We start from the raw sequence: 56,790 nt of genomic DNA, 5'->3' as shown, positions 1-56,790 counted from the left end.
TGGGCCGGCCAGTTCGGCTCGCGCAGCGCGATGTCGGCGATCTTGGTCTCGCCGCTCGTCAGCGCCCTCGTGCGCCTCGTCGCCATGGCGAACAACAGCGCGAAGGTGAGCCCGATCTGGATGAAGACCGGTAGCAGAACCATTTGAACCGACATCAAAATCTCCCTCAGCCGCGGGCGCCCGCCGCCCTCTTAGCCGCCACTCGCGCCCAACACAATGAAGCGTGCGCGGTAACCCGTTGAACCGTGATCCGAGCCCGGGTGACCAACTCCCAGGACCAATGGCGGTTTCAGCCCCTCACGGTTGACGCGATGCGCACCATCTCCCCGATCCTCGACGACGCGGCCCGGGCAGCGGCGTGCTCGGCATGGTGACGGCAAGGCTCGTTGCGTCGGTGCGGCAACTGGCGATCCAGCGACCGTGCCAAGGCGCAAAACCAAACAAAACATCAAACAACGCATCAAACAGAGCATCGAACAAGACGGCGAAATCGTCATCGTTCCGACTTCGCGCCGACCTATGCTCCGGCCGAAAGGAGCGATGCATGCCCCAATTTCGCCTGACACAGATCTCCGACACCCATCTCGCGCGCCGCTTCAAGCCGCTGATCGACAACTTTCATCGCGTCAGCGAGCACATCCACGCGACGCGGCCCGATCTCGTCGTCAACACCGGCGACGTCTCGTTCGACGGGCCGGCCGGCCGCGACGACGCCGAATTCGCGAAGGGCCTGCACGACGCCCTGCCCGTCGCCTGCCGCTACCTGCCCGGCAATCACGACATCGGCGACAATCCGACCGCGATCGGCGCGCCACCGACGCAACCGCCGACCGATGAGACGCGCGGCGCCTTCATCTCGGTGCTCGGCGAGGACCGCTGGCATTTCGACGCTGCCGGCTGGTGCTTCATCGGGCTGAATTCGCTGATCATGAACACCGGCCTCGACAGCGAGGCCGAGCAGTTCGACTGGCTCGCAGGCGTGCTCGACAAGGCCGTCGGCATGCCGGTCGCGCTGTTCCTGCACAAGCCGCTGTTTCTCAACCTGCCCGACGATGCCGAGCGCGCCGAGACCGCGATCCGCTTCGTCCCGCAGCCGGCGCGGCGCCGCCTGATCGAGATGCTCGGCAAGGTCGATTGGCGCCTGGTCGGCAGCGGCCATGTGCACCAGCGCCGCGACTACACGTTCGAGCATGTCAGACACGTCTGGGCACCCTCGGCCGGCTTCGTCATCTCCGACGCGCGGCAGGAGGTGATCGGCATCAAGGAAACCGGTCTCGTCGAATACCAATTCCAGCCCGACAGTTTCGAGGTCCGCCACGTCAGGGCGAAGGGCCAGGTCGATGTCGACCTGGACATGCTGCTCGACAAGGAGCCGGCCTGAGCCGCGTCAGCTCCGCGCCGCGTCGTGCAGGTCCTGCTTGATCACGGTGAGCAGCGCCTGCAGCGAATCCTTGTCGGGCTGTGGTGCCGCCGGCGCGGGCCGTGCGCGAGATACGTGCGGAATGAAGCGGACCGGCGTCGTGTCCGGCCGCTCCTCGACGAATTTTCCGTGCAAGACGTCGTCGCGACGGCCCATGACGAACATGGTCGCCCAATAGCCGGCGGCGAGGAGAATGACCCCGAAAACAATAGCTTCAAAAATCATGGCTACACCTGAAATATAGCTACATTGAATCAATTGCTGCGGGTCTCCGTCAAGCAAATGGGGGCCAAAAGGCCCCCAAATCCCCCGCCATTGTGGCGCTTTTGACACTTTGTTGCGCGGAATGGGAGCTTCCGGGGCTTCTAACTCAGGCCTTGTCCGGCCCGACCCGCACCAGCTGCTTGCCGAAATTGGCGCCCTTCAGGAGCCCCATGAAGGCGCCGGGCGCGCTCTCCAGGCCCTCGGTGACGAATTCCTTGTACTTGACCTTGCCGTCGCGAACCCAGGCGGACATGTCCCGCAGGAAGTCGCCATGGCGTGCGGCGAAGTCGGAAACGATGAAGCCGCGGAAGGTCAGCCGCTTGGTGAGGATCGCGAACATGATCGACGAAGCCCATTTCGGTGCTCGCGCTTCGCGATCGTTATAGTGCGCGATCAGGCCGCAGACCGGCACGCGCGCGAACGGATTGAGCAGCGGGAACACAGCCTCGAACACGGCGCCGCCGACATTCTCGAAATAGACGTCGATCCCCTTCGGGCAGGCCTCCTTGAGCCTGGCGGCGAGATCGGGATCGCGGTGATCGATACAGGCATCGAAGCCGAGCTCCTTGACCACGTAGTCGCACTTGTCCTTGCCGCCGGCGATGCCGACCGCACGTGCGCCCTTGATCCTGGCGATCTGGCCGACGGCCGAGCCGACCGCGCCGGAAGCGCCGGCAACGACGACGGTCTCGCCGGGTTGCGGCTTGCCGATGTCGAGCAGGCCCGTGTACGCCGTCATGCCGGGCATGCCGAGCACGCCGATCGAGGTCGAGATCGGCCCGAGCTTGGGATCGACCTTGGCAAGCCCCTTACCATCGGACAGCGCATGGGTCTGCCAGCCCGCGCGCGACAGCACGATGTCGCCCTTGGCAAAGCCCGGATTGTTGGACGCGATCACCTCGCTCACCGTGCCGCCTTCCATCACCCCGCCGATCGGCACCGGTGCAGCGTAGGACGGCCCCTCGCTCATGCGCCCGCGCATATAGGGATCGAGCGACAACCAGATCGTGCGCAGCAGGACCTCGCCCGCACCCGGTGCCGGCGGCGTGTAGTCCTCGAGCCTGAAATTGGCCGACGTGGGCTCGCCGTGCGGGCGCGAAGCCAGAACGATGCGCTTTCCTTGGGACATGATTTCCTCTTGGGATGATTGGTTCGTGGCGCACACGTAGTCATGCAATCCATCTCCCCGCAAGGGAGATGGATTTGCTGTTTTCGCGTTGCGTTGTTTGAAATGTTGTTTGAAATGACAGCCGTCATGCTAGGCACATTGGCGCCAACGCGATACCGTCATGTCGGGGGTGGTTGGCAGGGCGCAGGGCACCCTGGTGGCGGCAAGTTTATCATGGCGCGCCACCGGCAAACGAAGCGGCCATCGTCAAGTCGCCTGATCCGACCTCCCCATCCGGCACGGCGAAGCCAACGCGGTTAGGCGGCCCTCCATGGGTCGCAACGAGGGCGGCCGCGTAGCTGATCGGCAATCGGTTTCCGGTCGCCCTCGAAACCTGAGCGGTGCAGGACTTCGGTCCGCTTCTCGGGACCACCCGACGGACGTGAGGCTCTCCGAAGCATTGGGGTTACCTCTTGAGAGCCGATCAGCGTCTTCGCGCCGCAATGTCCGTCTGGTGGCGGCCGGATTCACCTTCGGCGAATTGGCAGCCGGTAGACCTATCTCTGGCGCGCGCGCCCGCGGCAAAAACGCGACCTATCAATCTGGCACTTGTCGGACTTTCGATTCGCTGTAATCTCGGATCATGCGGCACTCGCATGTCTGCTACCCAAAAATGGGGCAGGCATCACCATAACAGGAGCGAACCAACGCTTCGGTTTTTGGATCGAGACCGACATGGCCGGCGACGGATCGTATGATACGTTTCCCAAATTGCTGCTGCGAAACACGGCACAATTTGGCGCGCGGCCAGCGTTCCAGCATAAGGACCTTGGCATCTGGCAGAGCTGGACCTGGGCTGAGGTTGCCGAGATCATTCGTAGCTATGCTGCCGGCTTGCATCGCCTTGGCTTGCGGCCGGGCGAGACAATCGCGGTCGTCGGCTCCAATCGGCCGAAGCTTTACTGGACCATGATGGCAGCGCAGACGCTGCGCGCAATCCCCGTTCCGGTCTATTCCGATGCAGTGGCTGATGAGCTCGCTTTTGTTCTCGCTCACGCCGAGGCGACGCTGGTCGCCGCGCAGGATCAGGAGCAGGTCGACAAGGTTTTGTCGGTGTCCGACCGACTGCCGCAACTCAACAGGATTATCTACGACGAACCGCGCGGAATTCGACGGCTACGACCACGGCCGGCTGATCGCAATCGGCGATATCATCAATGACGGCCGCGCCGCGCTTGCAGCCGACCCGGCGCTTGGCGAACGGATCGATGAATCCATTCGGGCCGGCAACGGTTCGGACATCGCGATCATCCTCTACACCTCGGGAACGACCGGCGCGCCCAAGGGCGTCATGCTGTCGGCGCGAGGCTGCATCGATGCTGCAACCGACACCACGCGGTTCGACAAGTTGACCGACAAGGACGTGGTGCTGGCCTATCTGCCGCTGGCTTGGGCGGGCGATCATTACGTCAGTTATGCGCAAGGCCTGGTTGCCGGATTCTGCATGGCGTGCCCCGAGAGCAGCAACACAATCGAACAGGATCGGCATGAGATAGGGCCAACCTTCTACCTGGCCCCGCCACGCGGTTACGAGGCCATGCTGACGCGGCTGATGGTCCGGATGGAGGACGCAGCGCCGATCAAGCGGCGATTGTTCAGCTACTTTCTGGACGTCGCGCGGCGGTATGGCGAGCAAGTCTTGACGGGACGTCCGGTGCCGCTGTCAGGCCGATTGCTCTATGCGCTCGGGCGCTGGCTGGTCTACGAGCCTCTCAAGAACGTTCTTGGCCTGTCTCAGGTGCGCGTCGCATACACCGGAGGCGAAGCGATCGGTCCGGATCTGTTTGCGTTCTACCGCGCCATCGGACTGAACCTGAAACAGCTCTACGGCCAGACCGAAGCGTTCCTCTATGTAACGTGTCAGCCCGATGGCGAGATCTACCCGGATACGGTTGGTCCGCCGGCGCCCAACGTCGCCATCCGCATCGCGGAATCGGGCGAAGTGCAGTTTCGCTCGCCCGGCATGTTCCTCGGATATTTCAAGGATCAGGCAAAGACCGCGGAAGCGATGACGTCCGATGGATACGTCAGGACCGGCGACGCGGGCTTTTTCGACGAGAAGACCGGGCATCTGAAGATCATCGATCGTGCGAAGGACGTCGGTCGATTGGCTGACGGCACGATGTTTGCTCCCAAGTACCTTGAGAACAAGCTGAAGTTCTATCCCAATATCAAGGAAGCGATCACGTTCGGTGACTCCAGAGAGTTCGTATGCGCCATGCTCAACATCGACCCGGTCGCGGTCGCGAATTGGGCGGAACGCAACAACGTCGCCTACGGGTCCTATCAGGAGCTTGCCGGCCATCCGCTGGTCTACGAGATGGTCGCCAAAGACGTCGCCGCGGTGAACCGCTCCCTGGCCGGGGAAACGGTGCTTGCCGGCGCCCAGATTCGCCGCTTCCTCATTCTGCACAAGGAGCTCGACGCGGATGACGGCGAGCTGACCCGCACGCAGAAAGTGCGCCGCCGCTTCATTGCCGAACGCTATGCGTCGTTGGTCACGGCACTCTACAACGGAGCGCATGACGCCGACATTTCCACGGAAGTCACGTTTGAGGATGGCCGGAAGGGCACGATCGCGGCACGAGTTGAGATTCGCGACATGCAAATCATCGGTCCGGCAGAATCGCTGGGAAGAGCAGCATGAGAGCGCCAAACGCCAACGAAATCCTGCTGCAGGTCGAGGGCGTGGCACTGGCCTTCGGCGGCGTCAAGGCGTTGCGGGACGTCTCGTTCAACGTCAAAAAAGGCGAAATTCGCGCCATCATCGGCCCCAACGGCGCCGGCAAAACCTCAATGCTGAACGTCGTCAACGGGTTCTATCATCCCAACCATGGCGCCATCACCTTCAAGGGAAGCACCCGGTCCAAAATGCAGCCGTTCGAGGCGGCGCGCGGCGGCATCGCGCGCACCTTTCAAAATGTCGCCCTGTTCAAGGGCATGAGCGCGCTCGACAACATCATGGCAGGCCGCACCTTGAAGGTACGCCGGGGGCTGTTGTGGCAGCTGCTGCGTTATGGCCCTGCCCTCGCAGAGGAGATCGAGCATCGGCGCAAGGTCGAGGAGATCATCGACTTCCTGGAGATCGAGACAATCCGCAAGGTACCGGTCGGGCGTCTGCCATACGGCTTGCAGAAGCGTGTCGAACTCGGTCGCGCTCTGGCGATGGAGCCCGACCTTCTGCTCCTGGACGAGCCGATGGCAGGCATGAACCTGGAGGAGAAGGAGGACATGTCGCGGTTCATCATTGATGTGAACAACCATTACGGCACGACCATTGCCCTGATCGAGCACGACATGGCCGTGGTCATGGATCTGTCGGACCGCGTGGCGGTGCTTGATCACGGCGTGAAGATCGCCGACGGCACGCCTGATGAAGTGAAGAGAAGTCAAGCCGTCATCGACGCATATCTTGGCGTCGCGCATTGAGGTGCGTCCATGATCGCACTGGGTCAGTTTCTCGAGGTCCTGATCGGCGGATTGATGTCCGGCGTGCTCTATTCGCTGGTCGCGCTCGGCTTCGTGCTGATCTTCAAGGCATCCGGCGTATTCAACTATGCGCAGGGAGCCATGGTGTTGCTCGCGGGATTGGCGCTGGTTCGCGCCCTCGACCTCCTGGTCGCCAACGGCCTTCCGCTTTGGGTCGCGGTCATCCTCGCTATCGGCTTTGCCGCCGTGATCATGGCGGCAACCGCTTGGCTGATCGAGCGATTCGTGATCGGACCTCTCGTCAATCAGGACGGCTTGACGCTGTTCATGTCGACGATCGGCGTGACATTCGTCATCGAGGGCGCCGCGGAGATGATCTTCGGATCGGATGTCTACCCGTTGCGGCTGTTCCCGACCGACGCCTGGTTCTTGTTTGAAGGCCTGTTCCCGGGCGGGATTCTGGTCAACAAGCTGGATGTCTGGGGCGCATTGATCGCGGGCGTCCTGGTCGCCGGCCTCGCGGTCTTCTTTCAGCGCACCAAGACCGGTCGCGCGCTCAGAGCCGTGGCCGACGACCATTTGGCCGCGCACTCGATCGGGATTCCAATCAGTTGGATTTGGTTCGTGGTCTGGCTCGTTGCTGGCCTCGTTGCACTCGTCGCGGCGACCGTGTGGGGGACCAAGCTTGGCGTGCAGTTCTCCATCACGTTTCTCGCGCTGAAGGCTTTGCCAGTCCTGATCATCGGCGGCCTCACCTCCATTCCCGGAGCCATCGTCGGCGGGCTCATTGTCGGGGCCGGTGAGAAGCTCGCAGAGGTATATCTCGGGCCATCCATCGGCGGCGGCATCGAATATTGGTTTGCCTACGTGCTGGCGCTGGCGGTGCTGCTCCTGCGGCCGCAGGGCCTGTTCGGCGAGCGGATCATCGAACGCGTCTGAGGCAAGGAGGTTGTTGTGCTCTATCGCGAAGCCGGCCAGTTCAAGGCGACCTATGCGGAGGATATGGCGATCTTCCCGATCCGGCAGGATCGTATTGCCCTCGCTGTCTTGCTCGGAATTGCTTTCATTGGCGTGCCGCTGCTGGCCACCTTCCGGATCTGGCCGTTCGGCACCGACTATCTGTTGTGGGCCATCCTGCTGCCCTTCCTCATCCTGGCGCTCGCCGCCATCGGGACAAACATTCTCGTCGGCTATTGCGGCCAGATCTCGCTCGGCAGCGGCGCGTTCATGGCCATCGGCGCCTATTCCGCCTACAAGCTGGCGACCGGCGTTCATATCCCGCTTGCCTGGCTTGGCTTTGCGATCGCGATCCCACCGTTGCCCGTGCTGGCATCCATTCTGCTCGGCGGGTTCATGGCGGCGGGTGCCGGAATCCTGTTCGGCATTCCCAGTCTGCGGATCAAGGGTCTCTACCTGGCGGTCGCAACGCTCGCCGCGCAGTTCTTCTTCGATTGGGCGTTCCTGCGGCTCCCCTGGTTCACCAACTACGCCCCGTCGGGATCAGTGAATGCGCCGGAACTGGATTTCTTCGGTATGGTCGTTCGCTCGCCGGTCGAGCGTTACCTGCTGTGCCTGGCCGTCGTGACCGTGATGGCGGTGTTGGCGAAAAATCTCGTGCGCGGCAATCTCGGCAGGCAGTGGATGGCAATCCGCGACATGGATATCGCCGCCGAGCTGATCGGCATCAGGCCGCTCTATGCAAAACTAACGGCTTTCGCGGTCTCTTCGTTCATCATCGGGGTGGCGGGTGCGCTCTGGGCGTTCGTCTACCTCGGTTCATGGGAGCCGCTTGCGTTCTCGATCGACCGCTCGCTTGAGCTTCTGTTCATGGTCATCATCGGCGGGCTCGGCTCGATCATGGGTTCGTTCATCGGAGCAGCGTTCATCCTCATCGTGCCGATCATGCTGAATGTGATTCCGACCAAGCTCGGCCTGCCGCTGTCGACGCAAACGATCACTCACCTCCAGTTCATCATCTTCGGATCCTTGATCTGCTATCTGCTCATCAAGGAACCCCATGGCTTCGCCCGGCTGATATCGATCGGCAAGGAGAAGCTCAGACTTTGGCCGTTTCCCTATTGAGGCAGCGATCGTGCCTTGATCGCAATCGAGTGACGGCCGCCGACAACGGAGAGGAAGGAAGTACCGCAAGGAGGATATCAATATGGCAAGTATTGCACGCAGGTTACTGATACTCGCGACAGCCTTGGGCGGCGCGGCACTTAGCGCACCGGCCGCAGCGCAAAACGAACAGTTCATCCCAATTCTGTCCTACCGGACCGGACCGTACGCTGTGAACGGCGCGCCCTACGCAAACGGCGTCGTAGACTATTACAACCTGATCAATGAACGTGACGGCGGCATCAACGGCGTCAAGATTCTGATCGAAGAATGCGAGACGGGCTACGCGACCGACAAGGGAGTGGAGTGTTACGAGCGTCTCAAGAGCAAAGGACCAACCGGCGCGGCCTTCATCAATCCGCTGTCGACCGGGATCACCTTCGCACTCACCGAAAAGACCGCGGCTGACAAGATCCCGATCATCACGATGGGGTATGGCCGTGCCGATTCCAAGAACGGCGCGGTGTTCGCATACAATTTTCCGTTGCTCGGCACGTATTGGTCCGCGGCCGACATCGCGATCCAGCACGTCGCTAAGGAACTCGGCGGCTTCGACAAGCTGAAAGGCAAAAAGATTTCGCTGCTGTACCATGACAGCCCCTATGGCAAAGAGCCGATTCCAATGCTGCAGGTGCTGGCGCAGAAGTACGGCTTTGAGTTCACGCCGATTCCCGTCACGCATCCCGGCGTCGAGCAGAAGTCGCAATGGCTGGCGATCCGCCAGCATCGGCCCGACTATGTCCTGGTCTGGGGCTGGGGCGTCATGAACAGCACGGCAATCAAGGAAGCCGCCGCCGTCGCCTATCCGCGCGACAAGATGATCGGTGTTTGGTGGTCGGGCGCGGAGCCGGATGTGACGCCGGCGGGCGATCAGGCCAGCGGTTACAAATCGTTGATGCTTCAGCATGGCGCAGGAAAATTCCCCGCGCACGCCGACATAGAGAAGTACGTCTACGCCAAGGGAAAGGGTTCGACAGAACCTGGCAAGATCGGCGAAGTCCTCTACAACCGCGGCATCACGAATGCCATGCTCGGCGTAGAGGCGATCCGCAAGGCGCAAGAAAAATTCGGCAAGCAACCGCTGACGGGCGAGCAGGTCCGTTGGGGGCTTGAGAACCTCATACTCACCGATGCACGAATCAAGGAGCTCGGTTTTGAGGGAATGTTGAAGCCGGTCAGCATTTCCTGCTCCGACCACGAAGGCGCGCGCTACGGGCGCGTCCAGCAATGGGATGGCAAGGGTTGGAAAGTGATCTCCGACTGGTACACGGCTGACGAATCGCTGATCGAACCGCTCGTCGCCGATGTGTCCGCGAAGTATGCCGCGGAGAAGAAGATCAAGCCGCGCGACTGCGCGAAGGAAACCTGACCCCGTGCGAGTGATCCGGGAGGCAGGGTTGCCTGCTCCCGGATCCCAGCCCCTGCTCCGTTTGGAGGTCTGCGCATGTCAATCGCCAAGGTCGTCACCGCTGCGACGGAAGCGGCAGCGCTGATCCTATCGGTCAACAATATCGAGGTTGTCTACGATCACGTCATTCTCGTGTTGAAGGGCGTCTCGCTGGAGGTCCCGCGAGGCGGCATTGTTGCACTCCTCGGCGCCAACGGCGCCGGCAAGACGACGACGCTGAAGGCGGTCTCCAATCTGCTGCACGCAGAGCGCGGCGAGGTCACCAAGGGCTCGATCCTGTTCAACGGCGTCGAGGTGAAGTCCCTGTCGCCAAACGACGTGGTGCGACGCGGCTGCATCCAGGTGATGGAGGGTCGCCGTGCCTTCCCTCATCTCACGGTCGAGGAGAACATCCTGACCGGCGCCTTTACGCGGACAGACGGAAAGCTCGCGATCGCGCAGGACCTTGAACGTGTCTACGCTTATTTCCCCCGCCTCAAAGAGCGACGCAATTCCACCGCCGGCTATACGTCGGGCGGCGAACAGCAGATGTGCGTGATTGGCCGCGCGCTGATGTCGCGCCCGAAGATGATCCTGCTCGACGAACCATCGATGGGCCTCGCGCCGCAGATCGTCGAAGAGATCTTCGAGATCGTGAAGGATCTCAACACCAAGGAAGGTGTGTCGTTTCTTCTCGCCGAGCAGAACACCAATATGGCGCTCAGATATGCGAGCCACGGCTACATCCTCGAAAACGGCCGTGTGGTGATGGACGGCGAGGCGCACGCGCTCGCCGCAAATGAGGACGTCAAGGAGTTCTATCTTGGCGTCGCCGGAGAGAAGCGAAAATCATACCGCGATGTGAAGCACTACAAGCGGCGCAAGCGCTGGCTCGCCTAGCAGATGATGGCATCCCGGAATCCCGAGACCCCGGGTTCGGTCGTTCGGACCGCCCCGGAATGACGGTGCTTGGGCTTACACCCCGCCCGGATAGTTCGGGCTCTCGCGCGTGATCGTCACGTCGTGGACGTGGCTTTCGCGCAGGCCGGCGCCGGTGATGCGGACGAACTGGGCCTTCTCGTGCAGCTCCTTCATGTCGCGTGCGCCGACATAGCCCATCGCGGCGCGCAGGCCGCCGGCAAGCTGGTGCATGACGTGGCCGACCGCACCCTTGTAGGGCACCTGGCCCTCGATGCCTTCAGGCACGAGCTTGAGCGTGTCCTTGATGTCCTGCTGGAAATAGCGGTCGGCCGATCCGCGCGCCATCGCGCCGACCGAGCCCATGCCGCGATAGGCCTTGTAGGAGCGGCCCTGCCACAAGAACACTTCGCCGGGCGTCTCGTCGGTGCCGGCGAGCAGCGAGCCCACCATGGCGATGTCGGCACCGGCGGCAAGCGCCTTCGCAAGGTCGCCGGAGTATTTGATGCCGCCGTCGGCGATGACCGGGATGTCGGACTTCTTCGCCGCTTCCACCGCATCCATGATCGCGGTGAGCTGGGGAACGCCGACGCCGGCGACGATGCGGGTGGTGCAGATCGAGCCCGGGCCGATGCCGACCTTGATGCAATCCGCGCCCGCGTCGATCAGCGCCTGCGCGCCTTCGGTGGTGGCGACGTTGCCGGCGACGACCTGCACCGAGTTGGACAGACGCTTGATGCGGTTCACCGCGTGCAGCACGTGACGGGAATGGCCATGCGCGGTGTCGACGACGATGAGGTCGACGCCGGCATCGATCAGGCGCTCGGTGCGCTCGAAGCCGGTATCGCCGACGGTGGTGGCCGCGGCGACGCGCAGGCGCCCTTGCGCGTCCTTGCAGGCGAGCGGATGGGCGACCGCCTTCTCCATGTCCTTCACGGTGATGAGACCGACGCAGCGATATTGCTCGTCGACGACGAGCAGCTTCTCGATGCGGTGCTGGTGCAGCATCCGCCGCGCCTCGTCCTGACTGACATTCTCACGGACCGTGACGAGGTTTTCGTGCGTCATCAGCTCGGAGATTTTTTGCCGGGGATCGCTGGCGAAGCGCACGTCGCGGTTGGTCAGGATGCCGACCAGCTTGCCCGGCACGTTCTTGGCGGCACCGGTGACGACCGGAATGCCCGAGATGCCGTTCTCCTTCATCAGGGTCAGCGCATCGTCGAGCGTGGCCTCGGGGCTGATGGTGAGCGGGTTCACCACCATGCCGGACTCGTAGCGCTTGACCTGCCGCACCTGGGCGGCCTGCCCTTCGGGATCGAAATTGCGGTGGATGACGCCGAGGCCGCCGGCCTGCGCCATGGCGATCGCCATGCGGGCCTCGGTGACCGTGTCCATGGCGGAGGCCATGATCGGGATATTGAGCGGAATGGCGCGGGTGACGCGGGAACGAATATCGACTTCCGAGGGAAGCACGTCGGACAAGCCGGGCTTCAGCAGCACATCGTCGAACGTGAAGGCTTCGCGGATAGCCGGAAATCCCGTGGCCATTGCCAACTCCTTTATCTGCGGCCCAGCCGCGATGGTCTTACGGATGAACGCCGCCTGCGGCGACGCTCGCTGCGTCACCGTCGAATCGGAGCCCATCGGTGGGGTTGACGCGGGTCGATAGCACGGCCGCGTGACGAATCAAAGTGTTTGCCAGCCATGCACAGGCCTTTTTAGGGGGCCGGTTCAGGGCGCCCGGTAACCCGGCGGCGGCCCATGGCGGCGGATCGCCTCGACCATTTCGCGATGGCGCCGGTCCTCGCGCTTCATGTGGACCGCGATCACGGCATGGGCCGACGGCACCAGCAGCAACACGTGGAAAAACAGCCCGAAAACCGCGCAAAACACGATCAGGACCAGATTGAAGATGGCCGAAAACGGCTGTCCGTTCAGGAGCAGCCCGATCGGCGGCAAGAGAGCGGCGAGGACGTAGATCACGGCACACCTTCCAGAGCGTTTTCGAGCGAAGTGGATACCGGTTCGCGTGAAGAAAACGCGTCAAAACATCAATCCAGGGCCTCCGCTCCGATCCTATCGGAACGGAAAGGCTCTGACACGGGCGGATGCATACCAGCGTCACGCTGGATTTAGGGCGTTTGGCCGGTTCCGCAATAGCGTGGCCGAGGGCAGGATGATATGGCCCCCTCGCCCGCCTTTTTCAGCACAGCTGTCCTGTTTTGATGAACAAGCAACGCGTCATTCCGCTGATCGTGGCCACTGCTCTCTTCATGGAGAACATGGACTCGACGGTGATCGCCACCTCGCTGCCCGCGATCGCGGCCGACATCGGCACCAGCCCGCTGACGCTGAAGCTCGCGATCACCTCCTATCTGCTGTCGCTGGCGGTGTTCATTCCGGCGAGCGGCTGGACCGCCGACCGGTTCGGCGCGCGCATGGTGTTCGCCGGCGCCGTCGGGGTGTTCATGGTCGGCTCGGTCGGCTGCGCGCTCTCGACCTCGGTCACCGACTTCGTCTTCGCGCGCATCCTGCAAGGCATGGGCGGCGCGATGATGACGCCGGTCGGACGCCTTGTGCTGCTGCGCTCGGTCGACAAGAGTGCGCTGGTCAACGCCATGGCCTGGGTGACGGTCCCTGCCCTCATAGGCCCCGTGATCGGCCCGCCGCTCGGCGGCTTCATCACCACCTACGCGTCCTGGCACTGGATCTTCCTGATCAACATCCCGATCGGGCTGCTCGGCATCTTCATGGCCTTGCGCTTCATCGATCCGATCAAGAGCGAGGATCCCGAGCGCTTCGATCTCATGGGACTGGTGCTGGCCGGGATCGGCCTCGCCGGCATCGCCTTCGGGCTGTCGGTGGCCGGGCTCAATCTGCTACCGTGGTCGATCGTCGCCGCGCTGGTCTCCGTCGGCACGATCTCGATGACGCTCTACGTCATCCATGCCCGGCGCACGGGATCGCCGGTGCTGGATTTCTCGCTTCTGAAGCTGCCGACGCTGCGCGCGGCCGTGTTCGGCGGCTTCCTGTTCCGCCTCGGCATCGGCGCGCTGCCGTTCCTGCTGCCGCTCTTGATGCAGATCGGCTTCGGGCTGACGCCGTTCCATTCCGGCCTCGTCACCTTCGCCTCCTCGCTCGGCGCGATGGGCATGAAGACGCTGGCCGCCCGCATCATCCGCACCTTCGGCTTCCGCAATCTGATGACGGTGAACGCGATCGTCAGCGCGTTCTTCCTCGGCGTCTGCGCGCTGTTCACGGTGTCGACGCCGCTGCTGATCATCATGGTCATCCTGGTGGTCGGCGGCTTCTTCCGCTCGCTGGAGTTCACCGCGATCAACACGGTCGCCTATGCCGAGGTCGAGACCGCGCAGATGAGCCGTGCCACCACCCTCGTCAGCGTCAACCAGCAGCTCGCGGTTTCGGCCGGCGTCGCCGTCGGCGCGTTCTCGGTCGAAACCACGCTGGCGCTGCATCACCAGACCGAGCTCTCCGCCGACGTGTTCGCGCCGGCCTTCGTCGTGGTGGCGCTGACCTCGGCGGCATCGAGCTGGTTCTTCTGGCAGATGCCCGCCGACGCCGGCAACGAGATCTCCGGTCGCAAGGCGGCGGAGATCGCGAGCCGCAAGGGCGCCGAGAAGCGCGCCGCCACTGACGCCGTTAAGGCAGCGACCGAGGACACCCAGAACGCGCGCGATCAGCGGCTCGGCTAGTCGATCGAACGAGCCGTCTCCGAGGCACGGACACTGCAAACCGCCGTCCGGTCACGGCCGGGCCTTAGGGGTGGCCGGTCATTCCGCCTGGCTGCCCTCGATCCGGACGTTCGATAAGTTCGTATGTGGGAACGTGGGTCGCTTCCAGCCACGATTCCAGCGCAGCTCCGCAGACCGTGCAGATCGCATCACCCGTATGCGGCACCAAGAACTTCTCTTCGGTGCGTCTGTACTCGGCGCCGCAATTGCATTGAACAATGGTCGCCATGTCAGAAGTATGCGCCCGCGGTTTCCAATTTTCCAGTCCGGCGCGAAACGGCCCCGGTGCGCGAAACTGACGCTGCACCAAGGCCGCCAACCCAGTGGGGGGTTTTCTCCCGGTGGGCTTGGGGGGCATTGGCCGGGAGCAAAGGAATCGACTCCGGCCACGCACCGAGGTTCCAAGCAGTCGCGCCGAAATGTCGTGCTGCGCGCCTTCCGATCAGGATGACATCCGACCACGCACCCTCCTGAGGCAAGCGGTCGGGATGTCCAGCCGCACCGGCTGCGCCACCGCCGCGATCGGTGGCTGAACGCCCCACGGTGCCACGATAGGACGGCCGTTTCGTCCCGGAAAAAAATCTCCGCGAGAGTCTAGAAAGCGAACGGAAGCTGCACCGCCGATCCTGCATAGTCCTGCTCAAGCGGGCACGCGGTGACCCGGCATCAGCAAAAAAACAGGTGGAAGGGAGCGCTCCAGCTACGCTTCCTCAGCGTCCGTGCACCGCGACGCGCGGATTTTCCTTGATTTGGTTTCGCTTGAAAGGATCAGAGCCAGTGAGTGACGTCCACACGAATGAAGTGAGCGACAATCCGAAAGCCGGCAGCTTTAGCCTGCCCCTGTTCGCGCTACCCCAGGCCTTTCAGGGTATCGTTGAACAAAATGCGACACGCGTCCGGGAACAGTTCGAGAAGGTCAAGGAAGCCTCGGAGGAAATCTCCGTCTTGCTCAAGGAGGCATATGCGGTCAACGCCAAGGGCGCCGCGGATTACGCAGCCAAGGTGATCGAGATCTCGCATGCCAACGCCAGTTCGGCCCTCGCGTTCATATCCGAACTCGCCGGCACCAGGTCGCTGTCGGAAGTCATCCAGCTTTCGGCCGATCACGGCCGCAAGAATTTCGAAATCACGACCGCGCAGAATAAGGAGCTCTGGGAGATCGCGAAGAAGGTCGCGACCGAGACCTCCGAGCCGATCAAGAAGAGCTTTGCAAAGACCCTGAAAACACCTTCCTGAGGAGCCCGCCCCCCCCCCCCCCCCCCGCTCCCAGGCCGGCTGGACCAAACGTCTCCGATCAGAAGGGGCGCGGTCCAGCCGACGGTGCGCGGGAGCCGCAATTTCTCACATTGGAGGAGGACCAAGGTGGGCGTCATCATGATCAAATGCCCGCGGACGGGACGTGCGATCAATACCGGCATGAAATCCGACCGCGAGACGTTCCGGTGCAGCACCGTGTTCTTTTCGCGCAGCTACTGCACGAGCTGTCGGACCAATCACGAATGGTTCGCCAGGGACGCGTGGGTCGACGAACCCGAGCTGGAATTGCGCAAGGCGTCCTGACCTCTGCGCTTGCCTAACCCTAATTCAATGGCTTCGTGATCGCTCAGCGCCCGCGCCGCGCGTATGTGCATGAACCTTGTCGCCATTGGTCCACGGTCCGGCGTGCGAACGCCGAGGTCCATGTGGTGGCGCGCCGTGACCGGACGACCTGATCCCTTCCGCGGATACGATGCGGTCGATCCTGCCGCGCATGATCTCGTAGCATTCACAGGCCGCGGTTTCGAGCCGCGGCCTGTCGACCTCGATCGAGCTCCGCCGGTTGGAGCGGATTGCGCCCGAGGCGCGAAGCTTGTGCACGACGTGGGTCACGGTCGTTCGTCGCACGCCCAGCAATTCCGACAGCGTCTCCTGCGTCAACGGCAGCGTGTCGTCACCGATCTGATCGTGAACCTGCAACAGCCACCGGGCCAGGCGGGCCTCCACGGAATGGAGCGCATTGCACGCCGCGATATGCTGGAACTGGACCAGCAACGACCGCATATGGAGCTGTACCGCACTGGCAAGCGCGTGACTGTGCGCGAGCGCGGCGTGAAATCGTGCCGGCGAAATCTGCCACGTCGTGCCCGCGACGCGAACCACCGCGGTCATCGGCGAGCGTATCGACCTGAGTGTCGACAGGATGCCGGCGGCGCCCTCGTTGCCGATCATTGTCGTCGCAACGGCCTGTCCGTTCGGCATGTCCATGACGAACGCGATCAATGCCGTGCAGGGAAAATAGATCTGTTCGACGAGGTCGCCCGACCGCACCAGCACGGCGTCGCGTTCGAGCGATACCTTGCGGAGATGAGGCGCAAGCAAATCAAGGTCGGCGGGCGGCAAGGCCGCCAGAAGGCGATTACCTATGCTCGACCTGCGTTCCATCACGGAAGAGCTCCGCAAGACGGAGGCGCGGCTCGCTGCACAAACCTGCCGTGGCGCCAGGCCGGATACGCAACGAACTGACCGCGCCGGGAAGATAGAATACGCCGCAACGGGAAGAGTTCCAATGGTTCAGGTCGCCCGCGACCGCGCTCGCGTAGCGGGGCGGCGCTCCGGCCGCACCCTATGAGAAATCATGGATTGCCTTCGAGGGGGCTTCGGCGGATGCGTCGCCGCTACTCCCCGCGCGATAACGGCTGTTGCTGCCCGCGAAATCCTGTCGCCAGGACATAGCGCTCCGACAAATCCTGCCGGCTGGCGGCCGGCTTGACGTGGCGGACGGTCGCGAAATCGCGCTTCAGCTGCGCCACCAGCTCGGCATCGGCGCCGCTCTGGAACGTCTTTGCGAGGAATGTGCCGCCGGGCTTGAGCACGTCACAGGCAAACGCAGCGGCCGTCTCGACCAGGCCGACGATGCGGAGCTGGTCGGTCTTGCGGTGGCCGGTGGTGTTGGCGGCCATGTCGGACATCACGACGTCCGCGCGGCCGCCCATCATCACGATCAGCTTTTCCGGCGCGTCATTGTCCATGAAGTCGAGCTGCGCGAAATCGACACCAGGAATCTCGGGCATCTCCAGCAGGTCGATCGCGACGACCCTGCCCTTGCCTTCCGCGGAGCCGACGCGCTTGGCGGCGATCTGGCTCCAGCCGCCGGGCGCGGCGCCGAGGTCGACCACGGCCATGCCGGGCTTCAACAGCCGATACTTGTCATCGATCTCCAAGAGCTTGAACGCGGCGCGCGAGCGATAGCCTGCCGCCTTGGCTTTCGCGACATAGGGATCGTTGAGCTGCCGCTCCAGCCAGAGCTTGGACGACAATTTGCGCTTGCCGCCGGTCTTGACCTGGACGTGCAAGCGGCCGGTGGTGTCTTTCGCCATGATGGTTCTTGCGTCTCGGTGTGTGTGCTTCTCCCTCGCCCCGCTTGCGGGGAGAGGGTTGGGGTGAGGGGCTGCTTCCGCATACTGAATGTGTGGAAGCGGCCCCTCACCCGGATCTTACGCTTCGCGTAAGATCCGACCTCTCCCCCGCAAGGGCGGGGCGAGGTAGCTCAGGCTCTAGCACGCCCGCAGCGCGCCGTCCTCGCGCATCATCTCGACCAGCATGCCCTCGCGCAGGCCGCGGTCGGCGACGCGCAGGCGCGGCAGCGGAAAGGCGCGGCGGATGGCATCGAGGATGGCGCAGCCGGCCAGCACGAGATCGGCGCGCTCGACGCTGATGCAGCTGTTGTTCGCGCGCTCCTCGTAGCTCATGCCGAGCAGCCTGTTGATGGTCGCGGTGAGGTCCCCATCGTTCATCCAGATGCTGTCGATACGGCGGCGGTCGTAGCGCGGCAGGTTGAGATGGATGCCGGCGAGCGTCGTCACCGTGCCGGACGTGCCGAGCAGGTGCATGTCGCGCAGATCCTTGCCGTGCTCGGCCGCGAACGGCGCGACGTGCCGCGCGACCTCATCGATCATTCGCGCATACATATCCCTGGTGACGTTCTTGCCGCCGAAATGTTCGGCCAGCGTGACGACGCCGAGCGGGATCGACATCCACGCCTTGATGCGTGGCGCCGCGTCGAGCGCGTTGGGATCGCGCTCGATCCGCACCAGCTCGGTCGAGCCGCCGCCGATGTCGAACAGGATCGCGCCGCGTCCTCTGGGGTCGACCAGCGGCGAGCACCCGAGCACGGCGAGCGAGGCCTCGGTCTCGCGGTCGATCACCTCGAGCTCGATGCCGGTCTCGGCCGCCACCCGCGCGCGGAAACTCTCGGCGTTGCCGGCGGCGCGGCAGGCCTCGGTGGCGATCAGGCGGAGCCGGCGCGCCTTGCGATAGCGGATCTTGTCGCTGCAGATGGCCAGTGCGGCAATGGCGCGCTCGATCGCGGCCTCGCTAATGCACCCGGTCGCGGAGACGCCCTCGCCGAGGCGGATGATGCGTGAGAAAGAATCGACCACGCGAAAGCCGTCGTGGGTCGGACAGGCGATCAGCAGCCTGCAATTGTTGGTGCCGAGGTCCAGCGCGGCGTAGACGCCACTTTCCGCCGCTGCCGCAACCAACCCTGGCGGGGCTTCGCTGGCCGGGGGGCCGTCGCAAAGCCGCACATGGTCGTTCATCAAAACTGTCTTTCCGCGGGACCAAAAGGCCCGCCGAATAATTATCGTTCACGGAAACTTTAGCAGCGTCAAAGCCCTACGCAAACTCCGTTCACATTGGGTCCATGCCCAATCGGGCGTTGTCGTTAAGGGGGGTGTGCGTTATCTCCTCAGCGCCCCCAAACTCCAGCAAATCCGGGCATTTCAGGTCATTTTCGATGCAAGATCACACGCCGCCTGCCTCCCTCGAAAACGCTATCGCACTGCAAAAATACGGTGTCGGACAGCCTGTTCGACGAAAGGAGGACGACACCCTGGTGCGTGGCAAGGGCAAATACACCGACGATTTCTCGCTGCCCGGCCAGGCCACTTGCTGGATGGTTCGCTCCTCGCATGCTCACGGAATCATCAAGGGGATCGATACGGCGGCCGCCAAGGCGATGCCGGGCGTGCTGGGGGTGTGGACCGGCGCCGACCTTGCCGCCGCCGGCTATGGCCCCTTCACCTGCGGCCTGCCGCTGAAGAGCCGTGACGGCTCGCCCCTGCTCCAGACCAACCGCCAGCCGCTCGCGGCCGACAAGGTCCGCTTCGTCGGCGATCCCGTCGCCTTCGTGGTCGCGGAGACGCTGGCGCAGGCCCGCGACGCCGCCGAGGCGGTCGAGCTCGACATCGAGCCGCTGCCCGCGGTGACCGATCCCGAGGAAGCCGCCAAGCCCGGCGCGCCGCAGCTTTACGACCACATCCCTGATAACGTCGCGCTCGACTACCACTATGGCGACATGGACAAGGTCAACGCGGCCTTTGCCAGCGCCGCCCATGTCACCAAGCTCGACATCGAGAACACCCGCGTCGCCGTGGTCTCGATGGAGCCGCGTGTTGGCCTTGCCTCCTACGACAAGAAGACCGAGCGCTACACGCTTCAGGTGCCGACGCAGGGTGTGTCCGGCAACAAGGCGATTTTGGCGCGCCTGCTCAACGTGCCCGCCGACAAGGTGCGCATCCTGACCGCCAATGTCGGCGGTTCCTTCGGCATGAAGAACATCAACTATCCCGAATACATGTGCATCCTGTATGCGGCCAAGGCGCTGGGACGTCCGGTGAAGTGGCTTGACGAGCGCTCCACCAGCTTCCTCTCCGACAGCCACGGCCGCGCGCAGAAGATCCATGCCGAGCTCGCGCTCGATGCCGAAGGGCATTTCCTGGCGGCGAAGCTTTCCGGTTACGGCAATCTCGGCGCCTACATCACCGGCGTCGCGCCGGGGCCGCTCTCGCTCAACACCGGCAAGAATTTCTCCAGCGTCTATCGCACGCCGCTGATGGCGGTCGACATCAAGACGGTGCTGACCAACACCACGTTGATGGGCGCCTATCGCGGCGCCGGCCGGCCCGAGGCGAACTACTACATGGAGCGGCTGATCGACCGCGCCGCCGACGAGATGGGCATCAACCGGCTGACCTTGCGCAGGCGCAACTTCATCAAGCCGAGCCAGATTCCGTTCCCGGCCTCGTCCGGCGTCACCTATGACAGCGGCGACTTCCAGGCCGTGTTCAACAAGGCGCTCGAGATTTCCGACCACGAGAATTTCGCCAAGCGCAAGAAGGAGAGCAAGAAGGCCGGCAAGCTGCGCGGCATCGCGGTCGGCTCCTATCTCGAGGTCACGGCGCCGCCGAGCCCCGAGCTTGGCAAGATCGTGTTCGATCCCGACGGCACCGTGCAGCTCATCACCGGCACGCTCGACTACGGGCAGGGTCATGCGACGCCGTTCGCGCAGGTGCTGTCTGACCAGCTTGGGGTGCCCTTCGAGAAGATCACCCTCGAACAGGGCGACAGCGATCTGGTGCGGTTCGGCAACGGCACCGGCGGCTCGCGCTCGATCACCGCGACTGGACAGGCGATCGTCGAGGCCTCGGCGCTCGTCGTCGAGAAGGGCAAGAAGGCCGCCGCGCATATGCTGGAGGCCTCCGAGGCCGACATCGAATTCGGCGCCGGCCGCTTCACCATCGCCGGCACCGACCGCTCGATCGGCATCATGGAGCTCGCCGAGCGGATGCGCGCCGGCAAGATGCCGGAAGGCACGCCGGAGACCCTCGACGTCGATCACGCTACCAAGGAGACGGCGTCGACCTTCCCGAACGGCTGCCACGTCGCCGAGGTCGAGATCGATCCGGAGACCGGCGTGGTGCAGATCGTGCGCTACAGCGCGGTGAACGATTTCGGCACGGTGATCAACCCGATGCTGGTCGCCGGCCAGCTCCATGGCGGCGTCGTCCAGGGCATCGGCCAGGCGCTGATGGAGCACGTCCGCTACGACGAGAGCGGCCAGCCGATCACGGGCTCGCTGATGGACTACGCCCTGCCCCGCGCCGAGGACGTGCCGGCGATGCTGGTCGGCGATCATCCTTCGCCGGCGAAATCCAATCCGCTCGGCAGCAAGGGCTGCGGCGAAGCCGGCTGTGCCGGCAGCCTGTCGACGGTGGTGAACGCGGTGATCGATGCTCTCTCCGAGTACGGCATCAAGCACATCGACATGCCGCTGACCCCGGAGCGCGTGTGGCGCGCGATCCAGGAGGCGAAGGCGAGCGCGGCGTAAGGCGCCGTTTCGCCTCACCCACCGCTGTCATCACCCGCCACCGGGTCGGCGCGATGCGCCGCCCGATGACAGGCTCCAGCAGGTGATCCAGCATTCCAGAGGCCGCAGTGATAGAGCCGAGAAGCCGCGGCGTACTGGATTCCCCGCCTGCGCGGGGTATGACACCTGTTGGTGCGGGGCGGTCTTGCCCCTTCCCTACGTCGTCGCCCGCTCGGGTCCAATCACGCCAACGTCTTCAGCGCGCGGTCCAGAAATTCCACCCGGTCCTGTCCCCAAAAAATCTCGCCGGACGGCAGCACGTAGCTCGGCGCGCCGAACACGCCGGCCTTCAGCGCGTCCTGCGTGTACTGCTCGTAGAGCCGGTCGAGCTCGACATCCGACGGAGCGCCCGCGCGCAGGGCGGCCACGTCGAGGCCGGCGCGTTGCGCGGCGGCCGACATGACGTCGGCGTCGGCGAGTGCCTCCTCGCGTTCCCAGATCGCGCGGCCGAACTCCAGCGACAGGCGGTGCGCATCCTTCCCCTGCAGGGCGGCAGCAATGACGAGGCGCACCGCCGCAAGGTCATCGCTGGGAAAATACCTAGGCTCGACGTTGAGCGGAATGCCCCTCACCTCGCGCCAGCGCCTCAGCTCCACCAGCCGATACGCCTGCCGTTGCGGCGAGCGTTTCGGCAGCGGCAGGCCGCCGGTCTGCTCGAAGATCGGACCGAACTTGCAGGGCTTGACGTTGACGCTTGCGCCATGGCGCCGCGCGATCTCAGCAAACGGCGCGCTGCCCATGAAGGTCCAGGGCGAGTTCAGCGACAGATAATAGTCGATGGTGATGGACATCTACGCCGCCGTCTGTTCGCGCGGTTGAACAATCGCGATGTGCCAGCAATGCGCGAGCGGCACGCCATTGCCGAGCACCAGCGCATCGAGCTCGACGAAGCGGTGGCCTTTCTTGTCGTAATTGCCGGTCACCTTGGCGCGCGCGGTCAGCTCGTCGCCGATCTTGCCCGCCGACAGCAGCTGCATGCGGGTGCCGACATGGATCCAGGGCCCGAGGATCGCATTGTCGACCAGCACCTTGTTCATCACCCGCGGCAGCAGGCCGGGATGGCCGAGACCCTCGCGCAGGTAGATCGGGTCGGTCTCGCGGATATCGGCGAGATACTCCTTCGCGGCATCGCCCGACCAGTCGCGCGGGATGGTGCCGAGCCACTTGCCCTCCTCATAGGACGACGCACTGACCGGCTTGCGCTCGGCGACCGCGGCAACCTGCTTGTAGTCGTCGAGCACGAATTTCGGCGCGGACACCGGCAGCGAGGCGGTGCCGGTGGCGCAGAGCTCGCCGCGGCTGTGGAGCTCGATCGTCAGCCCATTGCCGGTCTCCTGGCCGGTCAATTCCGCGATCTCGCCGTCATAGACCGGTTTCACGAAGCGCGCCTCGATCAGGCCGCGCGCGAGGAAATCGCGGCCCCATTTCTCGACCGGCAGGTGCATCATGTAGGCCATCACGTCGACGCCGGGCACCAGCCCGCCGGAAAAGCCGAACTTCCGCGCCACGGTGTCGTCGTGGATCTTGTTCTCCGACAGTTTCGAGGTGTTGTACGCCGAGACGCGGTAGGTCAGCGAAGCCGTCTTCGAATCCATGGGGTTTCCCCTTATTTCCGTTGTTTTTCTCAGGCAATCGTAGTCGAACCGGGCAGCGTGACAAGCCTCTCGTTTTGCTCGCTATTTTCCGCCCGATGGAGTACACGCAGGCCGCGCCTGCCAACCCTGGAATCGATGACTGAAACCCCTGCCCCCACCCGCATCTATGTCGACGCCGACGCCTGCCCGGTGAAGGACGAGATCTACCGTGTCGCGCTCCGGCACGGCGTGCCCGTGAGCGTCGTCGCCGGCAATTTCATTCGCGTGCCGCAGGACCCCTTGATCGAGCGGATCGCCGCAGGTGCCGGCATGGACGCAGCGGACGACTGGATCGCGGAGCGCGCCAGGCCCGGCGACGTCGTCGTCACGTCGGACATTCCGCTGGCGAGCCGGTGCGTGAAGGCGGGCGCCGACGTGATCGCGCCGAACGGCAAGCCGTTCACCGAGGAATCGATCGGGATGACGCTGGCGGTGCGCAACCTCATGACGGATCTGCGCTCGGCCGGCGAAGTCACGGGCGGGCCGAAATCATATTCGCCACGCGACCGCTCGACCTTCCTGTCGACACTCGACCAGACCATCCGCCGGATCCAGCGCCGCCGCGCCGAGCAGGCGCCGGCGAACGGGGGTTAGCGCGATGGCTCCGCCCCCGCTGATCCAATTGAAGGACATCAGGCTGACCTTTGGCGGCACGCCGCTCCTGAGCGGCGTCGAGCTCAATGTCGCGCCGGGTGAACGCGTCTGCCTGATCGGCCGCAACGGCTCCGGCAAATCGACACTGCTCAAGATCGCCGCCGGCCTGGTCGAGCCTGATTCCGGCACGCGTTTCGTGCAGCCCGGCGCGACCGTGCGCTACCTGCCGCAGGAGCCTGACTTCGGGGACCACAAGACCACGCTCGCCTATGTCGAGGCGGGGCTTGCGCCCGGCGACGACCAGCACCAGGCGCGTTATCTGCTCGAACAGCTCGGCCTCAGCGGCGAGGAAGATCCCGCGCATGCCTCCGGCGGCGAAGCGCGCCGCGCGGCGCTCGCCTGCGTGCTGGCGCCCTCGCCCGACATTCTGCTGCTGGACGAGCCGACCAACCATCTCGATCTCTCCACCATCGAATGGCTGGAACAGGAGCTCGACAGCCGCCGCAGCGCGCTGGTGATCATCAGCCACGACCGCCGCTTCCTCACCAATCTCTCGCGCTCCACCGCCTGGCTCGATCGCGGCAGGATCAAGCAGATCGACCGCGGCTTTGCCTCGTTCGAGAGCTGGCGCGACGAGGTGCTCGCGGAAGAAGAGCGCGACCAGCACAAGCTCGACCGCAAGATCGTCGACGAGGAGCACTGGCTGCGCCACGGCGTCTCCGGCCGGCGCAAACGCAACGTCAAACGGCTCGCCAATCTGCATGCCCTGCGCGACCAGCGCCGCAACTATCGCGGCACCGCCGGCAGCGCCACGCTCGCCGCCGCCGAGGCCGAGAAATCCGGCCGCCTGGTGATCGAGGCGAAGGGCATCACCAAGGCCTATGGCGAGCGCAAGATCGTCGAGAATTTCTCCACCCGCATCCAGCGCGGCGACCGGCTCGGCATCATCGGCCCGAACGGTGCCGGCAAGACCACGCTGGTCAACCTGCTGACCGGCAACGATCCGCCCGACTCGGGTTCGGTGCGGCTCGGGGCCAATATCGAGATGGCAACCCTCGACCAGCACCGCGAAAGCCTCGATCCCAAGTCGACGCTGGCGGAAGCGCTGACCGGTGGCCGCGGCGACCACGTCATTGTGGGGGGCAAGCCGAAGCATGTCGTCGGCTACATGAAGGACTTCCTGTTCGCGCAGGAGCAGCGCGGCACGCCGCTCGAAGTGCTCTCCGGCGGCGAGCGCGGCCGCCTGATGCTGGCGCGCGCGCTGGCAAAGCCGTCGAATCTCCTGGTGCTGGACGAGCCGACCAACGATCTCGATCTCGAGACGCTCGACGTGCTCGAGGAGATGCTCGGCGATTACGAGGGCACGGTGATCCTGATCAGCCACGACCGCGACTTCCTCGACCGCGTCGTCACCTCGGTGATCGCGCCCGAGGGCAACGGCAAGTGGGTCGAATATGCCGGCGGCTACAGCGACATGCTGGCGCAGCGCGGCGCCGACCTGAAGCGTGAGACGGCGAAGGCGGATGCCGCGACCGAAGAGAAGAAGGAAGCCAGAGCCGCGGCGCCCGAAGCAGCACCGAGGCGCCGGCTGAGCTTCAACGAGAAGCACGCGCTGGAAACCTTGCCGAAGACCATCGACAAGCTGCACAACGAGATCGCCAAGCAGCAGAAGCTGCTCGACGATCCCGATCTCTATACGAGGGATCGCAAGACATTCGACGCCGCCTCGGCCGCGATCGCAAAGGCGCAGCAAGAGCTCGCTGCCGCCGAGGACCGCTGGCTCGAACTCGAGGTCCTGCGTGAAGAGATCGAACAGGCGTAATTGTAGGATGGGTGGAGCCAACGGGACCGCGCAAAGCGCGGCCCGATGATAAACTCCGCGAAACCCATCCTGTGTGCGCGCAGAAGAAAGTCGATGGGTTTTGCGTCGCTCTACCCATCCTACGAGGTCGGAGAAGAAGGATAAATCATGACCACATCCCTCGCCGCCAAGATCGCCCGCGAATACGGCACGCCCTGCGCCGTGATCGACATGGACAGGGTCGAACGCAACATCGCGCGCATCCAGAAGGCCTGCGACGACGCGGGCGTCGCCAACCGCCCGCACATCAAGACGCACAAGAACCCGACCATCGCCAGGATGCAGGTCGCGGCCGGCGCCAAGGGCATCACCTGCCAGAAGCTGGGCGAAGCCGAGATCATGGCCAATGCCGGCATCGACGACATCCTGATCAGCTACAATCTGCTCGGCGAAGAGAAGATGGCGCGCCTCGGCGCGTTGCAGGCGAAGGCGAACATGACGGTGGCCGCCGACAATTCGACCGTCGTCGCCGGCCTGCCGAAGGCGGCTGCGGCGTCGGGCCGGCCGCTCTCGGTCGTGGTTGAATGCGACACCGGCCGCAAGCGCGCAGGCGTCGAGACGCCGGCTGAAGCGATTGCGCTGGCGCGCGAGATCGCGGCGTCCAAGGGGCTCGAATTCGCTGGCTTCATGCTGTACCCGACCGAGACCGGTTGGGCGGATGCGCAAAAGTTCTACGACGAGGCGCTGGCCGGCGTGCGCGCGCACGGGCTGGACGCAAAAATCGTCTCGACCGGCGGCACGCCGAACCTCGTCAACATCGGCAAGCTCAAGGGCGGCACCGAGCACCGCTTCGGCACCTATATCTACAACGACCGCATGCAGGTCGCGGCCGGCGTCGCCAGCTGGGACGATTGCGCGCTGCATATCTATTCGACGGTGGTCAGCCGCGCCGCGCCCGAGCGCGGCATCCTCGACGCCGGCTCGAAGACGCTGACGACTGATACCGGCGGGCTCGACGGCCACGGCCTGATCCTGGAGCATCCCGAGGCCAAGATCGCGAGCTTCGCCGAGGAACACGGCTTCCTTGATCTGTCTCGCAGCAACACGCGGCCCAATGTCGGCGACGTGGTGCGGATCGTGCCCAATCACGTCTGCGTCGTCGTTAACATGATGGACGAGGTCGTGATGGTGCGCGGTGACGAGATCATCGGTGCGTTGCCAGTGACGGCGCGCGGGAAGTTGCGCTAGCCGCATCCTACGCATCTACCCGTGCATCAGCGCCTGCAACTCGCGATCCAGCGCTGCGCGAAACACCTTGATCGGCCGCGCCAGGCGGCCGGCCGGCGGGCGATGCACGATCCAGGCGCGGACCGCGGGATTGAAATCCGCGATCTTCACGGCCTTGAGCCGGCTACGGATCGGGCTTCGTTTCAGCGCCACCGGCGTCACGAGGCCGATGCCGAGCCCTCGCGCCACCAGCGACAGCCGCAACTCGCTATCGAGCGCCTCAACCGCGATGTTGAACGGCAGATGCGCCGCATCGAAATGGCGCTTCAGCGTCTGGCGGAAGCCGCAGCCGTCCTGGTTGATCACCCATCCGATCCGCGACAGCCATTCGAGATCGACTGACTTCGGCGTCTTCATGTCGCGCGCGACGACGAACACCACCGGCTGCGCGCCGAGATCGTCGGCCACGAGATCGTCGGGCGGCGCGGTGCCGTCAGGCAAACAGATTGCCGCGGCATCGAGCTCGTTGCGGCTGACCCGCTCCATGTGGTTGGGCGACCAGCCCGAGACGACGCGCACCGCCAGCGCGGGAAATTCGCCGCGCACCGCGTCGAGCGGTCCGGTGAGCCCCGCCTCCGACAAAAACGGCGTCAGGCCGAGCCTGAACTCGCCGCGCACCACGCCGTCATTGGCGACGCCTGACTTGAGGTCATCGAGCATGCGCAGCAGCCGGCGGCCCTGCTCATAGGCCTCGATTCCCGCCGCCGTCGGCTTCAGCGGCTTGGAGAGCCGGTCGAGCAGCTGCGCGCCGAGCATCTCCTCGAGATTCTGGATCCGCCGCGTCACGCCGGGCTGGGTCAGGTTCAGCCGCGCCGAGGCCGCGACGATCGATCCGGTCTCCACCACGGCGACGAACGCCACGAGGTCATGCGTGTTCATAACAATCTCGCATATTCTTCATCATCTTATTTGAATTGTAGCATATTAGGCCGATCCCCTAAAGGGGGCCTCGCCACTCCATCGCGAGGCCCCATGACCATCTCCGAAGCCACCAAACTCTCCCCGGCGCGCACCGTCGCCGTGCGTCCGCTGATCTGGATCGGCGCCATCACGACCGGCACCGTCGTTACCAATCTCTTTGCGCCGCAGATCCTCGTCGGCCTGATGGGCCGCTCGCTCGGCATGACCGAGCTGGAGGCCGGCCTGATCTCGACGCTGACCCTGCTCGGCTATGCGCTCGGGCTGCTGCTGCTGGTGCCGCTGGTCGACCTCGTCGAGAACAAGCGGCTGATCCTGCGGACGCTGGCCTGCGCCATCGTCGCGGCGATCGGCACCGCGATGGCGCCGACGCCGCTGATCCTGCTGGCCGCCACCTTCATCCTCGGCGCCTCCTGCGCGGCGATCCAGATGGTGGTGCCGCTGGTGGCGTCGATGGTGCCGCCGGAGCGTCGGGGACAGGCGATCGGCGATGTGATGAGCGGCCTGATGATCGGCATCCTGCTGTCGCGACCAATGGCGAGTTTGATCGCGGACAGCTGGAACTGGCGCGGCTACTATTTCACCTCGGCCGTGCTGATGACGGTGCTCGCCGGCGCATTGGCGCGCACGCTGCCGACGCTACAGCCGGCGGCGAAGGTCAGCTACGGCGCGCTGCTGCGATCGTTCCCAAAACTGCTGCGCGAGGAGCCGGTGCTGCGCGTCCGGTCCTGGACCGCTGCGCTGGTGATGGCCTCGTTCACTGCGTTCTGGGCCGCCGTGGCGCTGCGGCTGCCGGATGCGCCATTCAAGCTCGACGCCAGGGGGATCGCGCTGTTCGCGCTGATCGGCGTTGCCGGCGCTATCGCGACACCGCTGGCCGGCCGCTGGGGCGACCGTGGCCTGGCGCGGCCGATGCTGATCGGCTCGCACATTCTGATCATTGCATCGCTGGCGCTGTGCGCGTGGGCCGGGGTGCTGGAGTCGCGGATCGCTGCACTCGTCGTGCTGAGCCTCGGCACCATCCTGCTCGATCTCGGCATCACCACCGACCAGACGCTCGGCCGCCGCGCCGTCAACCTGCTGCGCCCCGAGGCACGCGGCCGGATCAACGGCCTGTTCGTGGCGCTGTTCTTCATCGGCGGCGCCGTCGGCGCGGCTGCGGCCTCCGCGGCGTGGAGCTTTGGTGGCTGGACCGCGGTGTGCGCGGTGGCTGCAGCGTTCGGTGTGCTCGGCTTGATCACCGACCTCGCGACGAAGACGGGATCAGAATGAGTGGCACGGCGTGGGATGGGTTTCGCTTCGCTCTACCCATCCTACAGTGCTACGATTTCTGCACGAACCATCGTAACGCGCCCTTCCCGGCGGCGACGCCCGTTGCGAACGAGGCCTGCAGCAGGTAGCCGCCGGTCGGCGCTTCCCAGTCCAGCATCTCGCCTGCGGCGAACACGCCCGGCAGCCGCCGCAGCATGAAATGCGCGTCGAGCTCGTCGAACCTGATCCCGCCGGCGCTCGAGATCGCGCGTGCGGTCGGCGCCACGTCCGTGATCCGGATCGGCACCGCATTGATCAGTTCGGCCAGGTCGGCCGGCGGCAGCGCGGCCAGCGAACGGCCGGCGGCGACCGCCGCTTCCTGCAACAAACCGATGCCGACCGGCGAAAGCTGCCCGGCCTTGCGCAGGAAATTGGAGACGGTCTGCTTGCCCTTCGGCGCCGAGAGGCGCGCGACCAGTTCGTCACGCGCGGCGTCGGGCCGCAGTGCCACCGTCAGGGTCGCCGTGCCCTTGGCGAGCACCGCCTCGCGCAATTCCGCCGACAGCGCATAGATGGCACCGCCTTCGATACCGCTGCGGGTGATCATGGCTTCGCCGCGCACCGTCTGTGCACCGACCGTCAGCGCCACGCCCTTGAGCGGCTGGCCCTCGAAGCGATCGCGGAACACATTTGACCACGCGACCGTGAAGCCGGAATTGGCTGCTTTCATCGGCGCCACCGCAACGCCCTTCGCGGTGAGGATCTCCGCCCAGGCGCCATCGGAGCCGAGCCGCGGCCAGCTCGCGCCGCCGAGTGCCAGCACGATTGCATCGGCATTGACTGTGCGCTGGCCGTCCGGCGTCTCGAACAGCAGTCCGCCGCGCGCGTCCCATCCAACCCAGCGATGCCGGAATGCGAACGCAACGCCCGCGGAATCGAGCCGCCGTAGCCAGGCGCGCAGCAGGGGCGATGCCTTGAACGCCTCGGGGAATACGCGGCCGCTGGTGCCGACGAATGTCGGCTGCCCCAGCGCATCGCTCCAGGCGCGTAAGGCATCGGGCGGAAATGCCTCGATCGCAGCCTTCAGATGCGGCATCGCCTCGCGATAGCGCGCAAGGAAATCCGTCAGCGGCTCGCTGTGGGTGAGATTGAGCCCGCCGCGGCCGGCCATCAGGAATTTGCGGCCTGCGGACGGCATCGCGTCGTAGACGGCGACGCGGGCGCCGCCCTGCGCCAGCACCTCCGCCGCCATCAGCCCGGCGGGGCCGGCGCCGATGACGGCTATGGCCGTCAGAGCTTGATCCCCGCCCGGGCCGCGGCCTGCGCGACGTATTTCTGCGTCTGCTCGAAGGCGCCTTGCAGCACTTTCGCCTTCGACATGTCGCTGATCTCTTCGAAATGCGCAGCAACCGCGTCCGGCGTCCATTCGGACTCCGGCAGGTTGATGCCTTCGCTCTCGAGAATCTTGATCACGGCGAAGGAGCCGGCACCGGCGCCCATGATGGTGCGGGTGGGCGCGTCCTCGCTGAGCATATACTCGACCGCCGGCGTGATCGCGTTCGGCTTCATCAGCTGCAGCGCCTGGGGCGGCAGCAGCTCTTCCGTCATGCGGGTCGCCGCCGTGGGCGAGATGATGTTGACGCGGATGTTGTTCTTGCGGCCTTCTTCCGCGAGCACGTTCATCAGGCCCACCATGCCGGACTTGGCCGCACCGTAATTGGCCTGGCCGAAATTACCGTAGAGGCCGGAGGACGAGGTGGTCAGCACGATGCGGCCGTAATTGCGGTCGCGCATGCCGGCCCAGGCCGCCTTGCAGCAATAGAAGGTGCCGACGAGGTGCACGTCGAGCACCTTCTGGAAATCGGCGGCTTCCATCTTGCCGAACGATTTGTCGCGCAGGATGCCGGCATTGGCGCACAGGAGATCGACGCTGCCCCACTCCTTGGTGGCGCGCTCGACCATGGCGGTGACCTGCTCGAAATTCGAGACATCAGCGCCGTCGGCCATCGCGGTGCCGCCGGCCTTGCGGATCTCCTCGACCACGGATTCGGCCGCCGACAGCGAGCCGCCGGTGCCGTCGCGCGCGCCGCCGAAATCGTTGACCACGACCTTGGCGCCGCGGCTGGCCAATCCCAGCGCGTGCGCCTTGCCAAGACCATTGCCCGCGCCGGTGACGATGGCGACGCGTCCGTCGAACCTGATTGCCATGCTGTTGATTCCTGTTCTTTCCTTCTCCCCTTGTGGGAGAAGGTGGCGCGAAGCGCCGGATGAGGGGTTCTCTCCACGGATGAGCACGCGGAGAGAGACCCCTCACCCGGCTTCATCTCGCTCCGCTCGATTTCGCCACCCTCTCCCACAAGGGGAGAGGGTGCACGCCTGAGCGGCATGAAAAGGTTGGGGACTTTTGAGCAGCGATGGATGGCCGGGTCAAGTGTTGCGCTGACCGGCCACGGGGTCAGTTAGACTTCAGGGGCCATCGACCCGCAAGGTTTCAAGGCTTTGAACCGGTGCCCATCGTTCAAGGTCTTGTCCTTCAAGCTCTTGATCAGGTGCCCGTTCCAGCACTCGTGATGCTCCTGGGCGTAGCTGATCGAGCCGATCACAATCAATGCGATGACAACAAGTCCGGCGACGATGTTCTGCACCATGGCTGCCACTCCCGGGACCGCACCGCCTAAAGGCGGCATGATGGACACCGGGGATCAAGGCCGTCAATGCGCTTCTTGGACCATGCGGGTTCGCTCCACCTCTGCTGCTTGCGGAAAAAGGTGGAGCTACTCAACCATCTCCTGGAGCCTTTTCCGTTCCGAATGAATCGGAACGGGGCTCTAGATTCCTGTTCGCTCTAGCTGAAATAGATCAGGCCGAGCCAATCCGCGACCAGCGCCGGCTTGTCCTCGCCTTCGATCTCGACCGTGACGTTGGTGCGGGACTGCAATTCGTTGGGCTTGCGCAGCTTGGCCTCCGCCAGCACGAAGCGGCCGCGGACGCGCTTGCCCGAGCGGACCGGTGAGATGAAGCGCAGTCGGTCGAAGCCGTAGTTCACCCCCATCGTGGTGCCTGCGATGACGGGCATCACCTCGTAGGACATGATCGACAGCAGCGACATCGTCAGGAAACCGTGCGCGATGGTGCTGCCGAAGGCGGTCTCTTTCTTCGCTCGTTCCGGATCGACATGGATGAACTGGTGATCCTCGATCACGTCGGCATAGGTGTCGATGCGCGGCTGGTCGATCAGGTGCCATGAGGACACGCCGATCTCCTTGCCGACCATGGCCTGATAGGCCTGAAGCGTAATCGGCGGCTTCTTCCAGACTTCGTTCACTGGCTGACCTCCTAACCGGAGGTCCGCACCTTCTGCAGCTCCGGAAATTCTTCCTCGCGGAACTCGGCTCCGCGCAACGCATCTGTGCGATTATCGTCATGTTCGAGCCGGCGCAACTGCACCCGGCGGATTTTTCCGGAGATCGTCTTCGGCAGCTCTGTTACCAGCTCGATCTTGCGGATGCGCTTGAATGGCGCCAGCCTTGTGTGCAGGTGCTGGAAGATCGACAGCGCCGTCTCCGGCGTGCGCTCGACACCGGACACCAGCAGAACATAGGCCTTGGGGATGGCGAGCCGGATCGGATCCGGGCTCGGCACCACCGCGGCTTCCGCGACCAGCTCATGCTCCAGCAGCACGCTTTCGAGCTCGAACGGACTGATGCGGTAATCGGACGACTTGAACACGTCGTCGGAGCGGCCGACGAAGGTGAGATAGCCCTCGTCGTCTTCGAACACGACATCGCCGCTGCGATAGAGCTCGCCTTCGGCGCCGGACAGTTTGCCGTCGTCGCTTTGATAGCCCTGCATCAGGCCGGCCGGGCGGTCTGCGCCGAGCAGCAAGGTCACCTCGCCCTCCTTCGCGGCGTGGCCGTCATTGTCGGTCACCTGCACGCGATAGCCCGGCAGCGGCCGGCCCATCGAGCCGACCTTGATCTTCTGGCCCGGCGAGTTGCCGGCAAGCGCCGTGGTTTCGGTCTGCCCGTATCCGTCACGGATGGTAAGTCCCCAGGCCGATTTGACCTGGTCGATGATCTCCGGATTGAGCGGTTCGCCGGCGCCGCACACCTCGCGCAGCGAGACCTTGAAGCTCGCGAGCTTCTCCTGGATGAACAGACGCCATACCGTCGGCGGCGCACACAGCGTGGTGACGCCGCAGCGGCCGATGGTGGCGAGCAGCGCCTTGGCATCGAAGCGCGGCTGGTTGACCACGAATACGGTCGCGCCCGCGTTCCACGGCGCGAAGAAACAGCTCCAGGCGTGCTTGGCCCAGCCGGGCGAGGAGATGTTGAGATGGATGTCGCCGGGCTTCAGCCCGATCCAGTACATGGTGGAGAGATGGCCGACCGGATAGCTGCGCTGGCTGTGCCGGACCAGCTTTGGTTTTGCCGTCGTGCCCGAGGTGAAATAGAGCAGCATCGGGTCGTCGGCGTTGGTCGGGCCATCGGGCGTGAACGCCTCGGGCGCCTTCGTCGCATCCTCGAACGGCAGCCAGCCGTCCTGCGGCTGCGTCGCGCCGACCACGATGCGCACGACATTCTCGGTGCCAAGGCTCGCGAACTTTGCGACCTGATCCTCGGCGGCCACCACCGCCTTCGCCTTGCCGCGATCGAGCCGGTCGCGCAGCTCGTCGGCGGTGAGCAGCGTCGTCGCGGGAATCACGACGACGCCGAGCTTCATCGCCGCCAGCATCGTCTCCCACAGCGGAACCACGTTGCCGAGCAGCAGCAAAAGGTGGTCGCCGCGCTCAAGGCCCTGCGCGCGGAGGAAGTTGGCGACCTGGTTCGAGCGGCGCGACAACTCGGCGAACGAAAGCCTGGTCTCGTTGCCGCTAGCGGCATCGACGATCCACAGCGCCGGCCGGTCGCGGCTGTCGGCATTGTGCGCCAGCTCGGCGTCGAACCAGTCGAGCGCCCAGTTGAAAGGAACCGGATCGGGCCAGCGGAATCCCTTGACCGCTGCCTCATAATCCGTGCGGTGCTTGAGCAGAAAGGCGCGAGCGTCCTGAAATGTGGTCATCTTCTTCCGAGCCCGTTGATTGGCAACCAGCGTTACCGTCAAGCGTAGCCCGGATAGAGCGAAGCGCAATCCGGGGCGGTCGCGCCGGTCGATAAAGCAGTCCCGGATTTCGCTGCGCTCCATCCGGGCTACGAACGGCCCGCTACTTTCCAGCGAGACTCCTAACGTGCTTGATAATTCCGGAAAAATCCACCCCACCCTGCCCGGCTGCGTCGAAAGACTGATAGATCTCCTGCGCATGCTTGCCGAGCGGCGTCGCCGCGCCCGCAGCCTTCGCGGCGTCCTGCGCCAGCGTCAGATCCTTCACCATCAGGGCCGAGGCGAAGCCCGGCTTGTAGTCGTTGTTCGCCGGCGAGGTCGGCACCGGGCCCGGCACCGGGCAATAGGTCGTCAGCGACCAGCACTGGCCCGAGGAGGTCGAGGCGACGTCGAACAGCGCCTGATGCGAAAGGCCGAGCTTCTCGCCGAGCGCGAAGGCCTCGCTGACCGCGATCATGGAGATGCCGAGGATCATGTTGTTGCAGATTTTTGCCGCCTGGCCGGCGCCGGCGCCGCCGCAATGCACGATCTTCTTGCCCATGTTCTCCAGCACCGGCTTGGCCGCGGCAAATGCCTTCTCCTCGCCGCCGCACATGAAGGTGAGCGTTGCGCCCTTGGCGCCGCCGGTGCCGCCGGAGACCGGCGCATCGACCGAGAGCACGCCGTTCTTGGCGGCCAGTGCATGCGCGGCCCTCGCGCTCTCGACGTCGATGGTGGAGCTGTCGATGATCAGCGCGCCTTTGGTCATGGCGGGCACGACCTCGTTCCAGACGCCGAGCACGTGCTTGCCCGCGGGGAGCATGGTGACGACCACATCGGCGCCCTTCACCGCACCGACGCCGCTCTCGGCGATCGCGGCACCGTCGCTCTTGGCCTGATCGCGGGACGCTGCGACCAGATCGAACGCGGTCACCTTGTGGCCGGCCTTGACGAGATTGGCCGCCATCGGGCCGCCCATGTTGCCGAGACCGATGAATGCGACGTTTGCCATGGGAAGTCCTCCGCTTGCGACGTTTCTATTTGCTGTCAGGAAATTTCAACTCGTCGGTGCCGATCTCGGCGAAGTAAGGCGCGAGCATCTCCGGCGTCACCTGTTCGATCCCGGCCGGCATCCATGTCGGGTTGCGGTCCTTGTCGATCACGGCGGCGCGCACGCCCTCGCGAAAATCGTCGCTGCGGAAGACTTCCAGTGCGGCGCGGTATTCCCGCACCAGACACTCTTCCAGGTTCGACGCCGTGCGCGCAAGCCGCAGCAGTTTCAGCGTCACCACCATGCCGCGCGGCGATTTCTCGTTGAGCGTCTTCAGCGTCGCCTGTGCCAGGTCGGAGCCGTCGGCTGTCAGCGCGGCGACGACGTCCTCCATCCGGCCGTGTGCGAACCAGCCGTCGATTTTGGCCTGCATCGCGGCGACAGGGCCAGCCGTCTCGCTAGTCGCGAAGCCTCCGATCAGCCGATCAATCTCGGCCGAACTCGTACCCGGCGCAACCTTGGTCAGCGCCTCGCGCAGCGCCGGCAGCTTTGCGCTCGGCACCACGGCGTCGGCAAATTTGGCGTAGATTGCATCGGGACCGTTCATCGTGGTGCCGGTGAGCCCGAAATAAGTGCCGATCTCGCCGGGCGAGCGGGACAACAGCCAGGTGCCGCCGACATCGGGGAAGAAGCCGAGCCCGACTTCGGGCATCGCAAGCTTGGTGCGGTCGGTGACGACGCGGTGGCTGGCATGGCCGGAGAGGCCGACGCCGCCCCCCATGACGAGGCCGTCCATGAACGCGACGTAGGGCTTCGGGAATTTCTTGATCCGCGCGTTGAGGATGTATTCGTCGCGCCACAGGATCTTGCCGAGATCGCCCTTGACCTTGGAGCTCTCCCAGAGGCCGCGGATGTCGCCGCCGGCGCAGAGGCCGCGCTCGCCGGCGCCTTCCAGCACGATGACAGCGACATCGGGATGGGCCTCGTACGCATCGAGCGCCTTGTCGATGTCGTGGAACATCTCCAACGTCACGGCATTGATCGCCTTCGGCCGATTGAGCCGGATGATGCCGGCAGAACCTTCCTTGCGCGCGATCAGATCGCCTTCGGCTGCTGCCGCATCATTCATCGCGCGCCCTCGATCAGCTTGCGCGCCACGATCAGCCGCATGATCTCGTTGGTGCCTTCGAGGATCTGGTGCACGCGCAGATCGCGCACGATCTTCTCGATGCCGTACTCGCTGAGATAGCCGTAACCGCCGTGAAGCTGGAGCGCGTGGTTGGCGACCTCGAAGCCGACATCGGTGCCGAAACGCTTGGCCATCGCGCACAGCATGGTGGCGTCGGGGTCCTTGCGGTCCAGCGCTGCCGCGGCGCGCCACAGGAAGGTGCGCGCGGCCTCAAGCTCGATCGCCATGTCGGCGAGGCGGAATTGCAGGGCCTGGAATTCGTCGAGGCGTTTTCCAAACGCCTTGCGCTCCTTCATGTAGACGCGCGCCTTGTCGAGCGCCGTCTGCGCGCCACCGAGCGAGCATGCCGTGATGTTGAGGCGGCCGCCGTCGAGACCGGCCATCGCGATCTTGAAACCGACGCCCTCCTCGCCGAGGCGATTGGCCGCCGGCACCCGGGCGTTCTCGAACATCACGGCGCGGGTCGGCTGCGCGTTCCATCCCATCTTGCGCTCATTGGCGCCGAAGGAGACGCCCGGCGTCTTGCCGTCGATGACGAGGGTCGAGATGCCGCCGGGGCCGTCGCCGCCGGTCCTGACCATCGCGACCAGGAGATCGGTGCCGCCGGCGCCGGAGATGAATTGCTTCTGGCCGTTGAGGACGTAGTGGTCGCCGTCGCGCACCGCGCGGGTGCGCAGCGCTGCCGCGTCCGAGCCCGCGCCCGGCTCGGTCAGACAGTAGCTTGCGATCAGCTCCATGGTGCAGAGCTTTGGCAGCCATGTGTGGCGCTGGGTGTCGCTGCCGAAGGCATCGATCATCCAGCTCGCCATGTTGTGGATGGAGATGAAGGCCGAGGTGGTCGGGCAGCCCGTCGCCAGCGCCTCGAAGATCAGCGCCGCGTCGAACCGCGTCATCGCGGATCCCCCGACATCGTCGCGGATATAAATGCCGCCCATGCCGAGCGTCGCGGCCTCGCGCATGACGTCGACGGGGAAATGCTTCTCCTCGTCCCAGCGCAGCGCGTGCGGCGCGATCTTCTCCGCCGCGAACGCGAGCGCCATGTCGCGGATTGCGATCTGATCCTCGTTCAGAGCGAACTGCATGCTTCGCCTCTCGGGACGAGTTTACTTCATCAGCGGGATCGAGAACTCCGCACCCTCCTTGACGCCGGACGGCCAGCGCGAGGTCACCGTCTTGGTCTTGGTGTAGAAGCGGATCGAGTCCGGGCCGTGCTGGTTGAGATCGCCGAAGCCGGACTTCTTCCAGCCGCCGAAGGTGTAATAGGCGATCGGCACCGGGATCGGCACGTTGATGCCGACCATGCCGACGTTCACCTTGGCCGCGAAGTCGCGCGCGGCGTCGCCGTCGCGGGTGAAGATGGCAACGCCGTTGCCGTAGTCATGGTCCGACGGCAGCGCCAGCGCTTCCTTGTAATCGTGCGCCCGCACGACCGAGAGCACCGGGCCGAAGATCTCTTCCTTGTAGATCCGCATGTCCTTGGTGACGTTGTCGAACAGCGAACCGCCGAGATAGAAGCCCTTCTCGTAGCCCTGCATCTTGAAGCCGCGGCCGTCGACGGCGAGCGTGGCGCCTTCCTTGATACCGATATCGATGTAGCTCTTGACCTTCTCGACCGCCTCGCGCGTCACCAGCGGACCGTAATCCGCCGACGGATCGATCGAGGTACCGATCTTGAGCGACTCGACGCGCGGGATCAGCTTCTCCATCAGGCGGTCGGCGGTGGACTTGCCGACGGGCACTGCGACCGAGACGGCCATGCAGCGCTCGCCGGCCGAGCCGTAGCCGGCACCGATCAGCGCGTCGACCGCCTGGTCCATGTCGGCGTCGGGCATGATGATGGCGTGGTTCTTGGCCCCGCCGAAGCATTGGCAACGCTTGCCGGTCTGCGCCGCGCGCTCGTAGATGTACTGCGCGATCGGAGTCGAGCCGACGAAGCCGATGGCCTTGATGTCGGGATCGTCGAGGATGGCGTCGACCGCCTCCTTGTCGCCGTTGACGACGTTGAGGATGCCGGCCGGCAGGCCCGCTTCCATCATGAGTTCAGCGAGCAGCATCGGCACGCCGGGGTCGCGCTCCGACGGCTTGAGGATAAAGGCGTTGCCGCAGGCGATCGCCGGCGCGAACTTCCACATCGGGATCATCGCCGGGAAATTGAACGGCGTGATGCCCGCGACGACGCCGAGCGGCTGGCGCATCGAATAGATGTCGATGCCGGGGCCGGCGCCCTCGGTGTATTCGCCCTTCATCAGATGCGGAATGCCGCAGGCGAATTCCGCGACCTCGAGGCCGCGCTGGATGTCGCCCTTGGCGTCGGGCACGGTCTTTCCGTGCTCGCGCGCGAGCAATTCGGCGAGCTTGTCGTAATCGCGCTGGACCAGCTCCACGAATTTCATCATCACGCGGGCGCGGCGCTGCGGATTGGTTGCGGCCCACTCCGGCTGCGCGGCGCGGGCATTCTCCACGGCGGCGCGGACTTCGGCCTTGGACGCCAGCGCGACCTTGGCCTGGACGTCACCGGTCATCGGCTCGAAGACGTCGGCAGTGCGGCCCGAGGTGCCCTTGACCTCCTTGCCACCGATGAAATGTCCGATTGAACGCATGGGAAAACCTCCCTGAAGCACCTAAATCGCCGCTCCTCGCGGCGGGATCGCTTTACAAACCCTATTGACCCTGCATTTTATAGGATTCAAGTCTGAGATATTGCACCATAGATGTGCGAAAATGCTGGATCAAGGCGCTATCGACTGGGACGACTTTCGCTTCGTGCTGGCCATCGTGCGGGGCGGCTCGGTCTCGGCTGCGGCAAAACAGCTCGGCGTCGACCATGCCACGGTGATCCGCCGCGTCGATCGGCTGGAAAAGCACCTTTCGGCCAAGCTGTTTGACCGGCGCAAGACCGGCTATCTCCTCACCGAGGCAGGCCAGCGCGTCGCCGACAGTGCGGAAGCGATGGAATCGACCATCGTCGCCAACCAGGAGCAGGTCGGCGGCTCGCGCGCCCACCTCACCGGCACGGTGCGGATCGGCGCGCCCGATGGGTTCGGCAGCCACTTCCTGGCCTCGCGGCTGGTCAAGTTCACCGAGCGGTATCCCGATCTCGATTTGCAACTTGTGGCAACTGCGCGGCTGTTCAGTCTCTCCAAGCGCGAGGCTGATATCGCCATCAGCCTGACCATGCCGAAGGAAGGCCGCATCGTCGGCCGCAAGCTGCTCGACTACCGCCTCGGGCTCTATGCCGCGCCAGCCTATCTCGCCCAGGCGCCGGCAATTGCCGCACGCGCCGACCTGCCGCAGCACCGCTTCGTCGGCTACATCGAGGAGCTGCTGTTCACGCCGGAGCTCGACTATCTGCCGCAGGTGTCGCCGCGGATTTCCGCGCGCTTTCGCAGCGCCAATCTGATCGCTCAGCTCAATGCTACGCTCTCGGGCTTCGGCATTGCGGTGCTGCCGCACTTCATGGCGACGGCCCACCCCGAGTTGCAGCCGGTGCTGCCGGACGAGGTGCGGATCTCCCGCACCTTCTGGCTCCTGATGCACGCCGACAGCAAGGATCTCGCCCGCATCCGCGCGGTGGCGGACTACATCTACGAGACGGTGGAAGCCGAGCGCGCGCTGTTCAGCGGGGTGTAGCGCTCACCGACGTTGTCAGACGGATCGGATGCCGCGCGGGTCGGCATCCCGGTTCGAGGCGACGTAATCGACCTCGCCACGCGAGATCCCGATGTCCATGAGCTCCCGGTCACTCAGGCTGCCGAGATCGGCGCGCAGCCGCTCCCATTTGCGCCATTCCTGAATTGCATCCCAAAAGCCCTTGAAGGCGCTCACGATCCGCGGCGTCGATGTGGTCGCCTGGGCTGAACGCGCTGGACTGTAGGTCGTGCTCATTGCTGCACCTCCGGGATACGTCCTTTCCACCCGGACAAGATGCCGCGGCATGCGCTTGCGCGCTTAACAGTCGGCTTACAATTTCCTCATCGGCGGCTTATTCTTGGCACACCAAGCGGTGCCACACGATCGTCCGAGGCACACCCAAGGGATTCGCGGCTTGCGCTATCTCTTCGAGGAGTACGCACTCGACACGGACCGGCGCGAGTTGCATCGCGGAACGGACATGGTTTCCGTCGCGCCGCAGGTATTCGACCTGCTCGACTTTCTGATCCGCAACAGGGACCGCGTCGTCAGCAAAGACGACGTCATCCACGCCATCTGGAATGGGCGCAGTGTGTCCGATGCAGCCTTGACCACTCGGTTAAACGCTGCGCGGAGCGCAATCGGCGACTCCGGTGAGCAGCAGCGCCTCATCAAGACACTGCCACGCAAAGGTTTCCGGTTCATCGGTGCGGTCCGGGAAGAGCGGACGACGGCAAGCGCGGCAAGGGGCGCCGAGCCGATAGAACCGCGGCAGCCTCCCCTCAAGCTCCCCGACAAGCCCTCGATTGCCGTGCTGCCCTTCCAGAACCTTAGCGCCGACCCGGAGCAGGAGTATTTCGCCGACGGCGTCGTAGAAGACATCACGATGGCCCTGTCGCGGTTTCATTGGCTGCTTGTGATCGCGCGCAATTCGAGTTTCACCTACAAGGGCCGGCCCGTCGACATCAAGCAGGTCGGCCGCGAACTCGCGGTGCGCTATGTGCTCGAAGGGAGCGTGCGCAAGGCCGGAAACCGCATTCGTATCGCCGGTCAGCTTATCGATGCTGAAACCGGCGCGCATCTCTGGGCCGACCGCCTTGACGGCGCGCTCGAAGATATCTTCGATCTACAGGACCAGGTGACGTCTACCGTGGTAGGCGCAATCGCACCCATGCTGCAGCGCGAGGAAATCAAGCGAGCCACGCGCAAGCCAACCGAAAATCTGGAGGCATATGACTATTACCTGCGCGGCTTGGCGACCGCTCGTCGGTGGACGAAGGATGCAAACAGCGAAGCGCTCCAGCTCTTCTACAAGGCGATCCAGCTCGATTCCGGTCTGGCGTGCGCCTATGGCATGGCCGGATGGTGCTACATCCAGCGTAGAGCGCGACGCTGGATGATCGATCGTGCGCAGGAAACTGCCGAAGCTACGCGGCTCGGATGGAAGGCCGTGCATCTGGGAGCAGATGACCCGGCAGCGATGTGCATGGGAGCATATGTACTCGCCTTCATAGCGCACAAATTCGATGATGCCATTGCGTTCGTGGATCGCGGACTGACGATCAATCCGAACCTGGCAATGGCTTGGAATCTCGGTGCTTGGGTCAGAGCCTTCAGAGGCGAGCCCGACCTCGTGCTTGACTACGCCGCGCGTGCCATGCGCCTGAGCCCGCTCGATCCGTCGATGTACGCCAACCACGGAGCCGTATCGTATGCGCATTTTCTCTCGGGCCACTACGATATGGCATCGTCATGGGCCGAAAAGACATTGCGCGACAATCCGAATTTCCTGCTGGCCATCTGCATGTTCGCCGCCAGCAATGCGCTCACCGGACGCCTCGAGCCGGCTCAAAAGGCCATCGCACGTGTACGCGAACGCGCTCCCAATTTGCGCATCTCCAATCTGGAAGAGCTGGCGCCATTTCGTCGAGCGGAGGATCTTGCGCGCTTTATCAAAGGCCTCCGCGAAGCAGGGCTTCCCGAATGACCGTGAATGCGCGGCTCGCCCTTGGAGCCGCCGTCGACCCGACCAATTGCGTCGGTCTCCGACGCCAAGGCCCGGTTTGAGCCAGACATCGGAACCTTACGAGTACTCGCCCTAAAGCATGATCCGGAAAAGTGCGAAGCGGTTTTCCGAAAAGATCATGCTCAAACAAGGAGCTAAGGCGCGATGACGATTCAACCTAATCTCATCGCGCTTTAGTTTACCTTCGTCTTTTTCACCGGCGCCTTGGCCGCGGCGGCACGTCCCAGCACCGCCTCGCGGCCCGCCGACAGGATCTCGTCGGACATTTCGCCGCTTCCGGCGATACGCGACATCACGATGGTGCCCATCATCGTCGCCAGCGTCGCGATCGCCTGCTTGCGCGCGGCCTTGCGTGGCATGTTCGGGATATAGTCGGTCATCATCTCGATCATCTGGTCGAGCTTGCCGGCAAAGGCCTTGCGTGTCTTCGGACTCTCGCGGGCGATCTCGGCGCCCAGAGCTGGGATCGAGCAGCCATGGCCGGGATTGTCGCGGTGCAGCGCCGAAAGATAGCCGTCGATGATGGTCGAAAGCCGCTTCTCCGGCGGCGTGTCCGCGGCGAGCTTGCGCCAGTGCTCCATCGAGCGGTCCATGGCATAGCCAAAGGCCTCGATCACCAGCGCCTCGCGGGAATCGAAATGCGCGTAGAAGCCGCCATGGGTCAGGCCCGCCTCCTTCATGAGATCGGCGACGCCGATGCCGTGGGCACCCTTCTCGCGCAGCCGCACGGAGGCCTTCTTCACGATGCGGTCGTGGGTTTCCTGCTTGTGTTCCGGGGAATAGCGCATGCCGCTCTCATGGAATGTTTCTAATCATATAATAGCAGATTTGCGGCCGGAATGCTGCAGTTATTTCGCCTTGTCGGGCACTTTGGGTTCCCCGCCGAGCATCGAAAACGTCGCGGTCGCGTGCAGCGCAAGATTGCCCCTGCCGTCGCGGACGAAGCCCTCGGCGTAGCTGGTCTGGCGGCCGAGCTTGATCACCTTGCCTTCGGCGCTGATGGTGCCCGACCGTGCCGACAGCGGCCGCAGATAGGTCAGCTTGAGGTCGAGCGTCACCGAGGTCTGCCCCGCCGGCAGCATGGTCGAGATCGCGCAGCCCATCGCGGTATCGAGCAGCGCCGCGGCGGTCGCGCCGTGCAGCAGGCCGATGGTGTTTTCCAGGCTCTCATGCGGCTCGAGTTCCATCACGATGCGGCCCTCGTCGACCACCGCCATGCGGAAGCCGATCAGTTTCGCCATCGGCGGCGGCGGCAACCGGCCATCGCGGATCGCGCGCATCGCCTCGATCCCGGACATCGGCAGCGCCGCCTTCGCCACGGGTCCCGGCGCCTGCCATTCCACCACGCGGGCGCGCCGCAAATCGGGCGAATGAAGATCGATGCTTTCGGCGGCAGTCATGACGGCTCCATTTATATGATAATTATAATTCTATAGATCCGTGTCCCTCGGCGCAACCGCCGCACCCGGTCCTTGACAGAGCCATGCTTTGTCCGGGACATGGCCCAAGTCATTCCGAGGCGACGCAAGCGTCGAACCCGGAATCCCGAGATTCCGGGTCTGGTGCTTGCGCACCATCCCGGAATGACTTGTCGATCCAATCCTGCGCCGGGACTTTTTCCATGGACATGCTCAATCCCCACTGCGGCATCGCCCGCGACGACAGAGGCGTCGTCCGCCTGACCATCTGCAACGCCGGCAAGCTGAACATCGTGAGTTCCGCCGTCACCAACGGCGTGCGCGAGGGCTTTGAGCATCTGGCCGCCGATCCGAGCATCCGCGCGGTGATCCTGACCGGCGAAAGCGAGCGCAGCATGATCGGCGGCGCCGACATCAAGGAAATGGCGAGGCTCGACCAGCCATCCGCCGAAGCATTCATCAGCCGGCTGCGCGACCTCTGCGAGGCCGTGCGCCAATTCCCTGCCCCGGTGATCGCACGGATGCCCGGCTGGTGTCTCGGCGGCGGGCTCGAAGTGGCGGCGGCCTGCGACTTCCGCATTGCCGCGCATGATGCGCATTTCGGCATGCCGGAGGTGCGCGTCGGCATCCCCTCGGTGATCCATGCCGCTCTCTTGCCGCGCCTGATCGGCTGGGCCCGTGCGCGCTGGCTGGTGATGACGGCGGAGAACATCGACGCCCCGACCGCGCTGGCCTGGGGACTGATCGACACCGTGGCAAAACCCGGCGGCCTCGACCAAGCCATCGAGCACACCGTGAAGGCGCTGCTCGAATGCGGCCCCGAGGCGCTGCGATCGCAGAAGGCACTGCTGCGGCAATGGGAAGAACTGCCGCTGACGGAGTCGGTGAATCTGAGCGTCAAGGTGTTCGGCGAGTCGTTCCTGACCGACGAGCCGACGCGGCTGCTGCAGGGGTTTTTGGATCGGAAGCGGTAGCCGCCAGCGCTCAGCTCGAGACAGGGATTTCGATCAACACCAGCGTGCCGCGGCCCGGTTCGCTCTCCAGCGCGATCCGGCCGCTGAGCGACGACACGACGGTGTTAAAGGCGATGTGCAGGCCGAGGCCGATATTGCCCCGCTCCCGCCCGGTGGTGAAGAACGGATCGAACACGCGGGCTTGCAAATCCTCGCGGATGCCGACGCCTTGGTCGGCGCAGGCGATCCGCGCCAGCGCCTGATCCGGCTGCGTCACCGTCATGGTGAAGCGTCCGCCGCGGCCGTCGGGATAAGCGTGCGCCGCGGCGTTGAACGCCAGATTGCTGATCACCTGCGCCAGCGCGCCGGGATAGCTGCTCAGAACGATGCCTTGCGGGCAATCGAGTTCGACGATCAATCCCTGCCGGGACAGCAGCGGCCCGAGCTTCGCGATCAGCTCGGACAGCCATCCGCCGAGCTCGAATGTATGGCGGTCCTCGTCGGCCTGATGGACGGCGACCTGCCTGAAGCTGTGCACCATCTCGGATGCGCGGTGCAGATTTTCCGAGGTCAGTCGAAGGCCGTTCTCGATCCGTGCAATGCCCCTTGTCAGGTCGGAGCGCCGGACGGCTGCGCCCTTCAGCGCCTCGCCCATCGCGCGAAGGTCCGCCTCCATGGTCGTTGATGTGGTCAGCGCCAGGCCAAGCGGCGTGCTGACCTCATGTGCGACACCGGCGACGAGCTGCCCGAGCGAGGCCAGCTTCTCGGCCTGCACGAGCTGCGATTGCGTTGCGTGCAAATCGCGCAACGAGGCTTCCGAGCGCTCCTTTTCACGTTTCAGCGCCTGCGCCGTCCGGAACTGCTGGCGCGCGCGGAACTCGCGGGCGGCGACGGCGTAAAGCGACAATGCATAGGCATTGATGACGAGGGAATGATTGATGAAGCGCAAGCCCGGCGGCAACGCCGGCCCGAGTGATTCAGCGATGCATAGCGCAATCCATGTCGTGAGACAGAACACGGCTAGCGGCCCGATCCGCAACGGCAGCATGGTCGAGACGAACAGGATGATCATCATCATGCCCGGCGCGGCAAAGGTGAAGCCCGACGGCAGCACGTGATAAATGCTGGGCAGGATGCAGCCGGGAATGACGCAATAGACGAGGAAGATCGTCTCTGCCCACGGCTTCATCGCGGGCACCGAGAGCAAGGCGGTGAGCGGCAGCAGGACCAGCACGGCGACCCCGCCGCGGATCGCCAGCGTGGTCGCCACGACGTCAGGATAGAGCACCCAATCCCAGAACGCATATCCGGCATAGGTAAAGGCGCCGAGCAGCATCGCGACCTGTGTCCAGCCGATATTGCCCCGCACGTACTGGTCTACAAATCGGCGCTCCTCGACGATGTCGTCGAATCGCAGTCCAAGGCGGGTCAAAAGACGGAGCATTACAATATCAAACGAAAAAGGCCTGGCACTGGAACTTGGCACTGCAAATGGAGCGTCGAAAATGATCTACGACAGCTTGCCCGCGCTGTCGCGTCCTTTTGGCGCATCGGCGACCGCGGCGCGGCATCGCGCCGCGCCCCTCACCGCGCGTTGGCGGGGGCGTGGACAGGCCAGAGGTCGGCGCGCCAGCGGATCGCGATCGCCAGCATCGCGAAGAAGCCCGCGGCGGCATAGAGCGAGCCCGTCGCGGAATAGCCGATGACGTCGATCAGGCTGCCGGCTGCGAGCAGTCCGATCGGCAAGCCATAGATGACCATCATGCGCACGCCCATGACGCGGCCTCGCAGATGTGCGCTCGCGGTGCGCATCAGAATGACGGCGGCCGAGATCATCGACATGCTCTGGGCGATGCTGGCGAGAACGAGGCAGGCCATCGCCACCGGCATGGTCCTGACCTCGACGAAGACCAGCAGCATGGCGTACCAGGCCAGCGTCGCGCCGATCAGAAGCCGGGCAATGCGTACCCCGCCGGCCATGCTGAGCGTGATCGAGCCGATCAGCGAGCCCACCGCAAAGCTTGCCGAGAGATAGCCGAGCCCGGTCTGGTCGGTAAGGAAGATGTCGCGCGCGACATAGGGCAACAGGCCGTTGGTCAGTGGAAACGCGGTGAGGTTGGCCAGGAACGCGACGCAGAGCGCGGCGCGCATGCCCGGGCCGCTCCAGGCATAGACGATGCCCTCCTTGAGGTCGCGCAGCAGCTTTGAACCCGGCGCGTCGCCGGCCGCGAGATCGGTCGTGCCATGCGACTTGGGGCGGCTCATGCAGAGCATCAGGATGGCGGCGACGAAATAGAAGCCGGCGATCCCGACGTAGACATAGCCGATGCCGAGCGCCGCGAACAATCCGGCCCCGGTCAGGGCTCCTGCGATGCGCGCCGTGTCCTGGGTCGTGCGCGCAACGCTGATGGCGCCGACCAGCTGCCCGGCCGGCATGATCTCGGCAAGCAGCGCGCCCCGGACGCCGAGATCCGAAGGGCGGATCAGGCCCATGATCGCGACGATGATCATCACGTTGAGCGGGGCGAGATGCCCGGTCAGCGCTAGCGTCATGATGGTGCCGGCGAGCGCCGTATAGGCAAGACGCATTGCGACCAGGAGATCGCGATGGCCCATGCGGTCGCCGATCATGCCGAACACGGGCGCGACCAGTGTTCCGACGAACTGGAGTGAAGCAAGCACGGTGAGCAGCAGCACCGAGCCGGTTTCGACAATGATGTACCAGCCGAGCACCAGCGTCTCGACCTCGAAGGCCCAGGAGGTGAGCAGGTCGGACGGCCACTGGAAACGATAATTGTGGATGCGGAATGGCGCGAGCGCCGAGGTCCGCGTGGTCCCGCTCAAGACGCGATGACGCGTGTCACGGCGTGTCCTGCCCTTTTTCCTTGTTCTTCTGGGTCTTGGTTCTTGGTCGTGCTTGCGGCGCTTTGAATCTGTCTTGAGTCGCTTGGGAAAATGCCCTGTTCCGGCAGCGTAGCGCCGAGGCGATTGGTGTCAATCGAAGCCGCCGCATGCGGCCATGCACGATGGTATCCGCGGCGACGGGATAGCGCAGCCTCGCGAAGCGCAGGCCTACACCGGCGGCACGGCGCGCCGCAGCATGAAATGGGTGGGTATGAAAGCGAGCAGCGGCAGGCCGATCATCAGGCCGGCCAGCCACACCAGCGGCGGCACGAAGCCTTGCGCCGCCCTGTCGCTTGTGCCGAAGACGTAGTTGATGTTGACCGGAGTCGTGCCCGGGTCCGGCCGCGGTCCCGGCATCACAAAGTAGCAGATCAGCAGCAGCGCCCATGCCAGCACGCTCCAGGCGATCAGCGCGCGCTGGTCATAGCCGAGCCGCCAGACCAGGAATAGCAGCAGGAACGGCAGCCAGCCGTGGAAGCCCGACAGGAACCGCAGGAACAGCGACAGGTTCTGGTCGAACATGTAGTCCGTCATTCCGGTGAGCGAGTAGCCGGCGACATGGGCGAGAAAGTCGATCACCCAAAATGTTTGCGGCCCAAGGAGTCCGACGGCGCACATCGAAATCAACAGCGCGCTCTCGGTCCAGATCCCGATCAAGGTGAGGATCAGGCAGACGTCGCAGAAATACAGAAAGTTGGTCGGCCCGTACCAGTAGGTGTACACCGGCACCAGGACGGCCATGAAGGCGCTGAAGCCGATCTTGACGGAGAGCGGAATGCGGGCGGACGGCTGCTCGACGGCGATCACGGACATTGCGGTGGGACTTTCCATTGCACAATCCGCCAGCCCTAGCGCCGGCTCGGTAAACAGACCCGTATTCCGCAACCTTGAATTGATCGGCGTTCGGAATTCGGTTAACGCCAACTCAGCGGTGCCGGTACAGTTTTAGCTGCCCGCGCGCGCGATGATCGTGCTAGCATGCCTGTTCCGAAGCCGCGGAGGACGACATGAACGCCTTCGAAGTTTTCGCGATCTACCTGGCGCCCTTTGTGATCATCGCGATCGCAATCCGGCTGCTGATGCGGCGTTATGCCGTCGACCTGCCGGACGTCCAGAAACAAGCGGGCTCCGCGCCGAAGCGACGATTTCTGCTCGGCGCCTGGCGGTCGGATTAGATCAGCCGCGCGAGCGAATGGATCGACGCCGACGCTCCATCAAACCGGTGAAATCGGTGAAGACGTGACTGGACCGGCCGCAATCCGCACGTCCTTGTAGGCCGAGCGGATGGCACCGAGCACCGCTTCATCAGAGGACGTGACCTCGTAGAACGTGCTGTCGACCGCACGGATCATGATCCATGTGTCGTCCTGTTCCGGGAGAGTGCCGACGAACTGCCCCCAGATCACCTGGGATGCTTCGCGCGCGGCTTTCGAAAGCGCTGCACCGCTGACCACCGTCCCCTTGGCTGCGAACGCCTCGAGCTGATGCTCCCCGGCGACCATGAATTCATCAAGGGCGCGGCCAAGCACCGGATGATGCAGCACGACCGGCGAAACCATCCAGCTGGCCTGAAGAGAGCGCGGAGCGAGCAGATCAATCAGATCGCGAAGATCAAGCGCCAGGGCTCCGTTGCAATCGTCATGGATACGAAGCGTAGTCATGGGCGCTCCTGGATCAATGCAACGCCTTCTAGACCGGCTTGCCTCTTCAAGCGCTTAGGAGCTTGCATCAATTCGTCGGATTGTTGGTAACCAACTTCGCGCCGATCTCTCAACTCGTCATTGCGGGGCGAGCGAAGCGAGAGCCCGGATTCCATCAGAGCAAATAATCCGTCGCGAAATGGATTCCCCGTTCGCGCCGGAGCGGCGAAGCGAGATGCAAAGCTCGGACAGATCATGTCGCGAGAATGCGGACGTGGGACTCACAAGAGGCGCCAAACACTCGGTGTCGTCCCTGCGAAAGCAGGGAGGTAGATTCACATTCGAAGTGCAACACTTGAGCAAAGGCCTCGGCAGGCGTGCGGTAGTCAAGGCATTTGCGCGGGGTGTTGTTGTAGGCGGCGATGAACTGGCGGAATCTGGCGGTCGAGAGGGTTACGAGATCGGTCTTGCGGGGAATAAAGCGGCGCATCCTGCCGATAGCGTTCTCGATGCCGCCCTTCTGCCAGGGGGCGTGGGGATCGCAGAAGAAGGTCTCGATCGAGAGGCGGTGCAGCGCCAGGTGACCGGCGAACTCGGTGCCGTTGTCGAAGGTCACGGTCTGGCGCAGCTCCTGTGGCAGGGTCGCGAAGAAGCCCACGAGATGGCGGGCGACACCGCGCGCGACCTTGCTGGCAAGGCGGATGCCGAGCAGCAGACGCGAGGTGCGCTCGTGCACGGTCAGCACGGCCTGACCGTATTTCGAGAACATCATCAGGTCGGCCTCCCAGTGTCCGGGCACGCTGCGGTCGGCCACTTCGATCGGCCGATTTGCCAAGGAAACACGGCCTTCGATGAAGCTTGCGGGGCTGCCGCCCCTCTTGCCGCGGCGGCCGCGCTTGCTCTTGGCGCGCGGCAGATAGCGCCGCCAGTTGAAATCCGTGGTGCGCCTGAGTTGGGCATAGATGAAGCGGTAGATGGTCTCGTGCGAGATCACCTTGCGCCCGGACTCGCGGGCCAGCCGGCCGGCGACCTGCTCGGGCGACCAGCCCCGGCGAAGGCGTTCCAACACCGCGCGGCGCAGGCCGGGCTCCCGTTCGAGGCGTCCGCCCGTCCAGCGCCGCGCTCGCATCTGGTGCTGGGCATAGTTTGGCTTGTAGCCGACCTGGCTCCCCCGATTGCGCCTCAGTTCCCGAGAGACCGTTGATGGCGAGCGATCCAGAGCTGCCGCGATTTGCCGGACCGAGCTGCCATTGGCCGATAGGCAGGCAATCTCGCATCGGTCGTCCAGAGAGAGCTGCTTGTAAGTCCGCCCCATGGCAACACCTCCTCAAGGAAGTGTTGCACTTCGTTTGCGAACTCAGGGGACCCATAACCACAGGGCGTTGTCGTTACGAAGGCAACTGGCCCCAGCGCGTCATGGATGGGCCTCGGCGAATGGGTCCCTGTGTCTTGGAAGTCTGTCAGGATGGGTTGGGCGGGAAGCCGTTGGGTCCTTGGCGCTTGACGCCGTGAGCCGGCTCGGCCTCCCGCCCGTTCCATTACCAACCTGAACAGTTGCACGAGGCTGCGCCAACAGACCTCGCATCACAGGGACAGGCACCGTGATCATACCCCCTCGTTATGTCGGAATCGACGTCTCCAAGAAGCATCTCGATATCTTTGATGAAGCTGACGGCGTGTCCAGGCGCATCGCCAACGCGGCACAGGCCATCACACAGCAGGTGGCGCGTTGGCGATGCGATGCGCTGGTCGTTTTCGAGGCCACGGGCGCCTATGACCTCGCGCTTCGCGAGGCCCTAAGCCAGGCCGGTGTCCGCTTCGCTCGGATCAATCCGGCTCGAGCTCGCGATTTTGCGCGGGCCAGCGGCCAACTTGCCAAAACCGATCCGATCGATGCACGGATGCTGGCGGCCTTTGGCCGGGTCATGCAGCCGGCAGCCGAGCGGGCCGCCAATCCCGCCCGCAACGCTTTGGCAGGGCTTGCAAAACGGCGGGACCAACTGGTTCTCATGCGCGCGCAGGAGAAGAACCGGCGCAGCGAGGCCGACGACTGCGCCATGGCCGAACGGATCAGTCGGCTCGTTGAGGTTCTCGACGGCGAGATCGCCGAGATCGAGGCCGATATCAACGCATTGACCAAGGCCGAGCCGGAGATCGCGGACGATGCGCGGTTGATGCGCTCACTGCCGGGCGTGGGTCCCGTGGCTTGCATGCAGCTGATCGCGAAGATGCCGGAACTTGGACATGTTGGAGCGAAGCAGATCGCCGCGCTCGCGGGCCTTGCCCCCTTCAACGTCGACAGCGGCGCCTTCCGTGGAAAACGCAAGATCGCCGGCGGCCGAAAGCGCGTTCGTGACGCCCTCTATATGGCGGCTCTGAACGCGGTTCGTCGGGCCGATCCATTCAAGGCCTTCTACGCGCGGCTGCGACAGGTCGGCAAACCAGCCAAGCTCGCTCTCATTGCCGTCGCCAGGAAGCTCCTAACGGTCCTCAACGCCATGATGCGCGACAGAAAGCCCTACCTGCAGACCAAGCCGACATAACAGTTGCCGGCCTTCGCCGGGACGACGTCTGGGAAGCACCGTGGACCCTCATTCTCCCCGATGTCATCACCCGCGCATGCGGGCATCCAGTACGCCGCGGCCTCTCGACTCAAGCATTGCGGCTTCTGGAATACTGGATCACCCGCATGCGCGGGTGACGACATCGCGTGGTGAACACTTGAATCGAGAACCATCTTCCTCGTCGTCCTGGCGAAGGCCAGGACCCATTACCCCGAATGCGAATTGCCTCGCAATACTGGGGCCGCGGCCTTTCCCACAACAAAAGTCGGTGGTTATGTATCCAAGCTTTCGCCAGGCCGACATTGGTGATGGCGGTGATCCTATCCCCAACTCATGCGAACACGACATTTTGTCATGAGAGCCGCAGTTGCAATTTTTGCATTGCATCATATGATGACAATAATTCAATCAAATCCCCGGCATTGAAGGGACTCCTGCCATGGCAACCAGCACCGATCCCGTCGTCATCGTCTCCGCCGCCCGCACCCCGCTCGGCCGTTTCATGGGCGAATTGTCGCCGCTTGCCGCCCACAAGCTCGGATCGCACGTGATCGGCGCTGTGCTGGAGCGCGCCAGGCTCGCACCCGAGCGCATCGACGAGGTCTTCATGGGCTGCGTGCTGCCGGCCGGACAAGGCCAGGCGCCGGCACGCCAGGCGGCGCGAGGCGCCGGTCTGCCGGATGCCACCGGCGCGACCACGGTGAACAAGGTCTGCGGCTCCGGCATGAAGGCGACCATGCTGGCGCACGACATCATCCGCGCCGGCTCGGCCGAGATCGTCGTCTCCGGCGGCATGGAGAGCATGAGCAACGCGCCGTATCTGCTCACCAAGGCGCGCGGCGGCTATCGCGTCGGCCATGACCGCATCATCGACCACATGATGATGGACGGGCTCGAGGATGCCTATGAGACCGGCCGCTCCATGGGCGATTTCGGCGAGGCCACGGCTGAAGCCTATCAGTTCACCCGCAAGGACCAGGACGCCTATGCCATGGAGACGCTCAGCCGCGCCCGCAAGGCGGTCGAGGGCGGCGCGTTCAAGGCCGAGATCGCGCCGGTCACGCTGACCGAGAAGGCCGGCCCGCGCGTCATCGCCAACGACGAGCATCCGCTGAAGGTTGACCCCGCCAAGATTCCCGGATTGAAGCCGGCGTTCCGCGCCAACGGCACCATCACGCCGGCGGCCTCCTCCGCCAATGCCGACGGCGCCGCTGCGCTCGTGCTGACGAAGCGCTCGCTCGCCGATCGGGGCGGCCTGCCTGTTCTCGCCGAGATCAAGGGCCACGCCACTCACAGCCAGGAGCCGCAATGGTTCACCACGGCGCCGATTCCGGCGATCCGCAAGCTGCTCGACAAGGTCGGCTGGGCTGCCTCCGATGTCGACCTGTTCGAGATCAACGAGGCGTTCGCCGTGGTCGCGATGGCTGCGCAACGCGATCTCGGCATTCCCCGCGAAAGGCTCAACATCAACGGCGGCGCCTGCGCGCTCGGACACCCGATCGGCGCCACCGGCGCGCGGCTAATCGTGACGCTGCTGCATGCGCTCGAGGCGCAGAACCTCAGGCGCGGCATTGCCGCGCTCTGCATCGGCGGCGGCGAGGCCACGGCCATCGCGGTCGAGCGGGTCGCGCACTGATCCGGTATGCCGTCATTGCGAGCGACGCGAAGCAATCCATCTCTCCTCGCGAACCGAACGATGGATTGCTTCGTCGCTTCGCTCCTCGCAGTGACGGTTAGTTATGAAAGGCGTCCATGAGGCAATACGACGGCCTGGCGTCTGAGTCCTAAAACGAGGGAACTATGGCATTTTAGCCATGGCTCCCTCGTGCCATATTGCGCATCACGCAAAGCTTTCACCGCAATCGATCCGGAACACAATGATCTCGAACTGGCCTGCTTCCACCCTCGCCCGCCGCAACATTCACTACGGCTGGGTGATGGTCGGCGCGACCTTCCTCGCCGCGCTGATCAGCGCCGGCACGGTCGGCGCGCCCGGTGTGTTCATCGTGCCGCTGCAGAAGGAGTTCGGCTGGAGCACGGCGGAGATCTCCTCCGCACTGTCGATCCGCTTCGTCCTGTTCGGGCTGATGGCGCCGTTTGCGGCCGCCCTGCTCAACCGCTACGGCCTGCGCAACGTGACGCTGGTCGCGCAGCTGATCGTGGTCTCGGCGCTCGTGCTCTCGCTGGGCATGACCGAGGTCTGGCAGCTCATCGCACTGTGGGGCGTGGCGATCGGGATCGGCACGGGCATGACCGCCCTGGTGCTCGGCGCGACCATCGCGGCGCGCTGGTTCGTGGCGCGGCGCGGCCTCGTGGTCGGCATCCTCACCGCAAGCGTCGCGACGGGACAGCTCGCCTTCCTACCGCTCCTGGCGACGCTGACCGAGCGCTACGGCTGGCGTGTCGCGCTTGGGCTGGTCTGCGTCATGCTCGGCGTCGCCGCCTTCGCCGTGCTATTGGTGATGCGCGACCGGCCGAGCGACGTCGGCCTGCGCCCGTTCGGCGACGAGGGAAGCACGCCAATTCCCGCGCCGCCGCCGGCCAATGCGCCGATCGTGGCCGCCGCGCTCGGCACGTTGCGCGATGCCTCGAAATCGACGGCGTTCTGGATCCTGTTCGCGACCTTCTTCGTCTGCGGCGCCTCGACCAACGGCCTCGTCCAGGTTCACCTGATCCCGATGTGCCTCGATTTCGGCATCCCGCAGGTTCAGGCGGCGAGCCTCTTGGCTGCGATGGGCATCTTCGACTTCTTCGGCACCATCATGTCGGGCTGGCTGTCGGACCGCTACGACAATCGCTGGCTGCTGTTCTGGTACTACGGGCTGCGCGGGCTCTCGCTGATCTTCCTGCCCTTCAGCGACTTCTCGTTCTACGGCCTCTCCGTCTTCGCGATGTTCTACGGGCTCGACTGGATCGCCACCGTGCCGCCGACCGTGCGGATCACCGCGCAGAAATTCGGACCGGAGCGCGCCAATCTGGTGTTCGGCTGGATCTTTGCCGGCCATCAGCTCGGCGCCGGCGCCGCCGCGTTCGGCGCCGGCCTGTCCCGCACGGTATATGAGAGCTACCTGCCTGCGTTCTTCATTGCCGGCGCGCTGTGCGTGTTCGCCGCGCTGATCGTGCTGGCGATCGCGCGGCCGCAGCCGAAATCGGCGGCGGAGCCGAAGCCGGTCGCGGCCTGAGGCCGCTGCCTGCGCGACGTCCGCCGGTCAGTACGACAGGATGGTGCGCATCCCGAACACCACGCTGTCCTTGATCCGATGCGTTTGCGTCGGATCGTTGGGATCGACGGCGCCGCCGCCGGGATGGGCGATGTATTGAAACATCGGCTGCATGGTGAAATTCGGGTTCACGACGTGCTGGTAGGTGATCTCGAGGATCGCCTCGTAGTCGCGGATCGGATACGGCGTGCCCGTGAAGATCTGGGTGTCGCGGTCGAGCGCGCGTGCGGCGTCGGAAATCCTGGCATAGATCGCGGCGATGCCGAACCGATCGTCCGGATACGCCTCGCTGAAGCCGGTGAACAGGAAGCCGCCGTCGACATAGGTGCTGATCAGGTTGCGGTCCGACGGGCTGACCGAGGCGCGCATGAAGAACGCAACGCCCTTGTCAGCGTCCGGCCTGGCGCGCGCAAGCAGCTGCTCATAGACCATGAAGATGCCGTTGTCCCGCCGCAGCCATCGCGTGTCGCCGGAGCTGTCGGGATCGGCGAGCGAGAGCCCGTCGGCCGAGAAGCGCTGGTCGGCGAACGAGCCCATGTGATACCAGGCGCCGCCGGTGATGGTCGCCGGCAGCCTGCTCTCGCCGATCTCGAACTTGTATTTGAGCTGGCCGATCCACCATGGCGGATCGTTGACCCGGAAATTGAGCCCGTGGGCGTTCAATATCTGCGGGTCGTCCATGCCCTGCGGCGGCGAAGCCGAACCGTCGAACAGGGCCAGATAGGCGGTGATGCGGTCGGACAGATTGGCCTTGAACCGGATGCCGGGCACGGCAAGTGGCGGCGACGGTCCGCCGGCCGGCAGAATGGTGCCGACAATGCCGGGCCAGCCGAGCGCCGAATTGATGAAGATGTCGTCGTACTGGCTGTCGATGAACTCGACGTCCGAGCCCTGCTGGCCGACGCGCACCGAGAGTTTGCCGCCGAGCAGCTTCTGCTCGATCCAGGATTCATAGAGCCGCGTCGCCGGCAGCGACTCGACGCCGGACACCAGGAACAGGTTGCCGACATAGCTCCGCGACAGCCCGTCGCCGTGGATCTGGTACATGTTGGCGTGGAAGGTCGCACCGGTCCAGCCCATCGCCTTCTCGAGGTCGATGGTGGTACCGAGATCGAGACGGCCGGTATAGGCCGCGCCGTTGCTGACACCGCCGGAGACGTTGGAAAACCCCTCACCGATATAGGTCAGGCTGAACTGGTAGCCGGCCTCCTCGAGTGCAGCCCGCGTATCAGCAATCCGCTCGGCGATCGGCTTGTCTTCGGCATTCGCCGGCGCGCCGAGCGCAAGGGCCGCGGCCACCAACATCGCGCGGGAAAGAACTCTGCACATCGGGAATGCCGCGGTGCGCTCGCACTATTTGACGATGCCGAGCCGCCGCATCAGCAGATAAGCCAGCAGCGCCGACCCAATCAGAAGGCCGGCCGCGACCAGGAACCCGCTGTCGACGTCGGTCAACGGCAATCCCTTGGTGTTCATGCCGAAGATGCCGGTGACGAGCGTCGGCGGCAGCAGCATCATGGTGACGACGGACAAGGCGTGGAGATGCTTGTTGCTCTCCTCCTCGAGCTTGAAGCGCAGCTCCTCCTCGAGCAGGCGGCTGCGCTCGTGCAGTTCGACGATGTCGTGGTCGAGACCGTCGAGCCGCTGCGCGAGCTTGCCGGCCTGCAGCCGCAGCGCCGGGCTGAGATTGTCGGTGTTCTTCTGCTCGAGCCGGTGAAACAGCACGCGCAGGCCGGCGAGCTGGCGATGCAGGCGCACACAGGTGCGGCGCATCCGGCTCAGATTCTTGCGCAGCTCCGATCCGGTATCCTCGGCGAGCACCCGCTCCTCGATCGCATCGATATCGGTGCCGATCTTGTCCGTCATGCGGTCCATGGTGTCGGCGATCTCGTCGACGATCTTTTCCAATAGCGCCGCGACGCTGCCGACGCGATGGCCGCCCTCGAGCACGCGGCGCGTCGCATCGGCGGAGCACAGCGCCTGATGGCGGCCGCTGACCAGGAGGCGTTCGGTCATCGCAAAGCGGAGAAAGCCGGTCTCCCGGG

Annotated in this window: 51 protein-coding genes and 1 pseudogene (2 of these 52 only partly in view); 22 read left to right on the top strand and 30 right to left on the bottom strand. The window is 64.6% G+C overall.

The annotated features are described in order from the left end of the window. On the bottom strand, nt 1-155 hold the 5' end (the start) of the coding sequence (locus RX327_RS17470; RefSeq protein WP_317250961.1) for an MAPEG family protein. 268 nt of this gene lie to the left of the window's left edge; 155 of the gene's 423 nt are visible here — the first part of the coding sequence; its start codon is at nt 153-155; its stop codon lies off the left edge, out of view. A 389-nt stretch (nt 156-544) separates the two neighbouring features. Here RX327_RS17470 and RX327_RS17465 point away from each other — a divergent pair, with 389 nt between their 5' ends. Further along, entirely contained in the window at nt 545-1,381 is an 837-nt protein-coding gene (locus tag RX327_RS17465) for a metallophosphoesterase (protein ID WP_317250960.1), read from the top strand. A gap of 6 nt (nt 1,382-1,387) precedes the next feature. Here RX327_RS17465 and RX327_RS17460 read toward each other — a convergent pair whose 3' ends face one another. Next, entirely contained in the window at nt 1,388-1,645 is a 258-nt protein-coding gene (locus RX327_RS17460) for a hypothetical protein (protein WP_317250959.1), read from the bottom strand. A 145-nt stretch (nt 1,646-1,790) separates the two neighbouring features. Further along, on the bottom strand, nt 1,791-2,813 hold the full coding sequence (locus tag RX327_RS17455; protein WP_317250958.1) for an NADP-dependent oxidoreductase: 1,023 nt from the start codon (nt 2,811-2,813) through the stop codon (nt 1,791-1,793). A gap of 714 nt (nt 2,814-3,527) precedes the next feature. Here RX327_RS17455 and RX327_RS17450 point away from each other — a divergent pair. The 6 genes and pseudogenes from RX327_RS17450 (at nt 3,528) to RX327_RS17425 (ending at nt 10,689) form a co-directional block, all read left to right on the top strand. Then, nucleotides 3,528-5,499, top strand: a pseudogene (locus tag RX327_RS17450) (AMP-binding protein). Continuing rightward, a complete protein-coding gene (locus RX327_RS17445; RefSeq protein WP_050386723.1) occupies nt 5,496-6,281 on the top strand; it encodes an ABC transporter ATP-binding protein in 786 nt (261 codons plus the stop codon). The pseudogene RX327_RS17450 and the gene RX327_RS17445 overlap by 4 nt, the downstream one beginning before the upstream one ends. A gap of 9 nt (nt 6,282-6,290) precedes the next feature. Further along, complete coding sequence (locus tag RX327_RS17440; protein ID WP_080667122.1) at nt 6,291-7,220, top strand: branched-chain amino acid ABC transporter permease; 930 nt, start codon at nt 6,291-6,293, stop codon at nt 7,218-7,220. Nucleotides 7,221-7,235: 15 nt separating this feature from the next. Further along, nucleotides 7,236-8,363 carry a branched-chain amino acid ABC transporter permease gene (locus RX327_RS17435; RefSeq protein ID WP_028335044.1) on the top strand — a complete coding sequence of 376 codons (1,128 nt, stop codon included), beginning with the start codon at nt 7,236-7,238 and terminating at the stop codon, nt 8,361-8,363. Between the two features lie 211 nt (nt 8,364-8,574). Further along, complete coding sequence (locus tag RX327_RS17430; protein WP_410712192.1) at nt 8,575-9,771, top strand: ABC transporter substrate-binding protein; 1,197 nt, start codon at nt 8,575-8,577, stop codon at nt 9,769-9,771. A gap of 75 nt (nt 9,772-9,846) precedes the next feature. Further along, nucleotides 9,847-10,689, top strand: a complete 843-nt coding sequence (locus RX327_RS17425; RefSeq protein WP_028335042.1) for an ABC transporter ATP-binding protein — start codon at nt 9,847-9,849, stop codon at nt 10,687-10,689. A 75-nt stretch (nt 10,690-10,764) separates the two neighbouring features. Here the strand turns inward: RX327_RS17425 and guaB are convergent, their stop codons facing one another. Together guaB and RX327_RS17415 are read right to left on the bottom strand one after the other, a co-directional pair. Then, the gene (gene guaB, locus RX327_RS17420; protein WP_317250957.1) at nt 10,765-12,255 is read right to left on the bottom strand and encodes an IMP dehydrogenase; all 1,491 of its coding nucleotides are present in this window, start codon (nt 12,253-12,255) and stop codon (nt 10,765-10,767) included. A gap of 183 nt (nt 12,256-12,438) precedes the next feature. Continuing rightward, the gene (locus RX327_RS17415) at nt 12,439-12,690 is read right to left on the bottom strand and encodes a hypothetical protein (protein ID WP_018271177.1); all 252 of its coding nucleotides are present in this window, start codon (nt 12,688-12,690) and stop codon (nt 12,439-12,441) included. Between the two features lie 242 nt (nt 12,691-12,932). On the opposite strand from RX327_RS17415, the gene RX327_RS17410 reads away from it, so the two are divergent. From RX327_RS17410 to RX327_RS17400, 3 genes are all read left to right on the top strand, one after another. Next, a complete protein-coding gene (locus RX327_RS17410) occupies nt 12,933-14,420 on the top strand; it encodes a DHA2 family efflux MFS transporter permease subunit (protein WP_317250956.1) in 1,488 nt (495 codons plus the stop codon). A gap of 816 nt (nt 14,421-15,236) precedes the next feature. Continuing rightward, complete coding sequence (locus RX327_RS17405) at nt 15,237-15,695, top strand: phasin (RefSeq protein WP_050386726.1); 459 nt, start codon at nt 15,237-15,239, stop codon at nt 15,693-15,695. A gap of 126 nt (nt 15,696-15,821) precedes the next feature. After that, nucleotides 15,822-16,019, top strand: a complete 198-nt coding sequence (locus RX327_RS17400) for a hypothetical protein (protein WP_028335038.1) — start codon at nt 15,822-15,824, stop codon at nt 16,017-16,019. 24 nt (nt 16,020-16,043) lie between these two features. Here RX327_RS17400 and RX327_RS17395 read toward each other — a convergent pair whose 3' ends face one another. The 3 genes from RX327_RS17395 to RX327_RS17385 all read right to left on the bottom strand — a co-directional run bounded on the left by RX327_RS17395 (nt 16,044) and on the right by RX327_RS17385 (nt 19,036). After that, nucleotides 16,044-16,880 carry a Crp/Fnr family transcriptional regulator gene (locus RX327_RS17395; RefSeq protein ID WP_080667121.1) on the bottom strand — a complete coding sequence of 279 codons (837 nt, stop codon included), beginning with the start codon at nt 16,878-16,880 and terminating at the stop codon, nt 16,044-16,046. A gap of 233 nt (nt 16,881-17,113) precedes the next feature. Next, the gene (locus tag RX327_RS17390) at nt 17,114-17,815 is read right to left on the bottom strand and encodes an RlmE family RNA methyltransferase (protein WP_317250955.1); all 702 of its coding nucleotides are present in this window, start codon (nt 17,813-17,815) and stop codon (nt 17,114-17,116) included. A 177-nt stretch (nt 17,816-17,992) separates the two neighbouring features. Further along, complete coding sequence (locus tag RX327_RS17385; RefSeq protein ID WP_317250954.1) at nt 17,993-19,036, bottom strand: Ppx/GppA phosphatase family protein; 1,044 nt, start codon at nt 19,034-19,036, stop codon at nt 17,993-17,995. A gap of 197 nt (nt 19,037-19,233) precedes the next feature. On the opposite strand from RX327_RS17385, the gene RX327_RS17380 reads away from it, so the two are divergent. After that, a complete protein-coding gene (locus tag RX327_RS17380) occupies nt 19,234-21,606 on the top strand; it encodes a xanthine dehydrogenase family protein molybdopterin-binding subunit (RefSeq protein ID WP_317250953.1) in 2,373 nt (790 codons plus the stop codon). A gap of 221 nt (nt 21,607-21,827) precedes the next feature. On the opposite strand, the gene RX327_RS17375 is transcribed toward RX327_RS17380, so the two are convergent. Together RX327_RS17375 and RX327_RS17370 are read right to left on the bottom strand one after the other, a co-directional pair. Then, the gene (locus RX327_RS17375; protein WP_028335034.1) at nt 21,828-22,436 is read right to left on the bottom strand and encodes a 2-hydroxychromene-2-carboxylate isomerase; all 609 of its coding nucleotides are present in this window, start codon (nt 22,434-22,436) and stop codon (nt 21,828-21,830) included. Next, entirely contained in the window at nt 22,437-23,240 is an 804-nt protein-coding gene (locus tag RX327_RS17370; RefSeq protein ID WP_028335033.1) for a hypothetical protein, read from the bottom strand. It lies immediately after the preceding gene. A gap of 135 nt (nt 23,241-23,375) precedes the next feature. Here RX327_RS17370 and RX327_RS17365 point away from each other — a divergent pair, with 135 nt between their 5' ends. The 3 genes from RX327_RS17365 to RX327_RS17355 all read left to right on the top strand — a co-directional run bounded on the left by RX327_RS17365 (nt 23,376) and on the right by RX327_RS17355 (nt 26,922). Beyond that, nucleotides 23,376-23,873: a YaiI/YqxD family protein gene (locus RX327_RS17365; RefSeq protein ID WP_317250952.1), complete on the top strand. Its 498-nt coding sequence runs from the start codon at nt 23,376-23,378 to the stop codon at nt 23,871-23,873. Nucleotides 23,874-23,877: 4 nt separating this feature from the next. Continuing rightward, entirely contained in the window at nt 23,878-25,695 is a 1,818-nt protein-coding gene (locus RX327_RS17360; protein ID WP_317250951.1) for an ABC-F family ATP-binding cassette domain-containing protein, read from the top strand. 147 nt (nt 25,696-25,842) lie between these two features. Further along, nucleotides 25,843-26,922, top strand: coding sequence for a D-TA family PLP-dependent enzyme (locus RX327_RS17355; RefSeq protein WP_317250950.1), 1,080 nt, complete (start codon nt 25,843-25,845; stop codon nt 26,920-26,922). Between the two features lie 15 nt (nt 26,923-26,937). On the opposite strand, the gene RX327_RS17350 is transcribed toward RX327_RS17355, so the two are convergent. Continuing rightward, nucleotides 26,938-27,840: a LysR family transcriptional regulator gene (locus tag RX327_RS17350; protein ID WP_050386732.1), complete on the bottom strand. Its 903-nt coding sequence runs from the start codon at nt 27,838-27,840 to the stop codon at nt 26,938-26,940. A 93-nt stretch (nt 27,841-27,933) separates the two neighbouring features. On the opposite strand from RX327_RS17350, the gene RX327_RS17345 reads away from it, so the two are divergent. Further along, on the top strand, nt 27,934-29,151 hold the full coding sequence (locus tag RX327_RS17345; RefSeq protein ID WP_050386733.1) for an MFS transporter: 1,218 nt from the start codon (nt 27,934-27,936) through the stop codon (nt 29,149-29,151). Nucleotides 29,152-29,200: 49 nt separating this feature from the next. Here RX327_RS17345 and RX327_RS17340 read toward each other — a convergent pair whose 3' ends face one another. The 9 genes from RX327_RS17340 to RX327_RS17300 form a co-directional block, all read right to left on the bottom strand. Next, nucleotides 29,201-30,424 carry a TIGR03862 family flavoprotein gene (locus RX327_RS17340; protein ID WP_317251274.1) on the bottom strand — a complete coding sequence of 408 codons (1,224 nt, stop codon included), beginning with the start codon at nt 30,422-30,424 and terminating at the stop codon, nt 29,201-29,203. Then, nucleotides 30,421-31,338 carry an SDR family NAD(P)-dependent oxidoreductase gene (locus RX327_RS17335; RefSeq protein WP_317250949.1) on the bottom strand — a complete coding sequence of 306 codons (918 nt, stop codon included), beginning with the start codon at nt 31,336-31,338 and terminating at the stop codon, nt 30,421-30,423. The genes RX327_RS17340 and RX327_RS17335 overlap by 4 nt, the downstream gene beginning before the upstream one ends. Before the next feature lie 251 nt (nt 31,339-31,589). Next, nucleotides 31,590-31,778, bottom strand: coding sequence for a hypothetical protein (locus RX327_RS17330; RefSeq protein ID WP_167350426.1), 189 nt, complete (start codon nt 31,776-31,778; stop codon nt 31,590-31,592). Between the two features lie 197 nt (nt 31,779-31,975). Beyond that, the gene (locus RX327_RS17325) at nt 31,976-32,455 is read right to left on the bottom strand and encodes a MaoC family dehydratase (RefSeq protein ID WP_317250948.1); all 480 of its coding nucleotides are present in this window, start codon (nt 32,453-32,455) and stop codon (nt 31,976-31,978) included. A gap of 11 nt (nt 32,456-32,466) precedes the next feature. Continuing rightward, nucleotides 32,467-34,191 (bottom strand): AMP-binding protein, encoded by a 1,725-nt coding sequence (locus tag RX327_RS17320; RefSeq protein WP_317250947.1) that lies wholly within the window; start codon nt 34,189-34,191, stop codon nt 32,467-32,469. Between the two features lie 142 nt (nt 34,192-34,333). Next, the gene (mmsB, locus tag RX327_RS17315) at nt 34,334-35,221 is read right to left on the bottom strand and encodes a 3-hydroxyisobutyrate dehydrogenase (protein ID WP_317250946.1); all 888 of its coding nucleotides are present in this window, start codon (nt 35,219-35,221) and stop codon (nt 34,334-34,336) included. A 25-nt stretch (nt 35,222-35,246) separates the two neighbouring features. After that, nucleotides 35,247-36,329 carry an enoyl-CoA hydratase/isomerase family protein gene (locus tag RX327_RS17310; RefSeq protein WP_317250945.1) on the bottom strand — a complete coding sequence of 361 codons (1,083 nt, stop codon included), beginning with the start codon at nt 36,327-36,329 and terminating at the stop codon, nt 35,247-35,249. Continuing rightward, the gene (locus RX327_RS17305) at nt 36,326-37,471 is read right to left on the bottom strand and encodes an isobutyryl-CoA dehydrogenase (RefSeq protein ID WP_317250944.1); all 1,146 of its coding nucleotides are present in this window, start codon (nt 37,469-37,471) and stop codon (nt 36,326-36,328) included. The genes RX327_RS17310 and RX327_RS17305 overlap by 4 nt, the downstream gene beginning before the upstream one ends. Nucleotides 37,472-37,492: 21 nt before the next feature. Continuing rightward, entirely contained in the window at nt 37,493-38,989 is a 1,497-nt protein-coding gene (locus RX327_RS17300) for a CoA-acylating methylmalonate-semialdehyde dehydrogenase (protein ID WP_317250943.1), read from the bottom strand. A 121-nt stretch (nt 38,990-39,110) separates the two neighbouring features. Here RX327_RS17300 and RX327_RS17295 point away from each other — a divergent pair, with 121 nt between their 5' ends. Then, entirely contained in the window at nt 39,111-40,019 is a 909-nt protein-coding gene (locus tag RX327_RS17295) for a LysR family transcriptional regulator (protein WP_317250942.1), read from the top strand. Nucleotides 40,020-40,034: 15 nt separating this feature from the next. On the opposite strand, the gene RX327_RS17290 is transcribed toward RX327_RS17295, so the two are convergent. Next, entirely contained in the window at nt 40,035-40,274 is a 240-nt protein-coding gene (locus RX327_RS17290; RefSeq protein ID WP_050386739.1) for a DUF1127 domain-containing protein, read from the bottom strand. Between the two features lie 160 nt (nt 40,275-40,434). On the opposite strand from RX327_RS17290, the gene RX327_RS17285 reads away from it, so the two are divergent. After that, nucleotides 40,435-42,006: a winged helix-turn-helix domain-containing tetratricopeptide repeat protein gene (locus RX327_RS17285; protein ID WP_050386740.1), complete on the top strand. Its 1,572-nt coding sequence runs from the start codon at nt 40,435-40,437 to the stop codon at nt 42,004-42,006. 212 nt (nt 42,007-42,218) lie between these two features. Here RX327_RS17285 and RX327_RS17280 read toward each other — a convergent pair whose 3' ends face one another. Beyond that, on the bottom strand, nt 42,219-42,833 hold the full coding sequence (locus RX327_RS17280; protein ID WP_317250941.1) for a TetR/AcrR family transcriptional regulator: 615 nt from the start codon (nt 42,831-42,833) through the stop codon (nt 42,219-42,221). A 60-nt stretch (nt 42,834-42,893) separates the two neighbouring features. Continuing rightward, entirely contained in the window at nt 42,894-43,445 is a 552-nt protein-coding gene (locus RX327_RS17275; RefSeq protein ID WP_050386741.1) for a PaaI family thioesterase, read from the bottom strand. Nucleotides 43,446-43,666: 221 nt separating this feature from the next. Between RX327_RS17275 and RX327_RS17270 the strand changes: the two genes are divergently transcribed. Continuing rightward, the gene (locus RX327_RS17270) at nt 43,667-44,437 is read left to right on the top strand and encodes an enoyl-CoA hydratase (protein WP_317250940.1); all 771 of its coding nucleotides are present in this window, start codon (nt 43,667-43,669) and stop codon (nt 44,435-44,437) included. Between the two features lie 10 nt (nt 44,438-44,447). Here RX327_RS17270 and RX327_RS17265 read toward each other — a convergent pair whose 3' ends face one another. The 3 genes from RX327_RS17265 to RX327_RS17255 all read right to left on the bottom strand — a co-directional run bounded on the left by RX327_RS17265 (nt 44,448) and on the right by RX327_RS17255 (nt 48,151). Continuing rightward, on the bottom strand, nt 44,448-45,860 hold the full coding sequence (locus RX327_RS17265; protein ID WP_317250939.1) for a HAMP domain-containing sensor histidine kinase: 1,413 nt from the start codon (nt 45,858-45,860) through the stop codon (nt 44,448-44,450). Nucleotides 45,861-46,000: 140 nt separating this feature from the next. Next, the gene (locus RX327_RS17260) at nt 46,001-47,260 is read right to left on the bottom strand and encodes an MFS transporter (RefSeq protein ID WP_317250938.1); all 1,260 of its coding nucleotides are present in this window, start codon (nt 47,258-47,260) and stop codon (nt 46,001-46,003) included. A 228-nt stretch (nt 47,261-47,488) separates the two neighbouring features. After that, entirely contained in the window at nt 47,489-48,151 is a 663-nt protein-coding gene (locus RX327_RS17255; protein ID WP_317250937.1) for a hypothetical protein, read from the bottom strand. Between the two features lie 176 nt (nt 48,152-48,327). On the opposite strand from RX327_RS17255, the gene RX327_RS17250 reads away from it, so the two are divergent. Then, nucleotides 48,328-48,495, top strand: coding sequence for a hypothetical protein (locus RX327_RS17250; RefSeq protein ID WP_167350436.1), 168 nt, complete (start codon nt 48,328-48,330; stop codon nt 48,493-48,495). 39 nt (nt 48,496-48,534) lie between these two features. Here RX327_RS17250 and RX327_RS17245 read toward each other — a convergent pair whose 3' ends face one another. Beyond that, nucleotides 48,535-48,981: a hypothetical protein gene (locus tag RX327_RS17245; RefSeq protein WP_050386746.1), complete on the bottom strand. Its 447-nt coding sequence runs from the start codon at nt 48,979-48,981 to the stop codon at nt 48,535-48,537. Nucleotides 48,982-49,213: 232 nt separating this feature from the next. After that, on the bottom strand, nt 49,214-50,275 hold the full coding sequence (locus RX327_RS17240) for an IS30 family transposase (protein WP_317250936.1): 1,062 nt from the start codon (nt 50,273-50,275) through the stop codon (nt 49,214-49,216). A 286-nt stretch (nt 50,276-50,561) separates the two neighbouring features. On the opposite strand from RX327_RS17240, the gene RX327_RS17235 reads away from it, so the two are divergent. The 3 genes from RX327_RS17235 to RX327_RS17225 all read left to right on the top strand — a co-directional run bounded on the left by RX327_RS17235 (nt 50,562) and on the right by RX327_RS17225 (nt 54,706). After that, a complete protein-coding gene (locus RX327_RS17235) occupies nt 50,562-51,503 on the top strand; it encodes an IS110 family transposase (RefSeq protein WP_317250935.1) in 942 nt (313 codons plus the stop codon). Nucleotides 51,504-51,963: 460 nt separating this feature from the next. Further along, nucleotides 51,964-53,160 (top strand): acetyl-CoA C-acyltransferase, encoded by a 1,197-nt coding sequence (locus tag RX327_RS17230; RefSeq protein ID WP_317250934.1) that lies wholly within the window; start codon nt 51,964-51,966, stop codon nt 53,158-53,160. Nucleotides 53,161-53,401: 241 nt separating this feature from the next. Beyond that, nucleotides 53,402-54,706 (top strand): MFS transporter, encoded by a 1,305-nt coding sequence (locus tag RX327_RS17225; RefSeq protein WP_317250933.1) that lies wholly within the window; start codon nt 53,402-53,404, stop codon nt 54,704-54,706. A gap of 27 nt (nt 54,707-54,733) precedes the next feature. On the opposite strand, the gene RX327_RS17220 is transcribed toward RX327_RS17225, so the two are convergent. Then, nucleotides 54,734-56,050 (bottom strand): carbohydrate porin, encoded by a 1,317-nt coding sequence (locus tag RX327_RS17220; protein WP_050386342.1) that lies wholly within the window; start codon nt 56,048-56,050, stop codon nt 54,734-54,736. 48 nt (nt 56,051-56,098) lie between these two features. Next, nucleotides 56,099-56,790, bottom strand: partial view of a transporter gene (locus RX327_RS17215; RefSeq protein ID WP_317250932.1) — the 3' portion only. It continues 328 nt past the right edge of the window; only the last 692 of its 1,020 coding nucleotides appear in the window; the start codon falls outside the window, past its right edge — the gene reads right to left on this strand; it ends in the stop codon at nt 56,099-56,101.

The sequence above is a fragment of the Bradyrhizobium sp. BEA-2-5 genome (genome assembly GCF_032918025.1).
Classification (GTDB): Bacteria; Pseudomonadota; Alphaproteobacteria; order Rhizobiales; family Xanthobacteraceae; genus Bradyrhizobium; species Bradyrhizobium pachyrhizi.
The sequence above is the reverse complement of the archived record's forward strand: the minus strand, read 5'-3'. Positions and strand labels throughout refer to the sequence as shown.

What these genes read in the sequence shown, in the direction of transcription:
- RX327_RS17465 (WP_317250960.1), top strand. Translation starts at nt 545, where the DNA reads ATGCCCCAATTTCGCCTGACACAGATCTCCGACACCCATCTCGCGCGC.
- RX327_RS17460 (WP_317250959.1), bottom strand. Translation starts at nt 1,645, where the DNA reads ATGATTTTTGAAGCTATTGTTTTCGGGGTCATTCTCCTCGCCGCCGGC.
- RX327_RS17455 (WP_317250958.1), bottom strand. Translation starts at nt 2,813, where the DNA reads ATGTCCCAAGGAAAGCGCATCGTTCTGGCTTCGCGCCCGCACGGCGAG.
- RX327_RS17445 (WP_050386723.1), top strand. Translation starts at nt 5,496, where the DNA reads ATGAGAGCGCCAAACGCCAACGAAATCCTGCTGCAGGTCGAGGGCGTG.
- RX327_RS17440 (WP_080667122.1), top strand. Translation starts at nt 6,291, where the DNA reads ATGATCGCACTGGGTCAGTTTCTCGAGGTCCTGATCGGCGGATTGATG.
- RX327_RS17425 (WP_028335042.1), top strand. Translation starts at nt 9,847, where the DNA reads ATGTCAATCGCCAAGGTCGTCACCGCTGCGACGGAAGCGGCAGCGCTG.
- guaB (WP_317250957.1), bottom strand. Translation starts at nt 12,255, where the DNA reads ATGGCCACGGGATTTCCGGCTATCCGCGAAGCCTTCACGTTCGACGAT.
- RX327_RS17410 (WP_317250956.1), top strand. Translation starts at nt 12,933, where the DNA reads ATGAACAAGCAACGCGTCATTCCGCTGATCGTGGCCACTGCTCTCTTC.
- RX327_RS17395 (WP_080667121.1), bottom strand. Translation starts at nt 16,880, where the DNA reads ATGGAACGCAGGTCGAGCATAGGTAATCGCCTTCTGGCGGCCTTGCCG.
- RX327_RS17390 (WP_317250955.1), bottom strand. Translation starts at nt 17,815, where the DNA reads ATGGCGAAAGACACCACCGGCCGCTTGCACGTCCAGGTCAAGACCGGC.
- RX327_RS17385 (WP_317250954.1), bottom strand. Translation starts at nt 19,036, where the DNA reads ATGAACGACCATGTGCGGCTTTGCGACGGCCCCCCGGCCAGCGAAGCC.
- RX327_RS17380 (WP_317250953.1), top strand. Translation starts at nt 19,234, where the DNA reads ATGCAAGATCACACGCCGCCTGCCTCCCTCGAAAACGCTATCGCACTG.
- RX327_RS17375 (WP_028335034.1), bottom strand. Translation starts at nt 22,436, where the DNA reads ATGTCCATCACCATCGACTATTATCTGTCGCTGAACTCGCCCTGGACC.
- RX327_RS17370 (WP_028335033.1), bottom strand. Translation starts at nt 23,240, where the DNA reads ATGGATTCGAAGACGGCTTCGCTGACCTACCGCGTCTCGGCGTACAAC.
- RX327_RS17365 (WP_317250952.1), top strand. Translation starts at nt 23,376, where the DNA reads ATGACTGAAACCCCTGCCCCCACCCGCATCTATGTCGACGCCGACGCC.
- RX327_RS17360 (WP_317250951.1), top strand. Translation starts at nt 23,878, where the DNA reads ATGGCTCCGCCCCCGCTGATCCAATTGAAGGACATCAGGCTGACCTTT.
- RX327_RS17355 (WP_317250950.1), top strand. Translation starts at nt 25,843, where the DNA reads ATGACCACATCCCTCGCCGCCAAGATCGCCCGCGAATACGGCACGCCC.
- RX327_RS17350 (WP_050386732.1), bottom strand. Translation starts at nt 27,840, where the DNA reads ATGAACACGCATGACCTCGTGGCGTTCGTCGCCGTGGTGGAGACCGGA.
- RX327_RS17345 (WP_050386733.1), top strand. Translation starts at nt 27,934, where the DNA reads ATGACCATCTCCGAAGCCACCAAACTCTCCCCGGCGCGCACCGTCGCC.
- RX327_RS17335 (WP_317250949.1), bottom strand. Translation starts at nt 31,338, where the DNA reads ATGGCAATCAGGTTCGACGGACGCGTCGCCATCGTCACCGGCGCGGGC.
- RX327_RS17330 (WP_167350426.1), bottom strand. Translation starts at nt 31,778, where the DNA reads ATGGTGCAGAACATCGTCGCCGGACTTGTTGTCATCGCATTGATTGTG.
- RX327_RS17320 (WP_317250947.1), bottom strand. Translation starts at nt 34,191, where the DNA reads ATGACCACATTTCAGGACGCTCGCGCCTTTCTGCTCAAGCACCGCACG.
- mmsB (WP_317250946.1), bottom strand. Translation starts at nt 35,221, where the DNA reads ATGGCAAACGTCGCATTCATCGGTCTCGGCAACATGGGCGGCCCGATG.
- RX327_RS17310 (WP_317250945.1), bottom strand. Translation starts at nt 36,329, where the DNA reads ATGAATGATGCGGCAGCAGCCGAAGGCGATCTGATCGCGCGCAAGGAA.
- RX327_RS17305 (WP_317250944.1), bottom strand. Translation starts at nt 37,471, where the DNA reads ATGCAGTTCGCTCTGAACGAGGATCAGATCGCAATCCGCGACATGGCG.
- RX327_RS17300 (WP_317250943.1), bottom strand. Translation starts at nt 38,989, where the DNA reads ATGCGTTCAATCGGACATTTCATCGGTGGCAAGGAGGTCAAGGGCACC.
- RX327_RS17295 (WP_317250942.1), top strand. Translation starts at nt 39,111, where the DNA reads ATGCTGGATCAAGGCGCTATCGACTGGGACGACTTTCGCTTCGTGCTG.
- RX327_RS17290 (WP_050386739.1), bottom strand. Translation starts at nt 40,274, where the DNA reads ATGAGCACGACCTACAGTCCAGCGCGTTCAGCCCAGGCGACCACATCG.
- RX327_RS17280 (WP_317250941.1), bottom strand. Translation starts at nt 42,833, where the DNA reads ATGCGCTATTCCCCGGAACACAAGCAGGAAACCCACGACCGCATCGTG.
- RX327_RS17275 (WP_050386741.1), bottom strand. Translation starts at nt 43,445, where the DNA reads ATGACTGCCGCCGAAAGCATCGATCTTCATTCGCCCGATTTGCGGCGC.
- RX327_RS17270 (WP_317250940.1), top strand. Translation starts at nt 43,667, where the DNA reads ATGGACATGCTCAATCCCCACTGCGGCATCGCCCGCGACGACAGAGGC.
- RX327_RS17265 (WP_317250939.1), bottom strand. Translation starts at nt 45,860, where the DNA reads ATGCTCCGTCTTTTGACCCGCCTTGGACTGCGATTCGACGACATCGTC.
- RX327_RS17255 (WP_317250937.1), bottom strand. Translation starts at nt 48,151, where the DNA reads ATGGAAAGTCCCACCGCAATGTCCGTGATCGCCGTCGAGCAGCCGTCC.
- RX327_RS17250 (WP_167350436.1), top strand. Translation starts at nt 48,328, where the DNA reads ATGAACGCCTTCGAAGTTTTCGCGATCTACCTGGCGCCCTTTGTGATC.
- RX327_RS17245 (WP_050386746.1), bottom strand. Translation starts at nt 48,981, where the DNA reads ATGACTACGCTTCGTATCCATGACGATTGCAACGGAGCCCTGGCGCTT.
- RX327_RS17240 (WP_317250936.1), bottom strand. Translation starts at nt 50,275, where the DNA reads ATGGGGCGGACTTACAAGCAGCTCTCTCTGGACGACCGATGCGAGATT.
- RX327_RS17230 (WP_317250934.1), top strand. Translation starts at nt 51,964, where the DNA reads ATGGCAACCAGCACCGATCCCGTCGTCATCGTCTCCGCCGCCCGCACC.
- RX327_RS17225 (WP_317250933.1), top strand. Translation starts at nt 53,402, where the DNA reads ATGATCTCGAACTGGCCTGCTTCCACCCTCGCCCGCCGCAACATTCAC.
- RX327_RS17220 (WP_050386342.1), bottom strand. Translation starts at nt 56,050, where the DNA reads ATGTTGGTGGCCGCGGCCCTTGCGCTCGGCGCGCCGGCGAATGCCGAA.